50 protein-coding genes and 1 pseudogene (2 of these 51 cut by a window edge) are annotated in these 56,884 nt (G+C 67.1%); 32 read left to right on the top strand and 19 right to left on the bottom strand.

Annotated elements, in window-relative coordinates; all coding sequences use genetic code 11:
* On the top strand, window positions 1-639 hold the 3' portion of the coding sequence (locus ACSQ2B_RS09170) for an alkyl sulfatase dimerization domain-containing protein (RefSeq protein WP_436049146.1). 615 nt of this gene lie to the left of the window's left edge; only the last 639 of its 1,254 coding nucleotides appear in the window; its start codon lies off the left edge, out of view; it ends in the stop codon at window positions 637-639.
* On the opposite strand, the gene ACSQ2B_RS09165 is transcribed toward ACSQ2B_RS09170, so the two are convergent.
* From ACSQ2B_RS09165 to ACSQ2B_RS09150, 4 genes and pseudogenes are all read right to left on the bottom strand, one after another.
* Window positions 636-1,547 (bottom strand): helix-turn-helix transcriptional regulator, encoded by a 912-nt coding sequence (locus ACSQ2B_RS09165; protein WP_436049145.1) that lies wholly within the window; start codon window positions 1,545-1,547, stop codon window positions 636-638. The two genes, ACSQ2B_RS09170 and ACSQ2B_RS09165, sit on opposite strands and share 4 nt — an antisense overlap.
* Window positions 1,548-1,786: 239 nt before the next feature.
* Window positions 1,787-1,921, bottom strand: a pseudogene (locus ACSQ2B_RS09160) (transposase); the annotation flags it as partial.
* Window positions 1,922-2,024: 103 nt separating this feature from the next.
* The gene (gene dld / locus ACSQ2B_RS09155) at window positions 2,025-3,752 is read right to left on the bottom strand and encodes a D-lactate dehydrogenase (RefSeq protein WP_436049144.1); all 1,728 of its coding nucleotides are present in this window, start codon (window positions 3,750-3,752) and stop codon (window positions 2,025-2,027) included.
* A gap of 110 nt (window positions 3,753-3,862) precedes the next feature.
* The gene (locus ACSQ2B_RS09150) at window positions 3,863-4,717 is read right to left on the bottom strand and encodes a fumarylacetoacetate hydrolase family protein (protein WP_436049143.1); all 855 of its coding nucleotides are present in this window, start codon (window positions 4,715-4,717) and stop codon (window positions 3,863-3,865) included.
* 374 nt (window positions 4,718-5,091) lie between these two features.
* Here ACSQ2B_RS09150 and ACSQ2B_RS09145 point away from each other — a divergent pair, with 374 nt between their 5' ends.
* The 11 genes from ACSQ2B_RS09145 to ACSQ2B_RS09095 all read left to right on the top strand — a co-directional run bounded on the left by ACSQ2B_RS09145 (window position 5,092) and on the right by ACSQ2B_RS09095 (window position 22,941).
* Window positions 5,092-5,835: an SDR family NAD(P)-dependent oxidoreductase gene (locus ACSQ2B_RS09145; protein WP_436049142.1), complete on the top strand. Its 744-nt coding sequence runs from the start codon at window positions 5,092-5,094 to the stop codon at window positions 5,833-5,835.
* Between the two features lie 117 nt (window positions 5,836-5,952).
* A complete protein-coding gene (locus tag ACSQ2B_RS09140) occupies window positions 5,953-6,636 on the top strand; it encodes a FadR/GntR family transcriptional regulator (RefSeq protein ID WP_436049140.1) in 684 nt (227 codons plus the stop codon).
* An 80-nt stretch (window positions 6,637-6,716) separates the two neighbouring features.
* Window positions 6,717-7,610, top strand: a complete 894-nt coding sequence (locus ACSQ2B_RS09135) for a helix-turn-helix transcriptional regulator (RefSeq protein ID WP_436049139.1) — start codon at window positions 6,717-6,719, stop codon at window positions 7,608-7,610.
* Between the two features lie 528 nt (window positions 7,611-8,138).
* A complete protein-coding gene (locus ACSQ2B_RS09130) occupies window positions 8,139-11,033 on the top strand; it encodes a TonB-dependent receptor domain-containing protein (RefSeq protein WP_436049138.1) in 2,895 nt (964 codons plus the stop codon).
* Window positions 11,034-11,205: 172 nt separating this feature from the next.
* Entirely contained in the window at window positions 11,206-13,395 is a 2,190-nt protein-coding gene (locus ACSQ2B_RS09125; protein ID WP_436049137.1) for a hypothetical protein, read from the top strand.
* Window positions 13,396-13,402: 7 nt separating this feature from the next.
* Window positions 13,403-15,772 (top strand): glycoside hydrolase family 3 N-terminal domain-containing protein, encoded by a 2,370-nt coding sequence (locus tag ACSQ2B_RS09120; RefSeq protein ID WP_436049135.1) that lies wholly within the window; start codon window positions 13,403-13,405, stop codon window positions 15,770-15,772.
* Between the two features lie 50 nt (window positions 15,773-15,822).
* On the top strand, window positions 15,823-18,132 hold the full coding sequence (locus tag ACSQ2B_RS09115) for a glycoside hydrolase family 3 N-terminal domain-containing protein (protein WP_436049133.1): 2,310 nt from the start codon (window positions 15,823-15,825) through the stop codon (window positions 18,130-18,132).
* 30 nt (window positions 18,133-18,162) lie between these two features.
* The gene (locus ACSQ2B_RS09110; protein ID WP_436049132.1) at window positions 18,163-18,417 is read left to right on the top strand and encodes a family 1 glycosylhydrolase; all 255 of its coding nucleotides are present in this window, start codon (window positions 18,163-18,165) and stop codon (window positions 18,415-18,417) included.
* Window positions 18,414-21,620: a family 78 glycoside hydrolase catalytic domain gene (locus tag ACSQ2B_RS09105; RefSeq protein ID WP_436049131.1), complete on the top strand. Its 3,207-nt coding sequence runs from the start codon at window positions 18,414-18,416 to the stop codon at window positions 21,618-21,620. Before ACSQ2B_RS09110 ends, ACSQ2B_RS09105 begins: the two co-directional genes overlap by 4 nt.
* Before the next feature lie 568 nt (window positions 21,621-22,188).
* Complete coding sequence (gene tnpA, locus ACSQ2B_RS09100) at window positions 22,189-22,614, top strand: IS66-like element accessory protein TnpA (protein WP_436049130.1); 426 nt, start codon at window positions 22,189-22,191, stop codon at window positions 22,612-22,614.
* A gap of 48 nt (window positions 22,615-22,662) precedes the next feature.
* Window positions 22,663-22,941 carry a DUF6429 family protein gene (locus ACSQ2B_RS09095; protein WP_436047505.1) on the top strand — a complete coding sequence of 93 codons (279 nt, stop codon included), beginning with the start codon at window positions 22,663-22,665 and terminating at the stop codon, window positions 22,939-22,941.
* On the opposite strand, the gene tnpC is transcribed toward ACSQ2B_RS09095, so the two are convergent.
* From tnpC to tnpA (ACSQ2B_RS09080), 3 genes are all read right to left on the bottom strand, one after another.
* The gene (gene tnpC / locus ACSQ2B_RS09090) at window positions 22,896-24,488 is read right to left on the bottom strand and encodes an IS66 family transposase (protein ID WP_436047503.1); all 1,593 of its coding nucleotides are present in this window, start codon (window positions 24,486-24,488) and stop codon (window positions 22,896-22,898) included. The genes ACSQ2B_RS09095 and tnpC overlap by 46 nt on opposite strands.
* 91 nt (window positions 24,489-24,579) lie before the next feature.
* Entirely contained in the window at window positions 24,580-24,945 is a 366-nt protein-coding gene (tnpB, locus tag ACSQ2B_RS09085; protein ID WP_436047501.1) for an IS66 family insertion sequence element accessory protein TnpB, read from the bottom strand.
* Complete coding sequence (gene tnpA / locus ACSQ2B_RS09080; RefSeq protein WP_436047500.1) at window positions 24,942-25,406, bottom strand: IS66-like element accessory protein TnpA; 465 nt, start codon at window positions 25,404-25,406, stop codon at window positions 24,942-24,944. The genes tnpB and tnpA (ACSQ2B_RS09080) overlap by 4 nt, the downstream gene beginning before the upstream one ends.
* A 57-nt stretch (window positions 25,407-25,463) precedes the next feature.
* Here tnpA (ACSQ2B_RS09080) and virB11 point away from each other — a divergent pair, with 57 nt between their 5' ends.
* Together virB11 and ACSQ2B_RS09070 are read left to right on the top strand one after the other, a co-directional pair.
* A complete protein-coding gene (virB11, locus tag ACSQ2B_RS09075; protein WP_436049129.1) occupies window positions 25,464-26,402 on the top strand; it encodes a P-type DNA transfer ATPase VirB11 in 939 nt (312 codons plus the stop codon).
* Between the two features lie 272 nt (window positions 26,403-26,674).
* Window positions 26,675-28,438 (top strand): PAS domain-containing protein, encoded by a 1,764-nt coding sequence (locus tag ACSQ2B_RS09070; RefSeq protein WP_436049128.1) that lies wholly within the window; start codon window positions 26,675-26,677, stop codon window positions 28,436-28,438.
* On the opposite strand, the gene ACSQ2B_RS09065 is transcribed toward ACSQ2B_RS09070, so the two are convergent.
* From ACSQ2B_RS09065 to ACSQ2B_RS09050, 4 genes are read right to left on the bottom strand one after another with little or no spacing between them, the layout of a single operon-like run.
* Window positions 28,413-29,546, bottom strand: a complete 1,134-nt coding sequence (locus ACSQ2B_RS09065) for a ThuA domain-containing protein (RefSeq protein ID WP_436049127.1) — start codon at window positions 29,544-29,546, stop codon at window positions 28,413-28,415. The two genes, ACSQ2B_RS09070 and ACSQ2B_RS09065, sit on opposite strands and share 26 nt — an antisense overlap.
* 16 nt (window positions 29,547-29,562) lie before the next feature.
* Window positions 29,563-30,261: a TetR/AcrR family transcriptional regulator gene (locus ACSQ2B_RS09060; protein ID WP_436049126.1), complete on the bottom strand. Its 699-nt coding sequence runs from the start codon at window positions 30,259-30,261 to the stop codon at window positions 29,563-29,565.
* Between the two features lie 13 nt (window positions 30,262-30,274).
* Complete coding sequence (locus ACSQ2B_RS09055; RefSeq protein WP_436049125.1) at window positions 30,275-31,960, bottom strand: GMC oxidoreductase; 1,686 nt, start codon at window positions 31,958-31,960, stop codon at window positions 30,275-30,277.
* Between the two features lie 12 nt (window positions 31,961-31,972).
* Window positions 31,973-32,662, bottom strand: a complete 690-nt coding sequence (locus tag ACSQ2B_RS09050; RefSeq protein WP_436049124.1) for a gluconate 2-dehydrogenase subunit 3 family protein — start codon at window positions 32,660-32,662, stop codon at window positions 31,973-31,975.
* A 167-nt stretch (window positions 32,663-32,829) separates the two neighbouring features.
* On the opposite strand from ACSQ2B_RS09050, the gene ACSQ2B_RS09045 reads away from it, so the two are divergent.
* Window positions 32,830-33,798, top strand: a complete 969-nt coding sequence (locus tag ACSQ2B_RS09045) for a sugar phosphate isomerase/epimerase family protein (protein ID WP_436049123.1) — start codon at window positions 32,830-32,832, stop codon at window positions 33,796-33,798.
* Between the two features lie 6 nt (window positions 33,799-33,804).
* Here the strand turns inward: ACSQ2B_RS09045 and ACSQ2B_RS09040 are convergent, their stop codons facing one another.
* From ACSQ2B_RS09040 to ACSQ2B_RS09015, 6 genes are all read right to left on the bottom strand, one after another.
* Window positions 33,805-34,662 (bottom strand): sugar phosphate isomerase/epimerase family protein, encoded by an 858-nt coding sequence (locus ACSQ2B_RS09040; protein WP_436049122.1) that lies wholly within the window; start codon window positions 34,660-34,662, stop codon window positions 33,805-33,807.
* A gap of 3 nt (window positions 34,663-34,665) precedes the next feature.
* A complete protein-coding gene (locus ACSQ2B_RS09035) occupies window positions 34,666-35,955 on the bottom strand; it encodes an MFS transporter (RefSeq protein WP_436049121.1) in 1,290 nt (429 codons plus the stop codon).
* A 26-nt stretch (window positions 35,956-35,981) separates the two neighbouring features.
* Window positions 35,982-37,034, bottom strand: a complete 1,053-nt coding sequence (locus tag ACSQ2B_RS09030) for a sugar phosphate isomerase/epimerase family protein (RefSeq protein ID WP_436049120.1) — start codon at window positions 37,032-37,034, stop codon at window positions 35,982-35,984.
* A gap of 13 nt (window positions 37,035-37,047) precedes the next feature.
* Entirely contained in the window at window positions 37,048-38,214 is a 1,167-nt protein-coding gene (locus ACSQ2B_RS09025; protein WP_436049119.1) for a Gfo/Idh/MocA family protein, read from the bottom strand.
* 52 nt (window positions 38,215-38,266) lie between these two features.
* Window positions 38,267-38,647 carry a c-type cytochrome gene (locus tag ACSQ2B_RS09020; protein ID WP_436049118.1) on the bottom strand — a complete coding sequence of 127 codons (381 nt, stop codon included), beginning with the start codon at window positions 38,645-38,647 and terminating at the stop codon, window positions 38,267-38,269.
* Window positions 38,648-39,052: 405 nt separating this feature from the next.
* Window positions 39,053-39,706: a carboxymuconolactone decarboxylase family protein gene (locus ACSQ2B_RS09015; protein ID WP_436049116.1), complete on the bottom strand. Its 654-nt coding sequence runs from the start codon at window positions 39,704-39,706 to the stop codon at window positions 39,053-39,055.
* A 273-nt stretch (window positions 39,707-39,979) separates the two neighbouring features.
* Here ACSQ2B_RS09015 and ACSQ2B_RS09010 point away from each other — a divergent pair, with 273 nt between their 5' ends.
* The 3 genes from ACSQ2B_RS09010 to ACSQ2B_RS09000 all read left to right on the top strand — a co-directional run bounded on the left by ACSQ2B_RS09010 (window position 39,980) and on the right by ACSQ2B_RS09000 (window position 42,187).
* Complete coding sequence (locus tag ACSQ2B_RS09010) at window positions 39,980-40,591, top strand: TetR/AcrR family transcriptional regulator (protein ID WP_436049115.1); 612 nt, start codon at window positions 39,980-39,982, stop codon at window positions 40,589-40,591.
* 136 nt (window positions 40,592-40,727) lie between these two features.
* Complete coding sequence (locus ACSQ2B_RS09005) at window positions 40,728-41,549, top strand: TauD/TfdA dioxygenase family protein (protein ID WP_436049114.1); 822 nt, start codon at window positions 40,728-40,730, stop codon at window positions 41,547-41,549.
* Window positions 41,550-41,623: 74 nt separating this feature from the next.
* Window positions 41,624-42,187, top strand: coding sequence for a nuclear transport factor 2 family protein (locus ACSQ2B_RS09000; protein ID WP_436049112.1), 564 nt, complete (start codon window positions 41,624-41,626; stop codon window positions 42,185-42,187).
* 40 nt (window positions 42,188-42,227) lie between these two features.
* On the opposite strand, the gene ACSQ2B_RS08995 is transcribed toward ACSQ2B_RS09000, so the two are convergent.
* Window positions 42,228-43,091, bottom strand: a complete 864-nt coding sequence (locus tag ACSQ2B_RS08995) for an SDR family NAD(P)-dependent oxidoreductase (protein ID WP_436049111.1) — start codon at window positions 43,089-43,091, stop codon at window positions 42,228-42,230.
* A gap of 252 nt (window positions 43,092-43,343) precedes the next feature.
* Between ACSQ2B_RS08995 and ACSQ2B_RS08990 the strand changes: the two genes are divergently transcribed.
* From ACSQ2B_RS08990 to ACSQ2B_RS08970, 5 genes are all read left to right on the top strand, one after another.
* Complete coding sequence (locus ACSQ2B_RS08990) at window positions 43,344-43,883, top strand: TetR/AcrR family transcriptional regulator (protein WP_436049110.1); 540 nt, start codon at window positions 43,344-43,346, stop codon at window positions 43,881-43,883.
* A 141-nt stretch (window positions 43,884-44,024) separates the two neighbouring features.
* Window positions 44,025-44,780, top strand: coding sequence for an SDR family NAD(P)-dependent oxidoreductase (locus ACSQ2B_RS08985; RefSeq protein ID WP_436049109.1), 756 nt, complete (start codon window positions 44,025-44,027; stop codon window positions 44,778-44,780).
* Window positions 44,781-44,818: 38 nt separating this feature from the next.
* Window positions 44,819-45,874 carry an LLM class flavin-dependent oxidoreductase gene (locus tag ACSQ2B_RS08980; RefSeq protein WP_436049108.1) on the top strand — a complete coding sequence of 352 codons (1,056 nt, stop codon included), beginning with the start codon at window positions 44,819-44,821 and terminating at the stop codon, window positions 45,872-45,874.
* A 78-nt stretch (window positions 45,875-45,952) separates the two neighbouring features.
* Window positions 45,953-46,849, top strand: a complete 897-nt coding sequence (locus ACSQ2B_RS08975; protein ID WP_436049106.1) for an SMP-30/gluconolactonase/LRE family protein — start codon at window positions 45,953-45,955, stop codon at window positions 46,847-46,849.
* A 37-nt stretch (window positions 46,850-46,886) separates the two neighbouring features.
* Window positions 46,887-47,651: an SDR family NAD(P)-dependent oxidoreductase gene (locus ACSQ2B_RS08970; RefSeq protein WP_436049105.1), complete on the top strand. Its 765-nt coding sequence runs from the start codon at window positions 46,887-46,889 to the stop codon at window positions 47,649-47,651.
* Between the two features lie 129 nt (window positions 47,652-47,780).
* Here ACSQ2B_RS08970 and ACSQ2B_RS08965 read toward each other — a convergent pair whose 3' ends face one another.
* Window positions 47,781-49,049, bottom strand: a complete 1,269-nt coding sequence (locus tag ACSQ2B_RS08965) for a cytochrome P450 (RefSeq protein WP_436049104.1) — start codon at window positions 49,047-49,049, stop codon at window positions 47,781-47,783.
* Between the two features lie 165 nt (window positions 49,050-49,214).
* Here ACSQ2B_RS08965 and ACSQ2B_RS08960 point away from each other — a divergent pair, with 165 nt between their 5' ends.
* From ACSQ2B_RS08960 to ACSQ2B_RS08920, 9 genes are all read left to right on the top strand, one after another.
* The gene (locus ACSQ2B_RS08960) at window positions 49,215-50,027 is read left to right on the top strand and encodes an SDR family NAD(P)-dependent oxidoreductase (protein WP_436049102.1); all 813 of its coding nucleotides are present in this window, start codon (window positions 49,215-49,217) and stop codon (window positions 50,025-50,027) included.
* A gap of 104 nt (window positions 50,028-50,131) precedes the next feature.
* Complete coding sequence (locus tag ACSQ2B_RS08955; RefSeq protein ID WP_436049101.1) at window positions 50,132-51,361, top strand: sulfotransferase family protein; 1,230 nt, start codon at window positions 50,132-50,134, stop codon at window positions 51,359-51,361.
* Window positions 51,358-52,422 (top strand): hypothetical protein, encoded by a 1,065-nt coding sequence (locus tag ACSQ2B_RS08950; protein WP_436049100.1) that lies wholly within the window; start codon window positions 51,358-51,360, stop codon window positions 52,420-52,422. Before ACSQ2B_RS08955 ends, ACSQ2B_RS08950 begins: the two co-directional genes overlap by 4 nt.
* Window positions 52,419-53,165, top strand: a complete 747-nt coding sequence (locus tag ACSQ2B_RS08945) for an SDR family NAD(P)-dependent oxidoreductase (protein ID WP_436049099.1) — start codon at window positions 52,419-52,421, stop codon at window positions 53,163-53,165. Before ACSQ2B_RS08950 ends, ACSQ2B_RS08945 begins: the two co-directional genes overlap by 4 nt.
* Window positions 53,166-53,190: 25 nt before the next feature.
* Window positions 53,191-53,655: a hypothetical protein gene (locus tag ACSQ2B_RS08940; protein ID WP_436049098.1), complete on the top strand. Its 465-nt coding sequence runs from the start codon at window positions 53,191-53,193 to the stop codon at window positions 53,653-53,655.
* A 103-nt stretch (window positions 53,656-53,758) separates the two neighbouring features.
* Window positions 53,759-54,544: a sterol desaturase family protein gene (locus ACSQ2B_RS08935; protein ID WP_436049097.1), complete on the top strand. Its 786-nt coding sequence runs from the start codon at window positions 53,759-53,761 to the stop codon at window positions 54,542-54,544.
* A gap of 150 nt (window positions 54,545-54,694) precedes the next feature.
* Window positions 54,695-55,069 (top strand): VOC family protein, encoded by a 375-nt coding sequence (locus tag ACSQ2B_RS08930; RefSeq protein WP_436049096.1) that lies wholly within the window; start codon window positions 54,695-54,697, stop codon window positions 55,067-55,069.
* Between the two features lie 37 nt (window positions 55,070-55,106).
* Window positions 55,107-55,460, top strand: coding sequence for a hypothetical protein (locus ACSQ2B_RS08925; protein WP_436049095.1), 354 nt, complete (start codon window positions 55,107-55,109; stop codon window positions 55,458-55,460).
* Between the two features lie 326 nt (window positions 55,461-55,786).
* Window positions 55,787-56,884, top strand: the 5' portion of a protein-coding gene (locus ACSQ2B_RS08920) for an FG-GAP repeat domain-containing protein (RefSeq protein WP_436049094.1). The gene runs 264 nt beyond the window's last position; 1,098 of the gene's 1,362 nt are visible here — the first part of the coding sequence; it begins with the start codon at window positions 55,787-55,789; its stop codon lies beyond the right edge, outside the window.

The raw sequence follows: 56,884 nt of genomic DNA, 5'->3' as shown, positions 1-56,884 counted from the left end.
CCGAACCTGAATACGCTCCGCGGGGACAAGCCGCGTTCGGCTTTGCAGTTCATCAACTCGGTAATGACCCTGCGTGCGCTTGGGCCGGAGCTGGTTCTCACTGGCCACGAGGCGATCAGCGGGGTCGATAACATCCGTCGCGAGATCAGTCGCATCATCGACTCCGTTCAATGGGTGCATGACCGCACCGTCGAGGGGATGAACGCGGGCGTCGACCTGCGCACCCTCATGCGTGAGATCCAGACGCCTCTCGAACTCACGCTCACCGAGGAGTACGGCAAGGTCGCTTGGAACGTGCGCGCTATCTGGCACGAGTACACCGGCTGGTTCGATCCGGCCCGGGGCACGACCGAGCTCTATGGGGTTCCGCCGTCAAGCGTCGCGCCCGCTATCGCGGAACTCGCCGGCGGCGCCGACCGGCTGGTCGAGCGGGCGCGAATCTTCGTGGCGGAGGAAAAACCCCTCGAGGCGCTGCACATGCTGGACGTGGCTCTCGCAGCCGAGCCCGGCTCCGCGCTCGGCCGCCTGGTGAAGCGCGAGGCGCTGGAGCTGCTGCTCAGACAGACCGGCGGCAAGAACCTTTGGGAGCGGATGTCGATCGCCGCCGAGCTCCGTGAGCTTGACGCCCCGGCGACTTAGAGCGGACGCACTCTGGGCTCGATGGCGCGAAGCAGGCGGTTGCGGAACGCGCGCGGCGTGAAGCCGGTCGCTCGCCGGAACGTGTAGGTGAAGGTGGATTGAGATGAGAATCCCAGGCCTGTGGAGATTGACTTGATGCTCTCGTCGGTGGCGAGACGCCGCTTGGCCGTTTCGATGCGATTCTGCGCCATGTAGTCGCCGATCGAGCACCCGCGGGTGGTTCGAAACCCGCGGGTAAGCTGCCGGACCGAGAGATCGCAGAGGCTCGCCAGCTCGACCAGCGTAGGCGGTTCGCCGGCCTGCGCGAGCCGCTTGTCTATTACCTTTAGTCGCCAGGCGGCGAGTCCGCCGTTCTCGGTCGGCTCGCCAACGCCCGTAAGGTAGCGGGCGATTTCGACAGAGAGCTGCACCACGAGCGCTTCACATAGCTCAAGTGCGGCCAAGCGGGATTCTCGGACTTCCTCGGCAAGCCTGAGCATCAAGCCCCGAATTTCTGAGCTGGAGATGTCGAGCAAGGTTTCGAGGCGCCGATCCGTCCACTCGAAGTCGGGGGGAAGCCACCGATGAACGTCCCGCGCCTGCAAGGCGCAGATCAGCGAGAGATGCCGTCCGCCCTCGTGTTTCAGTTCCAGCTGAAATCCCGGGGGAAGTGCGATGATCGAGCCCATGCCGACATAGCGATGCGGCCCCCACCGATCGACGTAGCGTGCGCGTGCGTCCGGGCGCCGTGGGGTCATGCACAGATCGATCCAGAATATGTCCTCGCGAAAGAACATGTGTTCATCCGGACCATTGTGGTTGAGGCGCATCAGCAGAATGTGTGCCGACGGAAGTCGAAGTTCCGCCGCCTTCGACAGCTTGGCCGTTCGGCCGGCCTTGTTCCGTTCGGCTCCAGTCATCGCGGTCATCGCGCGATATTACACGCAGGTCTTGTGCGCTGCAGGACATCTTGTTTCTGCGGTTCGAGATGAGGTGGTCTTTCAGCCTCATGAGGAGTCGATCCTGAACACGGGCCGCGGCGGCGCGCGCCGCGGGGCGCGCCGCCGCGCTCGAAGACCTCGACGAGGACCATGCGTCCGCCGCAGCTGGGGCAGGCGATCGGCGGCTTTGCGGCCGCCTCCGGCTCGGCGCTGGCGTCGGCCGCGGATGGCGGCGGCGCCTGGAGCAGGGCGCGGGCCTTGGCCAGGTTGGCGGCGCGGGCGGGGTTGGCGAACAGGCCGTAGTGGCGGATGCGGTGGAATCCGCTGGGCAGGACGTGGATCAGGAAGCGGCGGATGAACTCGTCAGGCAATCTCCCGACCCATGGGCAAGGAACTTTATGCCAAATGGGCGTGACAGCGAGGCTGCGCCCGGCGGCGCGCTCCCACTGGTGAGCCTGGACCTAGTCAGGACATCCAATCGCGATTGCGGCTCGTATGACCGATCCCGGGATTGAGACGGTTGCCTGGGTCGAGCCGCCGATAGTGGCCGGCGAGTTCGGGCTTGGCGCAGTAAAGATGGCCGACGTTGTGCTCGGCAGGAAACTCCCCGCCGCGCTGTTCGATCAACGCAAGGATCTCGTGCTCAAGGGCCATGGCCGAGACGCCTTTGCGCACGACGTAGTCCTGATGGAATACGTGGCAGAAGAAGTGGCCGTAGTAGAGCTTGGCGACCAGCCGGTCGGAGATGGTGGCGGGCAGGCGCTCGAACCAGTCGCGGTCGTCGCGACGAAGGGCGATGTCGACGGCGGCGATGTCCTCAACGTCGCATCGGTGGATCGCACGGTAGCGCACGGCGGCGCCAGCCACGGCGAAGCGGTGCTGGAACGCCCGCTCGGCCTCCTCGGGGGAGCACTCGAAGACCTCCCCCTGTGGGCTGGGGAACATCTCGCCAAGGAGGGTCCGAACAAATGGCGCCGCGGCCTCGGGGATCTTCAGAATCAGATGGTGCTCGAAGCGGTCGCGGTATTGCCGAATGCGCCGCGGCAGGTGGTCCGGAAAGAGACGCGAGGCGGCCTGAAGCAGGTGATCGGAGAGATCTGCGGGCAGGATCAAGGCGCGCTTCGCCAGCCGATCCACCCAAGCCTTGAGTTGAAAGAGTCTCGGTAGCCGCTGCACGCCGAGCCAGCGGATCGCGAGCACGGTGTCCTTGCCGTAGCGAGCGGCGATGTCGAAAGCCTCGCGATGAATGTACTCCGCCGAGATCGGCAGAAACGGGCACTCCGCCAACATTCGGCGGCGAATGGCGGTCAGGTCCCCCGACGCGTTCGAGCCGATGTAGAAGGTCGTTGGGCGTTCGGCTTTCGCGAAGCTGTCCACGCGCACTGCGAAGACCATGACCTTGCCGGCGCTTCCCGAGGCCTCGTACAACCGCCGGCGATCGGCGTTGAAGCGCGCGGGGGTCTGCGCATCAATGTCGCGCACGATACCCTCGTAGTCTTTGGCGGAGGCGGCGCGGCCCTCGTCGACGAGATCGAGGTCGCCGAACGCCCCGGCGTCCAGCGCAGCCAGTATCCGCTCGGGATCGTCGCCCAGCCGCAGGCCGAGGTGGTTGCGCAGCACGACCTCGCCTGACGCCTCGACCTGCGCATAGAGAGCGTACTCCGTGTAAGCAGGCCCACGGGCGACGAGGGTCCCGCCCGAGTTGTTGCAGATCCCGCCGACGACCGACGCGCCGAGACAGGACGAGCCGATCACCGAATGCGGCTCGCGCCGGAGCGGTGAAAGGACACGTTCGAGCTCATGGAGCGTCGCGCCCGACAGGCAGACGACTTCCCGGCCGCCGGACAGCGGAAAGACGCCCTTGATCCGCAGGGTGTTGATGATGACAACTGGCCGATCGTAATCGCCGCACGGCGTCGAGCCGCCCGTCAGGCCGGTGTTGGCCGCCTGAGCGATCACGATGTGGTCGGCGGCGACGCAGGCCTGAAACACTCGCCACTGCTCGATCAGCGATCCCGGGCGCACGACGGCGGCGACCGGCCCGCCGCCAGTGCGATAGCCGGTGGCATAGGCTGACACTGTGGCGGGACCGGTCAGAACGTGGCGGCGCCCGACGATCGTGCGCAGTGTCGCAACCAGGGCGCCGCTGTCGGCGGGACCGAAGCGCCGCGTCGTGAACGGGACCTCGCGCACGCCGATTTCAGTACGGCCGGGCCGCGGCGGCCGGGAACAGCCGCCCGCCGACGCCCGCGCTGGCGCCGGTGACGAAGCAGGTTTTTCCCTTCAGCCGAGGGCCGCTCATCTCAGCGGCCTTCGTTCCAGCCGATGACCTTGTGCCGCTGACGGCCGAGCTTCTCGATGCCGAGTTCGACCACGTCGCCTTCGTTCAGCCAGACCTGCGGGGTCATGCCCATACCGACGCCCGGCGGGGTGCCCGTAGTGATGATGTCGCCGGGCAGCAGCACCATGAATTCGCTGAGGTAGGAGACGATGGTCGCACAGTCGAAGATCATCGTCTTCGTATTGCCGGTCTGCATGCGCTGGCCGTTCACGTCGAGCCACATGTCGAGGTTCTGGACGTCGGCGATCTCGTCCTTGGTCACCAGCCACGGTCCGACCGGTCCAAAGGTCTCGCAGCCCTTGCCGCGGTCCCAGGTCGGGCCGCGCTCCATCTGGAACTGCCGCTCGGAGAGGTCGTCGACCACGCAGAACCCGGCGACATAGTCCATCGCCTGGTCATTAGCGACGTAGGACGCGCGGGCGCCGATCACCATCCCGAGCTCGACCTCCCAGTCCATCTTCGTCGACAGGCGCGGCTTGCGCACGTCGTCGTCCGGACCCTGGATGCAGGAGACGGCCTTGGTGAAGATGATCGGCTCGCTGGGCGCCGCCTGGCCGGTCTCCGCCGCGTGATCGGCGAAGTTCAGGCCAATGGCGATGAACTGGCGGGCGCCGGCGACCGGAGGGCCGTAGCGCACCGGCTCGGTGACCAGCGGCAGCGTTTGCGGATCAATCGCCGCCAGCCCGGCGAGGCCGGCGGCGGAAAGGACATCTCCCGAAATGTCCGCGACCTGGCCACTGAGGTCGCGGACCGAGCCGGCCGCGTCGATCAGACCGGGCTTCTCCTGGCCGGGCGGGCCGAAGCGGACCAATTTCATTGGAAACTCCTTTGGATTGGGCTGAGCGGCGACGAGCGTCGCTGAACGCGTGAACGACTGTCAGAGCGTCTGCTCCTGGGCAGGCGCGACCGGCTCGCCGACGACATCTTTCGCATCGGCCGTGCTCCTCCGCGCCGCCCCGACATGCGGAATGGTTCAGTGGAAGTCAATTGTACTCAGACAACAGATGAGGTGTGTCGAACGGGCCTCAGACGGCTTCCAGCAGCTCGGCTTGCCGGGGGATCGGCGAACGATCCGGGCGTAATCCGGCTGGAATTGCCGGCGCTCGCCGTCGATTGCATTCCGCGGCCCGCCATTCTAGTCAGACTAGATTGCGGCTGCGGACGGCCGCGCCTCAAGGTGGGGAGAAGCCCATGTTCCCTGGACGGTTTAGCGGGCGTTGTGCGGTGATCACGGGCGGCGCCTCGGGCGCGGGCAGGGCCGTGGCCAGGCGGCTCGCCAACGAAGGTGCGCGCGTCGCACTTTGGGACCTCAATCCGCAAGCCCTCCTCGAGGCTGCAGGCGAGATCAGCGCCGCGCACACCAGCGCGGTCGACGTTTCGGACCCGGCCGCGGTCGCAGCGGCGGCGGAGGACACGCAGAGGGCGCTTGGAAGCGTCGACCTGTTGCTGTGCTCGGCGGGAATCACCGGCCCCACGGCGCCAGTGGTGGACTTTCCGCTCGAGGGCTGGCGGCGCGTCATCGAGGTGAACCTGAACGGCGTCTTCTATGCCTGTCGTGCTCTCGCCCCCTACATGATCGCCAACGGTTACGGCCGGATCGTCAACCTGGCGTCGATCGCCGCGAAGGATCCGAACCCAAACGCTTCGGCCTATGGAGCGGCGAAAGCCGGGGTCGTGGGGTTCACCAAGGGGTTTGCAAAAGAACTCGCCCAGACCGGCGTGCTCGTAAACGCGGTCACCCCGGCGGTCTTTGTCACCCCGCTGCTCGAGCAGATGCCCGAAAGCCAGATTGAGATGATGAAGTCCAAGATTCCGATGGGCCGCTTCGGGGAGCTGGACGAGGTCGTGTCGATGATCTGCTGGCTGCTGAGCGACGAGTGCAGCTTCTCGACGGGTGCAACGTTCGACATTTCCGGAGGACGCGCTACGTACTGACTGCTTTTTGCAGGAATTCCGTGGGGACCGAATCGAGTGGCCAGAGCAGCTCGAGCCCGTTTGGCGATAGCGACGGGCCGCGCCCCAGAGCCCGAGGGGGCGTCGTCGCCCGGGGTGATGATCCACAATCGGATCGCGCGCGACCTCGCGATCGACATCATCTCGGGCCGCCACCCGTCCGGCGCGGCTTTGCCGAACGAGGTGGAAGCCAGCGCTGAACTCGGCATCTCCCGCACGGCGTACCGCGAATCCATTCGCATCCTCGCAGCGAAGGGCCTTGTCGCCAGCCGGCCCAAATCCGGGACGACCGTGTCCCCGCACAGCGAATGGAACATCCTCGATCCGGATGTCCTCGGCTGGACTTTCGAGGCCGGGCCGACGGAGGATTTCGTCCTCTCCCTTTTTGAGCTGCGTCGCATTGTCGAGCCGGCCGCCTCGGCTCTCGCAGCCGAGCGGCGGACCTCCGAACAACTCGCGCAGCTCGGCCACGCGATCCAGGAAATCAAACAGTTCGGCTTCGAACGGCGCGAAGGTCAGCTCGCGGATCGACGGTTCCACGCCCTCCTGCTCGCCGCGACCGGCAATCCAGCCGTGATCGCCCTTACCCGGACGATCTCCACCGCAGTTGAGGCCTCGACTCTCTTCAAGCAGCGCAAGCGTCGTCTTTCACGCGACGCCACGCCGGAACACCAGGCGCTGTTCGCCGCCATTGCGGATCGCGATGCCGAACGCGCTCGCGCCGCCTGCCTCGAACTGATCGACCTGGCGATGGAGGACCTGCGTCGCGGTATGGCCGACTAACCCGTGCGGTTCAGCCGCAGGCCGTCGGGCCGCGACACGAACTGTAACGGATCGCAGTTTTTGTCCGCGAAGATCCAGAGATGATTGCCAAACGTGCGACCAAGAGCGGAACAGCGCCCAGGCTTACGAAGGCGGCGGAGCTTCGGCTTTCGTCCGCCCACCTTTTGCTGATGCGCCTCAATCACGAGCGCCCGAACACACATAGGTTCTTCCGCGACAATATCTTCTGGGTTGACCTGTGCATCACGCCCCGGTCCGCGCGAGCTCGGTACATCGACCGCTGGGCGCCACACCGCTACTCCCCGCTCGGATCGGTCGTCGTCCTTCCGCCCGGCTTTCAGCTGGAACTTAAACATGAGGGGCGCCGGCATCTGTCGCTCATCTGCACTCTCCATGCGGAGGACGTGAACCGCTGGCTCCCTGCCGATTTCGAATGGTCCGACAACCGGCTAGAAGCGCTGCTCGACATCTCAAGCCCCGAGATCCGCAGCTTGTTGATCCGGCTATCGGAAGAAGTTCGAGAGAGCCGTCTCGCAAAACGAGAGGTCTGCGAGGCTCTCGTCGAACTGCTGTCCGTCGAGATCGCCCGCTACCTAATGTCGGTCGGCGAGTCGACCAAGGTGTGCGGCTTGGCCGCGTGGCGGCTCAAGGTTATCGACAAGCGTCTCATGCAAGGCGGAGAAATCCCTACACTTGTTGAGCTAGCGAGTCTTTGCGACCTGTCGGTTCGGCAACTTACCCGCGCGTTCCGTGCGACCCGCGGGTGCTCGATCCGGGAGTATGTCTCCCAGAGCCGGATCGAGGCAGCAAAACGGCGCCTCGCTACGGACGAGAGTATAAAATCGATCTCGACGAGCCTCGGCTTCGCCTCTCAGTCCACCTTTACCTATGTTTTCCGCCGAGCCACCGGGGTGACGCCACGGGAGTTCCGACAGCGCTTACTGCGCGCGCTGGAGCCGAGGGTAGGCGCTTGAGGTGAGTGACGAACCCGCATCTCTTAGCCCGATTAAAGCCGAGTAGCTGGTGATCGGCGCGTTGCCCCGCGCCGACCCGAAGCCGCGGCCCGCTTCGGCCGATCACGCGCGGACGCACAGCCCCACGATATCAGCTTCGCCTTTTCCAGGTGGGCTCCCGCCGCGGAACATACTCCCGCATCACCTACTTTTCTTTAGACGTTGCGACATCTCCGCAGCGCCACCGCCGACACGACGCGAAAAACGCGGCCGCTTTGAATGCGCAACGGCCTTCCCGAGATAAAATGGCCCAGATCGCACACAATGCCGACTTCCATGCGTCGTCTCTAGCGGGGAGATATACTCGGACAATTTGGGGTCAAGTCTCGGCGGGGCGGCTTGAACGGCCGCACCCGCACGCCGGCTGGAACAGCCTATTTCAACAGCCTCACGACGCCCGCCGGGCGCGCGAGGAAACAACCGGCGATGTTAGCGCAACCAACAATGGCGCGGCATCGCAACGAGAAACTTTGGGGGAGGTAACCAATTATGCTGCTGCGCCATCGCACGTCGCTGATGTTTCCATTTGTTCGTTCGCTACGTCTGGCAATGTGCGCCAGCGTCGCCACCATCGCCTTGGCTCCGGTCTACGCGGTCGCCCAGGAAGCTGCGCAGACAGCCAAGGTCGATAAGCAAGCCGCTGGCGGTGTCGCCAACGCCTCGGAAGAGTCGTCGGTCATGAGCGAGATCGTCGTTACGGGTACGCTCCTGCGCGGCGCGCCGCCGGTCGGCTCGAATCTGATCAGCGTCGGCCAGGAAAAGATCACCTCGACCGGCGCCACCACCGCGAACGAGCTGTTGGCGAGCGTCCCGCAGGTCAGCAATCTGTTCAACAACGTGGCGACCGCGCGGCTTGGCGTCGCCGCCAACCAGATCCAGGTGGCCCGGCCGAACCTGCGCAATCTCGCGGGCGAGACCAGCTCGTCTGCTTCAACCCTCGTTCTGTTCGACGGCCACCGCATCGCACCTGTTGGGGTGACGCAGAACGCCATCGATCCTGACATCCTTCCGCCGATCGCGATCGAGCGGGTGGAAGTGGTCACGGATGGCGGATCGGCCACTTACGGGTCCGACGCCGTCGGCGGGGTCATCAACTTCATCACTCGCAAGCGCTTCGATGGACTCAAGACCCAGGCCCATTACGGCTTCGCCGACAACTACAAGCAGTATGACGCCGGTGTCATGGCGGGCAAGGATTGGGGTTCGGGCTCGATCTTCGCCGCCTATAACTACCAGCACAACAGCGCCTTGTTTGGCCGCGATCGCGACTTCATCAGGGACGTAGATTGGCTCTCGCCCAACCTCACGCCGCGCGGTCGCGTGTGTCTTCCCGCCAACGTCCAGATTACCGGCACCCCCAACGTCTTTGCGCTGCCCGGCTTGACGTCGACGACACCGAACGCCTGCGATTATGGCAACGGCAGCGTCGTTCCCAGCAGCACCCGACACGGCGCCCTCGTCGGATTGCACCAGGAGCTTACGGACTGGCTGACAGCCGACTTCAGGGTTTTCTACGGTCAGCGCAAGGCGACGTCTTTCGGCGACTGGACCAGCAGTGCGACTGTGACCAGTTCCCAGTTTTACTATACCCCGGTTCCGGGGCAGAGCCCGACTGCAAGAGAGACCGTGTTCTTCAACTTGAGTCCGCTATTGGGCAGAAGCAGCCTGCGTTCGGGATCGGAAATCAAAGAATGGGGCGCCAACAGCGAGTTTGACGCCAAGCTAAACGACAACTGGCGCCTGCGAACCCTCTTCAACTTCAGCGAGAGTGAAAGCAATTACCACTTTGCTTCAATCAACAATACGCTGCTGAACCAATTCGCAACCGGTACGACGGCGGCGACTTCGATCAATTTCTACAACCCGGGGGCGGGAGCGAACGACCTCGCCAACATCCAGCGATTGATCAACTCTGAACAAGCCGCACAGGGCAAGGAAAGCTTGACGAACATCCGTCCGATCCTTGACGGCACGCTGTGGTCCTGGGCCGGCGGCGACATCAAGCTGGCCGTCGGCTATGAGTACATGCACGACAGCTTCCGGCAGGCGGTCGTCCTTGCGGACCAACCGGTCGGTACTCTCGCAACCACGCCCTTTGTCCCATACAGCCGCAACATCCATTCCGCGTTCGGTGAGTTGAACGTGCCCATTGTCGGCGAAGGCAATCGGATGCCTTTCATCTACTCGCTGACGCTGGCCGGATCGGTGCGCTACGACCATTTTAGCGATTTTGGTGGGACGACGAATCCGAAGGTCGGCGTCAACTTCAAACCTGTTTCGTGGCTCGGATTCCGAGGCAACTACAGCACCTCGTTCAACGCTCCCTCGCCGGTCGATCAGCTCGGCAGCCTTAAGAATTCCTTCTTTGGCGGCGGCTTTGTTCCGTTCAATGCATTCGTCAAGCCCGGCGATGTCCCCAGGGTCTCAGGGTTGCTCGCCATTCAAGGGTCGACCCCCAATCTGAGGCCGCAAACGGCCAAGACCTGGTCGGTGGGCTTCGACATCGACCCGCCGGTTGTCGAAGGGCTGCACGCCAGCGCGAACTACTACAACGTCAAATTCAAGAACATCATCGGACAGCCTACGCCGAACGCGGGGATTTTCGCGAACTTCCCGAACAACGTGGTGTCTAACGTCAACGGCGTGACGTTGACCCAGCTGCAGAATTTCGTGAATGGCTCAGGCGTCCCGAATGCGGCCGCCGTTCTGGCCCGTACGACGCCGCTGTGCAATCAGGCGACGGGGATCTGCCCGATCTACGAGCTGATCGACTTCCGCTCGGGCAACTATGGCACTCTAGATATCGAAGGCCTTGATTTCACCGTCAACTACCGCAAAGCGACGGACTTCGGTGGGATCGACGCCAGCGTGTCCGGGAACTACACCCTCGACCGCACAAGCCAGACGGGCGCCGGCGCGCCGGTCATTGACGAGCTCCACCCGCAGTTCCGGAGACTTCCCGGCGGTACGATTATCTCGACCAATGGGGCCAGCCGTCTGCAGCTGTCGGCGACGGTCGGAGCAGATGTCGGTAACTTCCGTGCCCAAGTGACACTCAACCACAGCAGCGGTTATGGGGTGACCCGCTGCGACACGACGACGACGACGACGCTGGTCTGCAATCCTTCAGCGACCGGCGCCCCGACTGCGACCGGCCTTCCGCAAGACCGGGTTCACGCCTTCAACACGGTCAACCTGTTCTTCAAGTACGACGTTCCGGACGGCAGCATGTTGCCCAAGGACCTCAAGTTGACGCTCAACATCAACAATCTCTTCGACACCGATCCGCCCGTCTTCAAGTCGATTGGCTCAAGCACTCCAGGTTACGCCAACGGCTTCACCCTTGGGCGCCTGGTGCAGTTCGGCGTGCACAAGGACTTCTAGGTTCCTGCGGGCGCATGACCTCCCTTTGCGCCCGCCGACTGGGCGCCTCCGCTCGCCGGAGGCGCCTGTTTTTTCCTGAGCGGACCGGACGCAGCGAGCAAGCTGTGTGGCTCGGACGCTCCAGGCGCGGTGGTGAATGCGGGAGCCCACCTTAGAGAGAGCGGAGTTGCAGGTGCTGCAGAGCGTTGCTTCCGGACGGGCTGAGCCCCGTTCGACGTCAGGTTGGTTTGGCGCGACCCGGCGTCGTTGCGTCACGGCGCTCGCCGTCGTCCTGGCGATCTGCGGAACGGGCGCGCCGGTCCAGGCCGCCGAGCCGACGCCGGCGCTCTACAGTCCCGACGGGGATCCCTTGTTCGCCCAGCCCTATATCGACGTCGACGAATGGCGGGATGCGCCGGTCAGGCATCGCTATGTGCATGGCGGGTTCAAGGGGACGGAGACCCGGTTCTCCTTCTACCTGCCGCCGAAGGCGCACTACCGGGGGCGCTTCTTCCAGTACATCACGCCGGTCCCAATTTCCGAGAACACGAGCCAGTCCAACCCGACGGGGGAGGACAACAAGATCGGCTTCGCGATCGACAGCGGCGCCTATTTCGTCGAGACCAACACCGGCGGTGTCTTCGACCTGGGGAAGATGGCGACGCTGAAGGTCGACCCGACCATCAGCGGCTATCGGGCCAACGCCGCCGCGGCCGCCTACTCGCGCGTGGTAGCGCAGCAGATGTACGGCGGGAAGCGGCCGTACGGCTACGCCTTCGGCGGCTCGGGCGGGGCGTTCCGAACGATCGGCCTGATGGAGAACACCCGCGGGGTGTGGGACGGGGCGGTCCCCTATGTCGTCGGCTCGACCCAGGCGATCCCGAATATGTTCACCGCGCGGATCCGGGCGATGCGGATCGTCGGCTCCAAGCTCAACAACGTGGTCGACGCCGCCAGCCCAGGCGGCGGCGGCGACATCTACGCGGGCCTGAGCCCGCTGCAGGTGGACGCGCTGCGCGAGGTGACCCGGCTCGGGTTCCCGCCGCAGTCCTGGTACATGTGGCGCACCATGGGCATTCACGGCCTGGCCGCCCTGTACCCCGGCATCGCCGCCGCCGACCCCACCTACTTCACCGATTTCTGGACCAAGCCCGGCTACCTCGGCCACGACCATCCCGAGCAGTTCGCCGACGCCCGGCTGCAGTTTGCGAGCAAGGTCGCCCAGCCGATCACCGCTGCCGACGCCGCCCGCGCCCGGATCAACATCGACGCCTCGAGCGAGCACCAGCAGGGCGGGGTGGACACCGCTTTCAAGGTCCCAGCAGGCGCGGCGGGCGAGCGGATCGCCGCCTTCCGGTTGGCGGCCCCTCCGCCGACGGTCACCTTCATCGGCGGCGATCTCGTGGTGCTGAGCGGCGCCGCCAAGGGCAAGCGCCTGCCGCTCGCGCGGATCGTCGGCGACGTCGTCGTGCTCGGCACCGCCGACCCCGACGTCGCCCGGCAGATTGCACCCGGCGACGAGATACAGGTCGACAACTCGAACTTCCTCGCCCTGGAGACCTACCATCGACACCAGACGCCGCCGCTCAGCGAGGGCTTCTACGTCTGGGACCAATTCCGCAATGCGGACGGTTCGCCGAAGTATCCGCAGCGGCCAAAGCTGCTCGGGCCGATGTTCATCCCCACGGTCGGCCGCAAGGAGACCGGCGAGATCCAAGGCAAGATAATCATCCTGGAGTCGCTGTGGGACCGCGAGGCGATGCCTTGGCAAGCCGACTGGTACCGCACCCGGGTGCGCCAGCATTTCGGCGATCGGACCGACCAGATGGTCCGCGTCTGGTTCACCAACCACGCAGTGCATGGCGATTTCAATCCGAAGGGCATGGGCGAGGACCCGACGCGTGTCGTCAGCTATGTGCCGGTGCTGCACCAGGCGCTGCGCGATCTTGCCGCCTGGGTGGAGAAGGGCACGCCTCCGCCGGCGTCCACCAGCTACAAGGTCGTCGACGGCCAGGTGATCGTCGCGCCGACGGCGGCACAGCGTCGGGGCGTCCAGCCGGTGGTCGTGCTGAAGGTCGATGGGGCCGAGCGCGCCGAGATCTCCGTCGGCCAGCCCGTGACCCTGCGCGGCAGGATCGAGACGCCGCCCGGCGCCGGCTCGATCGTCGCCGCCGACTGGGACTGCGACGGGAAGGGGACCTTCTCCCAGCACTCAGCGACGGCCGCGGGCGCGGGGATCGCCAGCGTGACCACCACCTGCCGCTTCAGCAGACCTGGAACCTACTTCCCGGCGCTTCGGGCCGTGTCTCAGAGGAATGGCGATCGTCAGACCCCGTATGCACGGATCCAGAATCTCGGCCGCGTCCGGGTCGTGGTCAGGTAGCCGCGAGGTGACGGATCAACGGACGACGATCTCGCGGCGGGCCCTGCTCGCATCGAGCGTGCTCGCCGCGGCGGCGCCCGCGGTCGCCGCCGCGCCTCCGCCGTACAAGGACCGGCGCGCGCCGATCCAGGTCCGCGTGAACGATCTCCTGGCGCGCATGACGCTGGAGGAGAAGGCCGCCCAGCTTCGTTGCATGTGGGAGACCAAGGTCGAGCTCCTCGACGCTCAGCGCCGGTTCTCGGCTGAGCGGGCCGCGACGTCGATCGGCCAGGGCATCGGCCAGCTGGCCCGGCCCGGCGACATCCGCGGCTATCCCGAATGGGAGGTCACCCCGTACCGGAGCATCGAGGACACCGTCGCGCTGGTGAACGCCATCCAGCGGTTCCTGGTGGAGAAGACCCGGCTGGGGATTCCGGCCCTGTTCCATGACGAGCTGGCGCACGGGCTGCTGGCTGGCGACACCACCATCTTCCCGATCCCGCCGGGCTTGGCGAGCAGTTGGGATCCCGATCTCGTCGAGCAGGTCTTCACCGTGGCCGCGCGGCAGGCCAGGCTGCGCGGCGCGACGATCGCGCTCGCCCCGGTGATCGACCTCGCGCGGGATCCCCGCTACGGCCGGGTCGAAGAGTTCTTTGGCGAGGATCCCTACCTGGTGGGGCAGATGGGCGTGGCGGCGGTCCGCGGGCTGCAGGGCCGGCGCCGTCCGCTCGGAGGCGATCGGGTGTTCGCCACCCTCAAGCATTTCGTCCACGGCGCGCCCCAGGGCGGCCTCAACATCGCGCCGGCGGACGTCGGCGAGCGCACCCTGCGCGAAGCCTACCTCGCCCCCTTCGCGGAGATCATCAAGGCGGCGGATCCGGCGATCATCATGCCCTCCTACAACGAGGTGCAGGGCGTCCCCTCGCACGAGAACCGCGAGCTCCTGCAGACCACCGGCCGCCAGCAGCTCGGGTTCCGTGGGGTCTACATGAGCGACTACGGCGGCGTCGGCAATCTGATGGACCAGCATCGCGTCGCCGCCACCAAGGACGAGGCCGCGGTACTGGCCATGCGGGCCGGTGTGGCCGCCGACCTGCCGGAAGGCGCGGCCTATGCGCGCCTGCCCGATCTCGTCCGCTCCGGCCGGGTCCCGGTCGCCCAGGTGGATGCAGCGGTGGCCCAGATCCTCGCGCTGAAGTTCGAGGCCGGCCTCTTCGAGAACCCCTATGTCGATGCGCGCCGCGCGCGCGCCGGCGCGAACACGCCAGCCGACGTCCGCCTCGCGCGGAAGGCCGCCGAGAAGGCCTTGATCCTGTTGAAGAACGACGGCGTCCTGCCGCTCGAGCCCAAGGCCGGACTGAAGCTGGCGGTCATCGGTCCGAACGCCGTCGAGCCGCTGTTCGGCGGCTATTCGGGCGACGCGCCCCGGGCCGTCGGGATCCTCGAGGGCGTGCGGCGAGGGGCTCCGGCCGGCGTTGCGATCGAGCACGCGGAGGGCGTCTGGATCACGCCGCCCGATAGACAGGGCAGACACCTCAGCTATTCGCCGATCGCGCAGCCGCCCGAGGCGGACAACCGCGCCCGCATCGCCGAAGCTGTCGCCGTGGCCAACCGCTCGGACGTGGTGCTCCTCGTGTTAGGCGACGTGCCGGCGCTCACCCGCGAGGCGGTCGATCAGGCGCTGCCAGGCGACCGCAGCACCCTCCGGCTTTGGGGCGACCAGGACCAGCTGGTCGAGGCGATCGTGGCGACGGGCAAGCCGATCGTCGCCCTGCTGTTGAACGGCCGGCCGCTGGCCGTTACGCGGCTGGCGGCGACGGCGAACGCGCTGCTGGAGGGCTGGTACCTCGGACAGGAGGGCGGAAACGCTTTCGCCGACATCCTGTTCGGAAGGGCAAACCCCGGCGGCAAGCTTCCCGTTAGCTTTCCCCGCAGTGTCGGCGAGCTGCCCGTCCACTACGATCGCCATCCGACCGCAGACCAGAACCAATACCTCGAGGGCAAGCGAGAGCCGCTGTTCCCGTTCGGCTTCGGCCTCAGCTACACGACTTTCGAGATCTCTGCGCCTCGCCTCATCAAGCCGCAGATCGTCCCCGGCGAGACGGCGGTCGTAGAAGTGGATGTGACGAACACAGGCGATCGCACGGGCGACGAGGTCGTCCAGATCTACATCCGCGACGACTACAGCTCAGTCCCTCGGCCGATGCTTGAGCTTAGAGCCTTCAAGAGGGTCACGCTGCTCCCGGGAGAGACGCGCACCCTGCGCTTCGAGCTTGGGCCCGACGCCCTTGCGTTCTGGACCATCGACATGGCGTGGCGCGTGGAACCGGGCGACTTCACCATCTCGGCGGGGGCGAGTTCGGCCGCCCTGAAGTCAGCCCGGCTGACGGTCACGTGAACCGATGCACCGCCGCTCAGCCTGAAATTCCATGGAAGCCACGGAAAGCCATGCCGCAAACCATGATCGTCGGCCGCAGGGCCTTGCTGGCCGGCGTCTGTTTCGCGCTGTTTGCCGGCGCGCCCTTGGTGGCTGCTCCTGCCAAGCCCCTAGCCGCAACGATGAACGACGCCGCTGTCACCGCGCGCGCGAGCAGTCTTGTTGCTCAGATGACCGCTGAGGAGAAGGCGGCTCAGCTCACGCAGTACTTCTACATGCAGCCTGCGCCGCCGGTGAATAAGGCGTCGCTCCAGGCGCTGGAGACGACCGGCCTCGGCTCGCTCCTGTTCGTCACCGATCCGGTCGAGATCAATCGGCTGCAGCGCATAGCCGTCGAGAGATCGCGACTGAAGATTCCGGTGCTGTTCGGCTTCGATGTCATTCATGGCTTTCGGACCATCTTCCCCGTGCCGATCGGCATGGCCGCCTCCTGGGATCCGCAAATCGTGGAGCAGGCGCAGGCTGTGGCGGCGGCCGAGGCGAGGGCGGTCGGGGTGCACTGGGCGTTTGCGCCCAACCTCGACATTGCGCGCGACCCACGCTGGGGCCGCATCGTCGAAGGGGCCGGTGAAGATCCCTACCTCGGCTCGGTCATGGCCGCGTCCCAGGTCCGCGGCTTTCAGGGGCCCTACTTGGGAGCTCCCGGCCGGATCATCGCCGGGCCCAAGCATTTCGCGGGCTATGGCGCCTCGCTCGGTGGACGTGACTACGCCGAGGTGAACCTCTCGGAAAGCGAGCTCTGGAACGTCTATCTGCCGCCGTTCAAGGCCGCAGTGGACGCGGGCGCTGGCAACATCATGGCCGCCTACATGGCCGTAAACGGCGTGCCAGCCGCGGCCAACACTGAGCTGCTGACGAAGATCCTGCGCAAGGACTTGGGCTTCAAAGGGTTCGTCGTGAGCGACTCGGGCTCCGTCGTGAAGCTCCAGACGCAGGGGCTCGCCACCAGCCCCGAGGACGCCGCTTCGCGCGCCGTCAAGGCGGGGCTGGACCTGGAGATGACGCCGCCCTTGGGCGTGCCGGCCATGAACAGCCTCCCTGCGGCGCTCAAGGCTGGCCGGATTCCCGAAGCGACAGTCGACGAGGCGGTTCGCCGCGTGCTCCAGGCCAAGATCCGCATGGGGCTTTTCGAGCAGCCGTATGTGGATCCGGTCAAGGCGGAGGCTGTGCTGAACGATCCATCGCACCGGCGGCTCGCCCGCGTCGCTGCCGAACGCTCGGCTGTGCTGCTGCGAAACGAGGGCGGGCTCCTGCCGCTCGATCGCAAGAAGATCAAGTCAATCGCCCTCATCGGTCCGATGGCGGACTCCGAGATCGACACGCTCGGCCCCTGGGTGTTCGACCAGAACAAGCCGTCGGCGGTCACCTTGCTGGCCGCGCTGAAGGCGAAGTTCGGTTCTTCCGTCCGCATCGACTACTCTGAAGGCGTGCGGCTGCCGGAGCCGCTCAACCCCCCGCCTGGCCCGAGCAAGCCGAAACGTTCCGCAGCGCCACTGGACGAGGCGGGGGAGATCAGGCGGGCCGCCGAGCTTGCGCGCAACGCCGACGTCGCAGTCGTGGTGATCGGCGAAGCCTGGAACATGATCAGCGAGGGCGGCTCGCGCTCCAGCTTCGAGCTTCCCGGCGCCCAACAGGCGTTACTGGATGCGGTCACTGCGGGCGGGAAGCCAGTCGTGGTGGTGCTGATGAGCGCCCGCCCGCTCGACCTCAAGGAAACAAGGGCAGGGGCGATTCTCGATGTCTGGTATCCGGGATCGGAGGGCGGCGCTGCGGTGGCGAACCTGCTGTTCGGCGAGGCCACGCCAGGCGGCAAGCTGCCGTTCACCTGGATCCGCAGCGCGGCGCAGGCGCCGAACTACTACGCGCAGCTGATTTCCAACCATCCCGAGCGGGCTGAGAAGGGTTACTGGAACGAGCCCACGTCGCCGACTTACCCGTTTGGTTACGGGCTTAGCTACACGACGTTCGAATACAGCAACCTTAAGATCGAAAAGCCTGCTTTCCGCCGCGGTGAGCCGGTGGGCGTGAGCGTCGACTTACGCAATACCGGCGACCGCGCCGGAGACGAGGTGGCGCAGCTGTACATTCATCAACGGTCGGGAACCGCATCCCGTCCGGCGCGCGCGCTGAAGGGCTTTCAGCGCGTCGCCCTTCGGCCTGGCGAGACGCGCAAGATCCGCTTCACGCTCAAGCCCGACGACCTCCGCTACTGGAGCTCGGAGACCAAGGGCTGGGTCCAGGATGAAGCCGTCTTCGATGTCTGGGCCGGGGGGGACTCGCGCGCCCAGCTCGCCACGACGTTCGCCGTAACGGCGCAGTAGCCTCGACGCTGAAGCGCCATTGGAGAGATTATGCTTACGCGACGCGCACTTGCAGCTTCGGTCGGCGCGAGCGTCGGCGCCTGCGCTACGCTCAGCCCGAGCGCCTCTGCAGCCGCGGCCAAGCCGCGCGACTTGAGCTTCCCGGCGGGTTTTCGCTGGGGGTGCGCCACCGCCGCCTATCAGATCGAGGGTGCGGCACGTACGCTAGCGCCCCGTGATCTTGCGAGCCTGGGCGCCCCACCCGGGTTTGCGGCTCGGAGCGACGGAGTGGGGGGAATGACATGAAGCGCGGTGTTGATCGCCGGACTTTCACCGGCGGCGCAGCGATCATCCTCGGCGCATTGCAGGCCGGACGCGCTGACGCGGCGCTCGTGACGACCCAGGTGTCAGATCTGCAGGTCGAAAACCTCCCGCGGCCGATCGGCCTTGAAGCTCTGCGCCCGAGGCTCTCGTGGCGGCTCCGTTCTGAGCAGCAGAACGTGCGGCAGAGCGCCTACCGGATTCTGGTGGGACCCGACGCCGAGTCTCTGAGGAGCGGGCGCAATCTCCTGTGGGACAGCGGCCGTGTCGCCTCCGCGGCGTGTTTCGGTATCGCCTATGGCGGCGCAGACCTGCGCTCGAGGCAGGGGTGCTGGTGGACTGTCCAGGTGTGGGACGACCACGGTCGCCAACTTGAGCGCCCGGACCCAGGCTATTGGGAGATGGGCCTCCTGCAGCCCCAGGACTGGACCGGCGGCTGGCTGGCAGCCGAGCGGCGCTACGATGCGGACAACCGCGCGGCCAATCCAGCCTGGATCTGGGACGCCGCCCCGCTCACCGCTGAGCCGAGACGCTTCGGCCGGAAGTTCACGCTCAGCAGGCCGGCGACTGAGGCCCGTGTCATCGTCGCCGTACGCGACGAACTCGACAGCGTCGAGGTCGACGGACGTGCGGTCAATCTACCGCCAGTATCCAAGCTGCGCTGGGGGCGTTACCCCGCCGTCGACCTGGATCTTGGCTCGCTTGCGGCGGGTGACCACGAGCTCGTCTTGCAGGCGCACTCGGTCTTGGAGAAGACACCCGACAAAGCGCCCGCGGCAGGCGCCGTCGCCGCCCTGCTGATCATACGAACGGATGACGGAGCCGAGCTGCGCATTCCAACCGACACCCGTTGGCGTAGCGCTGGAGCCTCAGGAGTCGATCGGCCAGCGGTCCTGGCGAGCACCCTTCGCGCGGACTTCCCATGGCCGGCCACACCGGCGGTCTTCATGCGCCGCGAATTCACCGCCGCCCGGCCGGTGCGTCGCGCACGTCTCTACGTCACGGCGCTGGGCGCCTACGAAGCCTTCCTGAACGGCCAGCGGATCGGCGATGCTCACCTCGCGCCGGAGACTGAAGACTTCCGCAAGCGCGTGCTCTACCGCGTATACGACGTCACGGAGCACGTGCGCCCCGGCGCGAACGCCCTGGGCGCTCTGGTGGGGGATGGCTGGTACGCAAGCGCCATCGCACCGGTGGGTCGCTACGCCTTTGGGCCGGCGCCGCGCCGCATTCTGGCGCAACTCGAACTTCAGTATGCCGACGGCGGCCAGGACGTGGTGGCGACCGGCCCTGGGTGGCGGACCGCCCCCTCGCCGATCCTCCGGTCGGAAATCTACAACGGCGAGTTCTACGACGCCCGGCGTGAGCTCGGCGACTGGTCCTCTCCAGGTTTCGATGATCGCGCCTGGACGGAGGCCGCCGCGGCGGAGCGGCCAGAGGCCGTGCTCACAGCGCACGTCGCACCGCCCATCCGGGTTACCGAGACGCTTAAGCCCGTTCGCATCACAAAGCCGCGTGGAGACGTCTTCGTCGTCGACTTCGGGCAGAACTTCGCGGGCGTGTGTCGTCTCAAAGTGAAAGGCGCGGCAGGGTCCCGCGTCGAATTGCGGTTCGCGGAGATCCTCGCGCCAGACGGGCTCGTGAATCAAACCAACCTCCGCGGTGCGGCGGCGACGGACACCTACGTCCTCAGGGGCGATGCTGCAGGCGAAAGCTATCAGCCGCATCTCACCTATCATGGCTTCCGCTACGTCGAAGTGCGCGGCTACCCCGGCGAACTGAAGGCGGACGCCATCACTGGGCTAGTCATGCATTCGGACCTTCCGGTGACCGGACGGCTCCGCCTGGGTCATCCGCTGGTCCAGCAGCTCTGGCGCAACACGGTCTGGAGCCAACGTTCGAACTTTTTCGCCGTGCCGACCGACTGTCCACAGCGGGATGAACGGCTGGGCTGGATGGGTGACGCCAACGTGTTCTGGGACGCCGCGGCGTTCAACATGGACGTCTACGCCTTCACGCAACGGTTCTGCAGAGACATCCGCGACGCTCAGCAGCCGAACGGGGCCTTCCCTGACTTCGCGCCGGCCGCTGCGCAGCTGACGAGCGAACCTGCGCCGGGCTGGGCCGACGCTGGAGTCGTGCTCCCTTGGACGGCCTGGTGGCGCTCGGGGAACCCCTCGATCATCGATGAGAACTGGTCAGCGATCGAACGATACCTCGGATTTATCGAGACGAAGAACCCCGATCACCTCTGGCGGAAGGCGCGGGGGTCCGACTATGGCGACTGGCTAGCGCTCGACGCGAAAGAACCTGGCGATCCCACGACGCCGAAGGACCTGGTCGCGACGGCGTGCTGGGCTCGATCGATCGAGCTCGCGGCCCAGATGGCCGAAGTGACAGCGCGGCCGATCCAGGCCGACCGCTTGCGGACGCTCCACGCCAAGATCGTCGACGCGTTCCGTGTCGCCTACGTCCAGCCTGGCGGGGGCGTCGGAAACGGCAGCCAGACCGGCTACATCCTGGCGCTACGCCACAACCTGCTGCCGGATGAGCTGCGCGCGCCCGCTTTCCAGCGCCTCACGGCCGACATTGAGCGCCGTGGTCGGCTGCTTTCCACAGGCTTCCTTGGCACGCCCAACAGCCTCGACGTGCTCGCTGACGGCGGTCGCGCCGACCTCGTCTACGACCTGCTGCTTCGAACCGAATATCCGTCCTGGGGCTACATGGTTCGCAAGGGCGCCACGACCATTTGGGAGCGCTGGAACGGGGACACTGGCGACGTGGCCATGAACTCCTTCAATCACTATGCGCTCGGCGCCGTGAGCGGGTTCCTTTTCCGCCGACTGGCCGGGATCGAAGCGATAGAGCCTGGCTTCAAATCATTCCGTGTCCGCCCTGTTCTCGACCGACGCCTGACCAGCGGCGGAGCCGACTATCTCTCCGCCGTCGGACAGATCTCGACCAGTTGGATCCTGCGGCCCACCGGCGGGCTGGACATGGACGTGCTTGTGCCGCCGAACGCCTCCGCGGAGGTGCACCTGCCGCTGGCCCAAGGCGTTCGATATACGGAAGGGGGGCGCCCCATTGAGGGACGCTCCGACATGATGGTCCGACGGACGGCTGACGCGTACGTCGTGCGAACTGGCGCGGGCCGACGCCGCTTCGTCGCCATGCATAGGCTTAACTAGCGAGCCGCTCGATCATTCATCACCACATGGACGGCGTTTGGCTCGCTAGCGAAGCTGTCGATGCGCACGGCGTTGCGAGCGCCAATGCCTCAGTGACCGGCGAGAAGACAATAATCGTACTCAATTGAGGGGGGCAGTTTCAGTGCACCAATCACTTTCTGTGTCCGGCCGAGCTAGGCTGCGCACATCCCGGGCGCTGCGCGTGCGCAGTTCGTTCCTCGGCCTTAGCTGCCTGGCAACGATCTCCGCCTTTGCAAGTGTCGGCGGTTTCAGCACGCCCGTGACGGCGAAACCGGCTCCGGCGGCGGCGATGGACGAGGCGAGTCTCCCGCCATCTCTCCGGCCGGACACCTATCGGCTGTGGCCGGGGCGAGCTCCTGGGGCGACGAGTGATTCCGTTGCTGAAACGCCACTGATAACGGTCTATCGACCGCAGACCGGCCGCGCCAACGGCAGCGCCGTGATCGTAGCCCCGGGCGGCGGCTACATCGTAAGCGCTGTTCTGACCCCACCTTCCGCTGACGCTGCGGGCCGGTGAAGGTGACGATCCCCTTGGGCGGATCGTTTCATGTCTGGATTTGACCCTACGCTTGACCCTAAGCCGGTGCAGGTACGCCGGCTGGAGGTGCTGACGGGCGTGGGCGGCCGGCGGCGCTGGTCGCCGGACGACAAGGCGCGGATCGTCGAGGAGAGCCTGGCGCCGGGTGCGACGGTGTCGGAGGTGGCGCGTCGCCATGACATCCGCCCGCAGCAACTCTTCGGATGGCGTCGCGGGATGCGGATCCCTGAGCCTGAGCCCCCGATGAGCTTTGTGCCGGCGCTGGTCGAGGCTCCTCAGAAGTCGGAGCGCACGCGTCCGAAACCGGTGCGCGCCGGACGCGGTGACATCGAGTTGGAGATCGACGGTGTGGTGGTCCGCGTCTGTCGCGGCGCGGAGGCCAAGACCGTGGCGGCGGTGATCAAGGCGGTAAGCGGCGCGCCGAGACCACGGTGATCGTCGGTCTGCCCGATCGGACGTAGGGTATGGGGGGCGGAGGCCTCCATGCATCCAGAGCCAGCGATAGACTCCGATCGGATCGACGACGCCGTGCTGGCGCTGCTTTTCTTGGGGCTGTGCGAGCGAGATCGGTTTACGGGCGCGGCGCGCGCCTGGAAGACGTTTGATTGGGGCGCGATGGACCGGCTCTATGAGAAGGGGCTCATTGATAGCCCGCGGGGCAAGGCCAAGTCGGTGTGGTTCACGGACGAGGGCCTCAAGCGGGCCGAGGCGCTGTTCTACAAGCTCTTCGCGAGAGCCGAGGCGCCGGCGTCCGAGGCGTAGGCCCACGGCAGCAGCTCGTCGAGACGGCTCTGCAGATGGCCGTTGATCAGCTTGGTGATGACGTCTTCGAGATAGGCCTGAGGCTCGACGCTGATGAGCTTGCAGGTGGCGATCAGCGACGCCAGCACCGCCCAGTGTTCAGCTCCGCCTTCGCTGCCCGCGAAGAGGCTATTTTTCCGCGTCAGAGCCAGCGGTCGGATCGCGCGTTCGACGGTGTTGGTGTCCAGCTCGATGCGGCCGTCGTCGACGAAGCGGGTCAGCCCGTCCCAGTGGGTCAGGACGTAGCGGATGGCCTTGGCGAGATCGCCCTTCTGGCTGATCAGTTCGAGGCGAGCGCTCAGCCAGGTCTTCAGGTCGGCCAGGATCGGCGCGCTCTTCTCCTGACGCACGGCGCGGCGTTCTTCCGCCGATCGGCCGCGGATCTCGGCCTCGACGGCGTAGAGCTGTTGGATGCGGGCGATGGTCTCGGCGGCGATGGGCGTCTTCGCCGGGCTCTTCTCATCGAGCAGCTTGTGGAAGTAGCGGCGGGTGTGGACCCAGCAGAAGGCGAGCTCGACAGCTCCCTGCTTGGCCAGGGCCTTGTAGGCGCTGTAGCCGTCGGTCTGCAGGACGCCGCGGTAGCCAGCCAGATGTTTCGCCGGCGACGAGGTCGCCCGGTCACCGGCGTAGACGAAGGCCACGCCCGGCGGCGCGGGCCCACCCCACGGGCGGTCGTCGCGAGCGTAGGCCCACAGCTGTCCGAGTTTGGTTCGGCCACGCCCAGGGTCCAGCACCGGCGCTCGGGTCTCGTCGGCGAAGAGCTTTCCCGAGCTCTTCAGCTTTTCCAGCATCCGTGCGTGCAACGGCTTCAGCAGCTCGGCGGCGGTCCCGGTCCAGTGCGCCAGGGTCGAGCGGTCGAGCACGACGCCGCGGCGGGCGTACATCTGCGCCTGACGATACAGCGGGGTGTGGTCGGCGTACTTGGCGACGACGACGTGGGCGATAGTGGCTTCCGTCGGCAGCCCGCCCTCGATCAGACGCGTCGGCGCGGGGGCCTGCACCACCACTTCCTCGCAGCTCCGGCAGCCGTACTTGGGCCGGCGGATCACCAGGGCCCGGAAGGTCGCCGGGATCACGTCCAGCCGCTCAGCCACGTCCTCGCCGATCCGGTGCAGGGCGCCGGCGCAGCACGGACAGGTCTTGTCCTCGATGTCGATCAGTTGTTCGACGCGCGGCAGGTGAGCCGGCAGGGATCCGCGGTTGGCCCGCCGCTTGGCGGCGCTCGCCGCCTTCTCGGCCGGTGACGACAGACGCAGCTCAGCGCCGGCCAGCTCCTGCTCGAGCTCCTCCAGCGCCAGCGCGAGCTGATCGGGATCAAGCTTCTCCGAGCGAGCCCCGAAGGTGGTGCGCTGGAGGTCCCGGATGATCCGGCTCAGTCGCGCGATCAGGTCGTGGTCGGCGGCGCGGGCGTCCTCATGGGCGGCGATCTTGCGGTCACGCTCCGCGAGCTCGGCGGCGTGGCGCGCGCGCTCCGCCTGGAGCAGTTCCCAGAGGGCCTCAGCGTCCATGTCGCGCGGCGTTTCCACGAGGCCAAGCAGACCATATTCCGAGGCCGTTGAGGCGCCCCCACGTGCGCCCTGAGTCATCTCGCCGCAGTGATCAGGACACCTCCTGCGGCGCCCGTGTCCGCCGCGGCGCCATCACCCGCGTCCACTCCATTCCGGCAACGAGGGCGGACAGCTGCACCGCGCTCAGCCGCATGACGCCGTCGGTGATCTGCGGCCACCGGAAGCCGCCTTGTTCCAGGCGTTTGGCGTAGAGCACCAGGCCGGATCCGTCCCAGTAGAGCAGCTTGATCCGATCGGCCCGTTTCGCTCGGAAGACGTAGATCACGCCCGAGTACGGATCGGCCTTCAGATCCTCCTTCACGGCCCGCGCCAAGCCATCCATGCCGCGCCGGAAGTCCACCGGTCTGGTCGCCACCAGCACCTTCACGCCCGCTGGCGGCCCCGATCCCGGGATCACTGGCCGGCCTTCAGCGCCTGGATCACTGCCGCGATCGTCTTGGCCTCCGCTCCGCGGTCGATCCGCACCACCACGCCGTCGATCTCAATTTCGATGCCGCCGCCCGCCCGCGGTTTGCGGCGCTTCTTCGGGGTGGGCGCCGCCGGCGCTTCCGGCTCGACCACCACGGACACGAACGCCGGCGCCGGCGCCGGCTGGCCGGCCTTGCGCGCTTCGCGCAGCCAGCCGAACACCTGCTGGGGCCGCAGATCGTGGCGGCGCGCGACCTCCGACACCGTCGCGCCGGGCGCCAGCGCCTCCAACATGATCTCGGCCTTCGCGTCGACCGACCACTTCCGCCGCCCGCCGATGCCTGTGATCACCTCCAGCCGTCGGACCACGGTCGGCTTGGGTTCGTGCGTAAGGTCGTGCGTAGGGTCAAAACTAGACATGCGGATCTCGTCCCCGAGCGAGATCGCCATTGTCATTGCTTCGATTCAGGCCTGGAAGGTGCCCTCGGAGCGCCGCTTACGGAGGACGTGACCGACCTCTACATCAACGGGCCGGGCGTCTTTTGGGTGGAGAGTCTGGGAGGGGGCATCGAGCGGCACGAGATGGCCGCCCTCACCGGCGAAATGCTTGCAAGGCTGGCCCGACAGATCGCCGCCTTCTCGAGCCAGGGCATCAGCCGCGAGCATCCGATTTTGTCGGCTACGCTGCCAAACGGCGCACGGGTCCAGATCGTCGCGCCGCCGGCGACGCGCGGGGAGCTCGCGATCGCCATCCGCAAGCACGCCTCCGCAGGCCTTACTCTCAAGGATCTCGTCGATCGCGGATCCTTCGCCGCGGTGAACGCGCCCGCCGAAACGCCGCCCCCAGCCCACCGGTCTGTCGCCGGCGATTCCGGCGGCCATGCCGCGTCGCTCGCGGCCGCAGTCCACCAGCGCAAGAACATTCTGATCTCCGGCGGCACGTCCACGGGTAAGACGACCTTGCTCAACGCGCTGATGAAGGAGATCCCAGCCGAAGAACGGCTAATCCTAATCGAGGACGCGCCGGAGCTCGAACTCACTCATGAGAATGCCGTCGGGCTGCTCGCGGCGCGCAGTTCCCTTCGGGAGGCGGCGGTCACGACCGACGATCTGCTCAACGCAGCACTCCGCATGAGGCCCGATCGCATCATCCTCGGGGAAATACGCGGCGGGGAAGCCTTCACCTTCCTGCGGGCCATCAACACCGGCCACCCCGGCTCGCTCACCACGATCCATGCGGACTCCCCCGAACGCGCCGTCGAGCAACTCGCCCTTCTGGTCCTGCAGTCGGGCGCGCGGCTGAGCTGGGAGGACGTGGTCCGTTACGTTCGTTCGACAGTTGACCTTTACGTCCAGGTGACCCGCTTCGCCGGCAAGAGGCGCATCTCGGTACTCGCCCCCAAACTACTTCCTGACGCGCGATGTCCGCGTGTCAGCGAACCTTGAAGGCCGATCCGCTGTTCGGCAGCGGCAAATGTGGAGCGGAAGACCACGATGGCAGAGCTGGACCCACCTGATCCAAGCGCCAGCGTGGTGATTTGCACTTGGAGACGATCGCGGCAGTGGGGAACTCCTCCTATCGTTGGCTCCGCCCCGTGGTCGGCGGCTATCGCGAAAGGGGGAGAGCCGCCCATCAGCGAGATTGGCTCGCGGTGATTGATATGCGACCATTTCTAGTAACCTCGATACACGCGCGATGCGACACGTAAGAGACACTGATGAGTTGTTGGGGGCAGAGCCAAGTACTGGCGGAACCGCTGCTCCGGACCATGTTCGAGAGCAGCCCCGAGGGCGTGCTGGTTCTGGAGATCGATGGAACAGTGCGGTTTGCCAACTCGAGCGCGGCGGCAATGCTGGGCGCCCGCGAACCGGGCGCTCTCGTTGGCGCGCCATGGCGCTCGCTATGGCCCGAGCTAAGCCGCCCCGCGGTCGAGGCCCATGTCGAGGCTGCGGCGCATGGTGAGGCCCGCCACTTCGCCGCCTCGCCGGCGGCCGGCGCCCGCCCAAAGCTGGAGGCAATCATCTCGCCAATGTGCAATGAGGCCGGCCAGTCTGTAGCCCTGTTCGTCAGCTTGAGGGACGTCAGCGACATCGAGGCGGCGCGCCTGGCCGCGGAGGCGCGCGAGCGCGTAGCGAGCGAGGAGGCTTCGGCGTTGCGCGCGCTGGCGGCGTTGGTCTCGCTCAGCAGTTGGGAGACGGATTTTCGCCGCGACACCGTGCGGATATCGAACGCCAAGGGCCTACAGGAACTCTCCATAGAGCAAGCCGTGGGCGCATACGATCCTGAGACGGCGGCGCGGTTCCGCGCGATTACGGACCGCGTGCGCGTTTGCGGCGAGCCGTACAAAGGCGAGGCGCCATACGCGCGTCTTGATGGCGCGAGAGGCTGGTTGCGGGAATTCGTCCAGCCGATTTTAGAGGACGGTGTGTGCGTCGGTATTCGCGGGGCCGCGATGGACATCTCCGAGGAGGTCTCCGCCCGCGAGGCCATCCAACGGGCCGAGAGGCGGCTAGCCGTCGCCGCCGAGCTCGCGGGGATGGAGGTCTATGAGCTCGATTACGAGACGCAGACGCTGATTAAGGGGGGCTCCGCGGCGTCCATCCTCGGCGGTCCGCTGCGTCCGGAGACCTTCTCGTCACCGCCTATCGGCCAGGTGGCTCCGCAGGATCGCGCGCGGGTGCAGAAGGAATGGGCCTCGTCCCAGGAAGCCGGCTCGCCCTTCCGTTCCGAATTCCGCATGCATCGCAACGACGGCCAGGAGATTTGGGTCTATTGCGTCGCCGAGATGGTGACCCAGGGAGGGCAGCCCAAACGGCTACTCGCCGCCATCATGGACATAACTGAGCGCAAGCGCAGCGAGCTGACGCTCCGCGACACCATGAGGCGGATGGCGGAGCACGAAGCTCATCAGAAGCTGCTGCTCGACGAGCTCAACCATCGTGTGAAGAACACATTGGCCGCCGTCCAGTCGATGGCCAGGCAGACACTCGCCGGCGTGTGCTTTGACGAGCCGCGCGATCTCTTTCTTGAGCGGCTGCTGGCGCTCTCGGCGACCCACGACCTGCTCGTGCGGCACGCCTGGGAGAGCGCCTCGTTCCATGAAGTCGCCGATGCAGTGCTCAAACCCTATGGGCGTCCCTACTCTTACGAAGGCTCGGACCTCCAACTCGACCCCAACCACGCCGTAAGTCTCGGGATGGCGCTGCACGAGCTGGCCACCAATGCCCATAAGCACGGCGCCTGGCGCGAGGCCGGCAGGGTGAAGCTCACAACAGAGGTTGGCGAGGGCCACGTACGCATCGTGTGGTCCGAAAGCGGCGGTCCCCCGGTGCTGTCCCCGACGCGGCGCGGCTTCGGCTCGCGTCTGCTGCAGCGAGGCGTAGCGGGCGAGCTTGGGGCCAAGGTGGCCTTGGACTTCGCCGCTGACGGCCTCGTCTGCACAATTCAAGCGCCCCTCAGCGCGCGGTTGCGGGTTGCCTAGCGGCGCGCGCGGGGGGGCAGGCTTTGCGGTCAAGGGCCGTCCAGTCGAGGGCCGCGTCGAGCAGCGCAAGATGCTGGGGGGCGGCGTAAACTTCCGGCCGGTGGCCGATGGCGGAATAGAAGGCGCGGCCTTTGCCTATGCAATTGGTCCAAGCGATCGGGTGGTCGCCCATCCGCAGATCCTGGCCCATGCCCTCGGGCTTGTAGCTGGACTCGTCCAGCCGCAGGATCACGTGCGCGCCGGCCGCTCGCGGATTGGTGCGGAACGAATACCACTCATCGTTCATCACCCAATCCGACGGGAGCTTGGCGGCGATCGGATGGCTGCGGTCCTCCACCACCACCCGGGCGTCCTGGAACTGCGGGCCCATGGGATGTCCCTTGAACCGGGCGCCGATCAGCGTGTCGGCGTACCAATCCCAGAAGTACACCGGGTCACCGGCCGAACCGTGCACGGCGAGGAAGCCGCCGCCGTTCTCGATGTAGCTCTTCAGGGCTTTCCGCTGCGCCAGGGTCAGGACGTCGCCGCTGACGTTGTTCCAGATCACCGCGTCGAACTGGCGGAGCGTCTCCGGCCGGATGGCGCCACCTTTGTCGGTGGAGACGATGGTCCACCCTTTCTGCTCGGCGAGCTTCTCGAACGCCGCGCGGGCGGCGTTCACCGAGGGGCCGTCGCGGAAACCGTTGATCTTGTCGAACAGCAACACGGCGGGCATGCCCTTCGGGACCGAGAAGCTCACCGGATCGTCGTCATAGCGGGCGCAGCGCGCGGCCCGGTCGGCATCGGTGATGGGAATCGCCCGTAGCTCGGCGTCGATCGCCGGCAGCGCCTCCAGCTTCAGGCCGGTCAAGCCGCTGGCCCCCTTGAGCGTCAGGATGGCCGCGAACGTCGGCGGCTCGGTTCCAGCGAAGCCGGGCGGCAGCTTGTCGAGACGTCCCGGCGCGGCTTTCGCCAGCACCGCCTTGGCCGACGGGCTGAGCAGCAGGTCGACCAGTGGGGACTCAATGGAGAATGGCGCATCCCGAAGGGGGCAGTCGCTCACCGTCCGCGCCGCCGCCGGCCCGGCCACCACGGCCATCGCCGCCGCCGCAATTGCAATTGATCTCATTGGATTTCCGCTTGGATTAGGGGGAGTTGGTATCCAGACGCGTCCGATCGTGGATCCACGCCATGACGACGGCGATCACGCCGTCGCTGAAGGTCGCCGCGCGCTCGGCGTCAAACGTTTGCAATGAGGCCTGGGTGCGCAGCCAGCCGCCGATCGCGTGCAGGAAGAGGTTGGCGACGAAATCCCAGTCGACGTCCTGGTGCGCGGGCGAGGCGGCTGCGGCCATGTTGTCCGCCAGCAGTCGCAGGTATCCTACCGCCCCGTCCTCGTTCCACAGCCGGGGGAGCTCGGGGAAGGTCGCGGCGTTGGTCTCCACGAGTTGGAGGAGCCGCTGGTACTCCGGGTTCTGCGTCGTGCGGACCAGGGTTCGCGCATGGTGCCGCAGGCGGCCTTCCAGGTCGTTCGGGATGAGATGGTCGAAGGCCGCAGCCTGTTCTCCCAGGCGCTCACGCTGGCCCTGCAGGACCGACAGGAACAGGGCCTCCTTGTTCGGATAGCGCGCGTAGAGCGTGCCCTTCGAGACCTGTGCGGCGGCGGCGATGGCGTCCATGCTGGCGGCCTCGAAGCCGGCCGCCAGGAACACCTCCAGCGCGGCCGAACGGATGACCTGCTCGATGGCGGCGGCGCGCTCAGCGGTGGGCCGGCCGCGCGGACCCGGCTTCGCGCTGGCCGAAGCCGACGTTGCAACGCCTGCGCGGCCCCTGGTTCTGGCCATCGCCTGTCCTTGCTCAGATCTTGCCCGCGCGCAGGAACTCCGCGGCGTGGTGAGCCGCCCGCGCACTGAGCGCCATATAGGTCAACGAGGGATTCTGGCACCCGCTCGAAGCCATCGCCGAGCCGTCGGTGATAAACAGGTTTTCGACGTCGTGGGCCTGATTGTACCGGTTGAGCACCGACTTCGTCGGGTCCTTGCCCATGCAGGCCGTGCCCATCTCATGGATCCCCAGGCCAGGCGTTCCCGGGGTCGTCATAGTGTTGACGACCTCCCCGCCTGCGGCCTGGACCATGGCCTTTCCATCTTCGATGATCTGGACGGCCATCTTCTTCTCATTTTCGCCGATCGCGCATTCGATGTGAACGATCGGAACGCCCCACTTGTCGGTGCGGGTGGGATGCAGCGTGACGCGGTTCTCAGGGTTGGGCAGCATCTCGCCGAAGCCCGAGAAGTAGGCGAACCACGGGCCGAGTTTCCGCGTGCGGGCCTTTAACTCGGCGCCGACGCCCGGCTTGCCGAGCGCGGCGTTGCGCCAACCCATTCGCGACACTGACCCCTGGAAGCCGTAGCCGCGCAGGAAGTCCGCCGGTTCGCTGACGTTGCGATACCGGGGGATGTAGAGGCCAGTCGGCCGGCGGCCGTTGTAGTAGGTGTTCGGGCCGTTGGGCATCGTGCCCATCACGCTCAGGGCGTAGAGATGATCCATCAGGTTGCGCCCGACCATGCCCGAGGAGTTGGCGATCCCGTTCGGCTGGGCCTCCGATCTAGAGTTCAGCAGTATCTGCGCGGTGCCGATCGCCGAGGCGCAACCGAAGATGACCTTGCCCTCGTAGGTGCGGCCTTCCTTGGTGTTGGCGTCGATGACCCGGACGCCCGTCGCCTTCTTCGTCTTGGGATCGTAGATGATGCTGTGCACGATCGCGTCGGTGACGATCGTCAGGTTGCCGGTCCGCTCGGCGGCCGGCAGCGACGAGCTGAGGCTTGAGTGGTAGGCCCCGTAGGTGCAGCCGCGTTCGCAGAGCGAGCGGTTCTGGCAGCTTGAACGGCCAAGCTCCTCATGGTGCGGCTGGGCCTTGGAGAGGTTCGCCACCCGACCCGGGATCACGCGGCGTCCGGGAAAAGCCTTTTCGACGGCCTGTTTGAACTGCGCCTCGGCGTCGTTCATTGCGAACGGCGGCAGGAACTCGCCATCGGGGAGCTGCGGCAGCCCTTCTTTCGAGCCGGCGACGCCGATGAAACGCTCGACGTGATCATACCAGGGCGCGATGTCCGCATAGCGGATCGGCCAGTCGGAGCCGTGGCCGTCCTTGGCGTTGGCCTCGAAGTCCATCTCACTCAGGCGGTAGGACTGGCGGCCCCACATGATCGACCGGCCGCCGAGGTGGTAACCGCGGATCCAGGAGAAGGGCTTGTCCGCCGGAAAGCTGTAGGGGTGTTCGCTGTCCTTGACCCAGTACTGCTGCGTGGCCTCGGTGAACGCGTAGCACTTGCCCTGGATGGGGTAGTCGCGCGCCAGCTCCTCCTCGGGGACCAAGTTGGCGTTCGGCAGGTCCCACGGCTGCATCCAGTCCGTGTAGGAGGCGCCGTGCTCCAGCTTGCGTCCGCGCTCGAGCACGAGCGTCTTCAAGCCCCGCTCGCACAGTTCCTTGGCGGCGATGCCGCCGCTCATTCCAGAGCCGATAACGATCGCGTCGAACATGCTCAGGCGCCCTTAAAGAAATCCGGCGCCGCCAGAGGCGCGCGTTTCGGGAGTGACAGGAAGCGAGGGGCGCCATTCGCCGGGGGCGTGCTCGTAGACGAGCTCCTGGGTCAGGGCCGGCTCGGAGAAGTAGTAGAGGACGACGATCAGCTCTTTCAGCTTGGCGTAGCCGGGGCTCGCCACGGCGGGCCCAGCCATGAAACTCCGGCTCGCCGTCGACTCCTGCTTGAGCTTCCCGGTTTTGGGATCGCCGACCGACGGCGCCTCGGCCAGAGGGTTCTGGCCAAGGTCCTGGCGGGTCGGCTGCAGCGCCGCGGCGTCATGCGCCGAGAGGAACTCGTGACGCTCGTCGGGCGTCAGCGCGGCGAACGCCTTCCCGCGGCTCTGCCGAGCGCCGGTGTCGATGGCGTCCAGCGCGGCGATGATTTCGGCGCGGCGCGCGGGGGCCGCCCAGTTGCGCAGCAGGGCGTCGAACTGCGCCGGAACGCCGACGTCGACCGCACCGGCGGTATCGGTCTTGGGAACGATCGTGTCGGCGACCGCCGTCAGCAGGGCGTAGCGGGTCGGATTGAGCAGACGCTCACCCGCCTCGGGGGCTGCGGCCAGGGCTTCGGCGCCGGGTACGACCGCGGCGCCGGCGAGCAACAGAATCCTCTGCAACAACGCTCGCCGGTCCAGGCTCAGCACACCACTCACGGGCATCTCCTCTCCTCGCGTCCTCTGGGCCCACGGCCGCGACGGGACGCGTGCGGATAAAGGCACTAAGTCGTTCGATTAGACTTGTCGAGAGCCGGGCGGGCTGTTTATTCATAAAACAAATCATACCGGCGCAGGCGGGGCCTGTTCAGCCTCAGGGGGAAAACCGGCCGATGCCGCAGGAATTCAACCGCCGTTCACTGTTGGCCGCGATGGTCGCAGGAGGAGCCTTCGCCGTAGTGCAGACGCCGAGCGCCGCCGCCGAGCACAAGCCCTTCTTCGAACGCATCGGCCTTCCGGTCGGCTTGCAGATCTACACGCTCGGCGAGGAAGCCGCGCGCGACCTTGGCGCGACCTTCGCCAAGTGCGCCGCGATCGGCTATCGCGACATCGAGCTCCCGAGCCTCTACGGTCGCACGCCCGCGGCGGTCCGCCAGGCGGCCGATCAAGCGGGACTGATGATCAGCAGCCTGCACCTGGGCGTCAGCACACGGGGACCGGCGTCCGGCCTGTCGTTGACCAGCGCGCCGTCCGAGATCGCCGACAGCCTCGGCGTGCTCGGCGCCAAACGGGCGGTCCTGCCCATCATGCTGTTCCCGGAGAACATGAGACCGCAGCCCGGCGAGAGCGTCCAGGCCGCCATCGGCCGGGCCGTGGGCGCGGCGGGCGAGGACCTCTGGAAGCGCACCGCGGCGCTGTTGAATGAACGAGGGGCGGCGCTCAAGCCGCTGGGCGTCCAGCTCGGCTATCACAACCACAACGTCGAGTTCGCGCCGGTCGGCAAGACCAATGGCTGGGAAATCCTCGCCAAGGAAACCGACCCCGCCGTCGTCAGCTTCGAGATCGATGTGGGCTGGGTCGCGACGGCGGGTCTCGATCCGGCAGCCTTCCTCAAGCGGCACAGCGGCCGCGTCACACAGCTCCACGTCAAGGACGTCGCCGCGGGGAACAGCGTGAACTACGCCTTGTCCATGAAGCCGGCGGAGGTTGGAGCCGGCAAACTGGACTGGGCGCGCATCCTGCCCGCCGCCTATGACGCGGGCGTCCGCCATTTCTACGTCGAGCAGGAGCCGCCCTTCGCCATCCCGCGCATGGAGGCGGTCGCGCGCTCCTACGCCTATCTCAGCAAGCTTAAGGCCTGACCCGGATCAGGCCTGGTCCCAGCACTCGCGGATCAGGCCGAAACCCTCGGAGTAGACCTCCTCGGGATTGGCGAAGAAGTCGCGCCACACCCGGGTGGCCGCGGCCAGTTCCGGCACCCCGCGGCCGAACGCCTCGATCGTCAGCCAGCCGTCGTAACCCAGCCCCTTCAGCGCGGCGATTGTCTCGCGGATCTTCGCGTGCCCGCGCCCCGGCGTGCCCCGGTCGTTCTCGGAAATGTGGACGTGGGTCAGCGCGCCGGACGCGTGCAGGGCGCGGAGCGCCGCCACCGGATCCCGCTCTTCAATGTTGGCGTGGAAGGTGTCGTAGAGGATGCCGAAACCGGGCTGAGCCACGCGCGCGGCGTAGGCGATCGCCTGCTCGCAGGTGTTCAGCAGATGGGCCTCGAAGCGGTTCAGCGGCTCCAGCGCGCCGGTTAGCCCCGCCTGGAGGGCGAGCGGCGCGACCTTCCGATGCACCTCGGAACAATGCTCCAGTTCGCGTTCGCTCGGCTTTTCGCCGGTGAATACACCGAGGGGCTGGAACCACGGCCCGGCCAGCACCGTGCCGCCCAGGGCGGCGGAGCAGTCGATCACGCGTCGCAGATGGTCGACCGCAGCTTGCCGATGCGCGGCGTCGGACGAGATCGGGCTGTGCGCCTCATCCGGGATGATGGCGACGATCGTGCGCTCCAGGCCGATGTCGTCCAGGACGGCGCTCAGCCAGCGATAGTGCGCCTCGTCCGAGACGTCGAAAACCGGGACCTCGACGCCGTCGTAACCGGCCGCCTTCAGCGCGCTCAGGACGGGCACGTGCTCCTGCGCGACATGACCGGTCCACAGGAGCATGTTGATGCCGATCTTCATGGGTCAGCGCTTTCCTTTGCGTTCGGCGAGCCAGACCGCGCCGAAGATGAAGAACAGGACGGCCGGGACCAGGGCGATGACCTGGAACGACTGCTTGGCGGCGTAGGCGAGCACCTGCTGCAGTTCCGGCCCCGCCCGCAGCGCGGAGTATGCGGCTTCGCCGCCGGCCTTCTCGAGCTTCGCCGCGTCATAGATCTTGCCGATCTGCGGCAGCACGAAATAGATCGCCATCGCCCCGGCGAAGCCGACGATCCCGATGCTCCAGGGCCCGCCGCGTGGATAGCGGCGCGCGACGGCGGCCAGCATAGTCGGCCACATGAAGCAGACGCCGAACGCCCAGAGCGTCGCCGCCGCGATCGCCGCGAGCGGCGAGGCGGCGAAGCTCAACAGATAGAGCCCGATCCCCGCCGGGACGGTGCAAAGGCAGAGCAGCCCCATGTCGGAGAAGCGGTGCTCCAGCGCGCCGGCGAAGTGGCGCATGATGAACATGATCGCCGAGACGTAGATCAGCACGACGATGCCGGGCATGCCGACGGTCTGTGTCAGCGCCACGTCCACCCAGGATCCGGGCGCAAGCTCGGCCGAGGCGGTGAGGAACATGATCGCCGGGAAGATCCAGAAGCTCGGCCGCTTGAACGGCTCGGCCAGCATCTCCGTGAACGAGACGCCCAGAGTGGTGCTTTCGGTCTTGGGAAACCGCTGGCTCAGCGCCCAGAGCCCGAACAGCGCGCCAGGGATCGGGATCAGCGCGACCACCGCCTGCCATCCGAGATGGAGCTGCTGGAGGAACAGCAAGCTGGCAAGACCGCCGAGCACAATGCCGGCCGGCCACCAGGCGTGAAGGATGTTCAGCTCCTTGGTCTTCTCGTTGGGGTACAGGGCGGCGGTGACCGGATTGATGGAGGCCTCGGTCGCCCCCCAGCCGAAGCCGGAGATGACCATGCCGATGGTCAGCATGCCGTAGACGGCGTCGATGCCGCCCATATGCGGCGACAGCAGGATCAGAGCCGGGCCGACGATGTAGCAGGCCGAGGCGAAGAGGATGACGCGCTTGGCGCCGAACACGTCGAGCAGCGGCGAGATGACCAGCAGGCTGAGCGCGAAGCCCAGGAACGAATTGCCCAGCGCTACGGCGATCATCTCGCCCGAATGCTGCGGGACCGCCGGATCGAGCAAGGCCGCCTTGATCGCGCCCGAGGCGCCGGTCCGGATCGAGAAGGACAGCGCGGCGGTGAACAGCGCCAGCACGCAGATCCAGAAGATCGCTTTGCGATTATAGCTTTTGGTTTCCATGTCCCCCCCTGACGGCTTGGCGCCGCTCAGGCTTTGTTCAGGCCCAGCACGTCGTCGATCAGCCCCTTGTCGGCGCCCGCCCCGGCGAAGTCGTCGAAGGCGCGTTCGGCCCGGCGGATCATGTGGCGGGCGATGAAGGGCGCGCCTTCCGCGGCGCCCTGCTCGGGATGCTTCAGGCAGCATTCCCACTCGAGCACGGCCCAGCCGTCGTAGCCGTACTGGGTCAGCTTGGAGAAGATCGCGCCGAAATCGATCTGGCCGTCGCCCAGCGAGCGGAAGCGGCCCGGCCGATCGACCCAGCCGGCGTAGGAACCGTAGACTCCGGCCCGGCCGTTCGGGCGGAACTCGGCGTCCTTGACGTGAAAGGCCTTGATGCGCTCGTTGTAGATGTCGATGAAGGCCAGATAGTCGAGCTGCTGCAGCACGAAGTGCGATGGGTCGTAGAGAATGTTGGCCCGCGGGTGGCCGCCCACCTCCTCGAGAAAGCGTTCGAACGTCACCCCGTCGTGCAGGTCCTCGCCCGGGTGTAGCTCGTAACAGGCGTTGACGCCGTTCTCCTCGAACACGTCCAGGATCGGCCGCCACCGGCGGCCCAGCTCGGCGAAGCCCTCCTCGACCAGCCCTGCTGGACGCTGCGGCCAGGGGTAGACCATGTGCCACATGAGCGCGCCGGAGAAGGTCGCGTGACTGGTCACGCCGAAGCGCCGGCTGGCCCGCGCGGCGAGCTTCAGCTGCTCGACGGCCCATTGCTGGCGGGCCGGAGGATCGCCGTGCAACGCCGGCGGCGCGAAGCCGTCGAACAGCCGGTCATAGGCCGGGTGCGAGGCGACGAGCTGACCCTGCAGGTGGGTTGAAAGCTCGGTGACCTCGACGCCGTTGGCGGCGCAGACGCCCTTGATCTCGTCGACGTAGTCCTGGCTCTCCGCCGCCCTGGCGAGGTCGATCAGCCGGGGGTCCCACGTCGGAATCTGCACCCCCTTGTAGCCGTGCCCGGCCGCCCACCTGGTGATCGCGTCCAGCGAGTTGAACGGCGCCTCGTCGCCGGCGAACTGTGCGAGGAAGATGGCGGGACCCTTCATCTGAGTGCGTTCCTCAAGGCGTTGGCGTCGGAGCGATGACGGAAAGATCGACCCAGGCCGCGCCCTGGCGGCTGGAGTCGAGGCAGGCGCGGATGAACTTCATGCCCGACAGGGCGTCGTCCATCGTCGCAAAGCCGGGCTCGTCGCCTGCGGCGGCGACGCCGCGGATCGTCCGGCCGAACGCGGCGTAGATGTTGGCGAAGGCTTCGAGATAGCCCTCCGGATGGCCGCCGGGCGTGCGCTGGATGGCGAGGATGTCGCCCGCGAGGTAGGCGCGGTTCGCGCCGGCGCCCCACACCTCGGTCGGCCGGTCCCGCCGCGCCACCGTCAGGGTGTTCGGCTCTTCCTGGCGCCAGTGCAGGCCGGCCTCGTCGCAATAGACCGAGATGGCGAGGTCGTTGGCGTCGCCGACGCAGACCTGGCTGGCCGTCAGGGTCCCGCGTCCGCCGCCCACCAGACGGAACAGCGCCGCGCCGTCGTCGTCGATGCTGCGGCCGGGCAGCGCGGTCAGCTCCGCGCAGATCGAGGCGATGCGCTGGCCGGTGATGAACTCGACGAGGTTCGCCGCGTGGGTGCCAATGTCGCCGAAGGCGCCGGCGTCGCCGGAACGCGCCGGATCGACGCGCCACTCGGCCTGCTTGTTGCCGGCGACGTCAGAGGCGCGCGACAGCCAGTCCTGGGTGTACTTGACCATCACCCGGCGGACCGCCCCGAACTCGCCGCCCGCGACCATGCGGCGCGCCTGCTTGACCAGCGGATAGCCGGTGTAGGTGTGGGTGACGGCGATCCGCCGGCCGGTGCGCGCGGCGGCCTCGGCGATCGGCTGGGCGTTCTGCAGCGAGTCCGCCAGCGGTTTGTCGAGGATCACGTCGAAGCCAGCTTCCATCGCGGCGATGGCAGGCGCGGCGTGCGCGTGATTGGGCGTGACGATCGACACCGCCTCGATCCGCTCGTCCCGCGGCAGCGCCTGTTCGCGCTCGATCAGCTCCTGCCAGGAGCCATAGGTGCGGTCGGCCGCCAGGCCGAGCTCCGCGCCCGACGCCTTCGCCTTCTCCGGTGTCGAGGACAGGGCGCCGGCGATGAGGCGCCAGTTTCCGGCGATCGCCGCCGCCGTGCGGTGGACGCCGCCGATGAAGGCGCCCTGGCCGCCGCCGATCATTGCATAACGAATGGGTTCCATGCCCACGCCCTTCAAGATTGCGACACGATCCGCCGCCCGCCCGGGCGGCGGATCAGTGGAGCGTGCCGAGATAGTCGATGACGGCAGCGCGCTGCGCCGAGTCCGGAAGCGAGACGACCATCCGCGTCCCGGGGACCATCCGAGACGGACCGGTGAGGAACTGGTCTAGGCTCGCCTTGCTCCAGGTCAGGCCGGACGCCTGCAGGGCCGGCGTGTACTGGAAGGCGCCGCTCCCGGCCTTCCGGCCGACCACGCCGGCCAGGTTGGGGCCGAGCGTGGAGGGTCGGCTCGGGTCGACCGCGTGGCAGGACTGGCAACGCTGACGGAACACCGTCGCACCCTCGGCTGGTGAAGCCGCGGCTTGCGCCCCACCCAGGGTCACGCCGTTGAACGCCACGCCGACGGCGACGGCCACGAGCCAGTCAAGCTTCACCCTGCGATCTCCATGCTGACGTCCCCTCAGGCTCACTTCAGATGAGCTCGTAATCGCACGATATTGTCTGTTTAAATGCAGCGCCACATGATTTTCCCCTCGGATCTTCAGAGGCTCGTGCGGAGCTCCGCGCCTAGGCCCGTGGCCGCCCGGCCAGCGGGCCCATCGGCCAAGCTGACGAGTTCGCTGCCGTGGCGGTGTTCCTCTGCTCGCCGGCCGCCAGCATCGTCACCGCGGTCGACTGGCTGGTCGACGCACGGCCGACAGCATCCCGGCGGAAGTCACCGCGGTGACCGGCATCACCGACGAGACGGTCGCCGCACGACCGTCGACGCGGCCGAGGTGAGTGCGTTCGCGGCGCCTTCGCGAGCTCGCGCCGTTGTCGAACCTCGCGCGATGCCCGGTTCAGCGCGCGTGCAGGCCTGGATTATGCGACTCCAGCCGCAGGCGCAGGGCGTTCTGGAAGAAGGCGACATTGGTGAATTGGCCGACCAGCACCGGCAGCTCGAACAACTGCTGCTCGTCCAGGCGTTGCGCCAGCACCGCCCAGGTCGCGTCGGAGATCATCGCGTCGTCGCACAGCTCTTCGGCGGCGCGGAGCAGAGCGGCTTCATGCTCGTCCCAGCCCCGCGCGGCGGAGCCTGCGATCACCCGCTCGACCTCTTCGCTGGTGACGCCCGCTGCATGCGCCAGCTTGACGTGCTCACCCCACTCGTAAGGGGCCTGCCACAGCCAGGCGACGCGTAGCACCACGAGTTCGCGGTCGCGGGGCGATAGGCGGCCGCGGCCGAGGAGCTGGATCGAGAGGCCGGCGATCGCCTGGTAGAGGTCGGGATGCTTGAGTAGGGTGAAAACCAGCTCGGGGATGTCTGCGACCGAGAGGTTCTCAGAGCTGCGCGAAGCGGCCTTGCGCAAGCTCGCGGTGTTCTCCATCGCCAGCTCGAACGCCTCGTCCGGGTTCAGCGGCGCAATCCGGGGCGGCGCGCCGAGGACCTGAGCCTCGCGGGCCAGCACGTCCACGCGCGCTTCCGGCGCGCTTTTCTGTTGAGCGGTGGTCATTCCGATGCCTCGACATTGGGCCCGCGAGATCCAGCTGACCGGTGCGGACGCGTCCTTCTCTCGCGTTGCGGGGCTGCTGATCCGCCGTCGCTCCGCCGTTGTTTGTCATCGTGTTAGCATCCGGCGGCCCTGTCAATCGACGACCGCCAGGCAGGCCCTCGCGTGGCACGGCGAGGCCAGACCTTCGTCAGGCAAATTTGCGCTGCGGTTCGCCGGCGCCTATCACAGCCCGTGGTCGCTTTCGCCTTGATGCGGCCGGGAGAGGGGCGGTCCTTGAACTCGACGCGGCGTTTCGGCCCAGAAAACTCGGCGACGCGCACCTTGCTCCTCGACGCCACGGCGCAGCTCATGCTGGACGAGGGCTATGCAGCCGTCAGCACCCGTCGCGTGGCCAAGACCGTCGGCCTGACTCCGGCGCTGGTTCACTACTACTTCAAGACGACGGATGACCTGCTGGTCGCGCTTTACCGACGCACGACGGAGCAGAACCTCGAACGGCTGAAAGCGGCCTTGAACTCGCCGGCGCCCCTCACCGCGCTTTGGGAATTGAGCGCAGACGCTGTGCGCACCTCACTGACGATCGAGTTCATGGCGCTCGCCAACCATCGCAAGGCGATCAAGGTGGAGATCGCCCGCTACGCCGAGTTCGCCCGCGGGATGCAGGCGCAGACCGTCGCCCAAGTGCTGGGGGACGACATGCTTGCGAGGGACTTCCCGCCGGTCGGGGTGACCGTGTTGATCGCTGCGGTGGCCCGTTCGCTGGTCATGGAGGAGAACGTCGGCATCTACGGCGGTCACGCCGAAGCGCGCGTGATCGTCGAGCTGTTGCTGCGTCGCGCCCAGCCTGATCACGCCCCGAAACTTCCTCCGGCCCCCCCCAGTTAGATCTGCCACCCGCGTTGACCGCGGTGCGCGGCAAGGGCGCCAGGCCGTGGCGATCGGATTGAGGCGGGAGTGTTGACCCTCACGTGTTCTAAGCGCTAATCACCTGTTCAGCAGCGGCGATGGAGAGAGATGGACGATGTCGGCCACGGTTCAGACCAAGCTTGTTCGCACCGATCTGACCCCGAAGATCGGCAGCGAATTGAAGGCCGACGTCGATGCGCTGGTGAACGGCGAATTCTCCGCGGAGATCCGCGCCCTGCTGGAAGAGCGCGGCGTCGTCGTCTTCCGTGAGCTCAACCTGACGGACGAGCAGCAGATCGCCTTCACCAAGACGCTCGGCCCGATCGTCGAGTCCGATGTGTTCAAAATCAGCATGGACCCGAAGGTGAACCCGGTCGCGGAGTACACCAAAGGGGCCTTCTACTGGCACATCGACGGCACGATGTCGGACGTGCCGATCTTCGCCTCGATCATGAGCGGGCGAAGTCTCGCGCCGGTCGGTGGCCAGACCGAGTTTTCCAACACCTACGCTGCCTGGGCCGACCTTCCGGAAGCGGAGAAGGGGACGCTCGAGACGCTCAAGGCTGTGCACATGTTCGAGGTCTCCCAGCGCTATGTGAATCCGGAGCCGTCGTACCAGACCTTGCAGGCCTGGCAGACCTTCCAGCCGAACACCTTGCCGCTGGTCTGGACGCATCGGTCCGGGCGCAAGTCGCTGGTGCTGGGCTCCACCGCCAGCCACGTCGAAGGGATGGATCTGCGCGAGGGCTGGGCCCTGCTGACCCGGTTGCGCGACTACGCAACCCAGCCGCAGTTCGTCTATCGCCACGAATGGACCGTCGGCGACATGGTGATCTGGGACAACACCGGCACCATGCACCGCGCCATGCCGTACGCGCTGGACAGCGGCCGGCTCATGCACCGCACGACCATCCAGGGCGACGAGCCCTTCGCCTGAGCGCGCGCGCCCGTTCAACCAACATCTGCCAGCCTGCCACGAGCGAAGCGGGCGGCGCACCTAGGGAGATCCTTATGGACGCCAATACGCGCATCGAGCAGTTGGAGCGGAAGCTTCAGTACCTGATGGATCGGACCGAGATCCTGGACTGCATCGCCCGCCACGCGCGCGGCTGCGACCGCCACGACTCCGACCTGCTGGCCAGCGCCTACCATGCCGACGGTGTCGACGAGCACGGCTGGGCGATCAACTCCGGGCCGAAGTATCCGGAGTGGGCCAACGCCCAGCACAGCGCCGGCTCGCAGCAGAACATGCATAACATCACGACGCACGCCTGCGAGATCGACGGCGACGTCGCGCATGCGGAGAGCTACGCGGTGGGCCTGTTCCTCAATCCCGACGGCCAGACTGCGCGGCTGATCGCCGGCCGCTACGCAGACCGGCTCGAGCGGCGCGACGGCGAGTGGAGGATTGCGCTCCGGCGCACGACCGTCGACGTCTTGATGACCGGCGAGGCGACGATCCTGTCGACGCAGCTCTTTAAGGATCTAGGCTACGTAAAGGGCATGCGCGACAAGCGCGACGTCGCCTATCAGCGGCCGCTGACCCTGGACGAAACGCCCGCCGACCGCTGGTAATCTGCAAGGAGGCGCCGCCCTTTGTGGCGGCGCCGCCCGTTCATCGAATGATCGCCGGGTATTGAACGCGAGGCTCGACGCCGTGGGTGTCCCGGTAGGAGGACGGCTGGCGGCCGCCCTCATCCTGGATGCCGTATTTGACGGCCATCTCAGCGCCGATGACGGTCTGCCCGCTCAGCTCCATCAGCTGGGGATCGTTGTAGAGCGCCCAGATCACGTGGCCGGTGAATTCCGGCGTCTCGGCCATGTTTTCCAGGTAGGCGTACTTCGCCGGATCTGAAGCGATGACCATCCGCAGGCGGTCGGTCCACAGCGTCCCCATCCAGATGGAGAGCGCCGCCACCCCCGCCTCCTTGAAGTCCACGGCCATGTCGGCGGCGAACTTGTCCATCCCGGCCTTGTGCGCGCCATAGGCCGGGCCGAAGACATAGTGCACGGCGCCCGAAGCCGAGGTGAAGGCCACCAGCGCCTTGTCGCGGCCGATCATCAGCGGGGCGGCGTAGTAGCTGGCGACGTAGCTGGAACGCAGACCGACATCGAGCATGTCGACGATGCCCAAAGGCTTCTCCCAGAAGTTGCCCGGCGCGGTCAGCTGGTCGTGCAGGGCGCAGGCGTTGTTGACCAGGATGTCGACCCGGCCCTGATCGCGCTCGACCTGGTCGAACAGCGTCTTCACCTGGGCGTCGTCGGCATGGTCGACGCGCACCGCGATGCCGACCCCGCCGGCCTTGGTCACCGCCTCGGCGGTCTCGTAGATCGTCCCGGGCAGGGCCGCGTCGCCCGCCTTCTCGGAGCGGCCGGTGACGTAGACGGTGCAGCCATGGGCGCCGAGCGCGATGGCGATGCCGCGGCCCGCCCCGCGGCTGGCTCCGGTGACGACGGCGACGGGACGTTTGTCGGACATGTTGCCTCTGGCTCGTTGAGGGTGACGGGCTTGCCGCGTCTTGAGGGCGGACGTTCGCTTGTCATGCTGTTAGCATGCCCTCTCGGCGAGCTCCAGACGGACGTCGTCGCGACGCGTCGGCGAATGCAGCTTGACCGGGCGACCGGCGGCTTGACCTGGCGTGGCGGACCCGCACTTGTGGCAACGATGACGAATGCAGAGACGACGACTGTCCGGCGGATGGGCCCAAGTGGGTCAGCGACCTGGCACCTGATGCTGGACGGCGCCGAAGCGATCCTGCGTGAAGACGGCTATGCGGAACTGACTTCGCGGCGGATCGCCGAGCGGGTCGGGATCAAACAGCAGCTCGTCTACTATTACTTCAAGACCATGGACGACCTCATGGTCGAGGCGTTCCGGCGACTGTCCAAACGCGAGCTCGAGCGCTTCGAACAGGCGTTGCGTGCGGAGCGGCCGTTGCACGAGATCTGGGGCATCTCGATCAACACCAATGACGCGCGCCTGATCTCCGAATTCATGGCCCTGGCGAACCGCAGTGAAGGCGTGCGCGCCGAGGTCATCGCCTTCATCGAACAGTCTCGTCGGCTGCAGGTCGAGGCGCTCACCCAGGCGATCGTGCGCAAGGGGACCAAGGCGGGCAAGGCGCTGGCGGCTTTGCCTCCTGTGGCGGCTACATTCCTGGCCACCAGCGTCGGTCTGGCGTTGACGCGTGAGGCCGCGCTCGGCGTGTCCATGGGGCATGCCGAGATCGAAGCGGTCATCGAGCAAATCATCTCTACTCTGGAACCCTGATCCGGCCGCAGCCGCCGGCCTCATCCCTGTCTTACCCACTTCCATCCTGGCGGCGCCCGCGGCGTTGACCTCCCGCGGCTCGGTTGCTAACAAAGTGATCAGCATCGCGGACGCAGAGCCGAAGGGTGTTGGGAGGACGAGATGGTCGCAAGCGGCAGGGTCGCGCTGGTCACCGGCGGCGGTTCGGGCATGGGCGAAGCCACCAGCCATCGACTGGCGCGCGAAGGCATGGCGGTGGGGGTGCTCGACATCGACAGCGCCGCAGCGGAGCGGGTCGCCGCGGCCATTCGTGAGAGCGGCGGCAGGGCCATCGCGGTGACGGCGGATATCTCCGTCCGCCGGGAGGTCAAGGCGGCGATCGACGCGGTGCGCGACGCTTTTGGACCTATCGCCATCCTCATCAACAATGCGGCGATCGAGAGCTTCACCGCCATCGAGGAGATCGACGAGGACAGTTGGGATCGGCTGATGAGCGTCAACCTCAAGGGCGCTTACATCGTCATCCAGACGGTTCTGGCGGACATGACGGCGGCCGGCTGGGGCCGGATCGTCAACGTCTCAGCGATCGGCGCGCAGTCTGGCGCCACGCATATGGCGCACTACACCGCCGCGAAGGGCGGGTTGATCGCCATGACCAAGTCCCTGGCGATCGAACTCGGCGCGCGCGGGATCACCGTGAATTCGGTCTCCCCGGGCTTCATCCTGACGCCGATGAGCCAGCGCGCGATCGACGCCAACCTCTTCCCCGTGCCGGCCGAGCAGATCTACGGCGCCTACCCGATCCCGCGCCTGGGCAGGCCCGAGGAGATCGCCGCCGCCTGCGCCTACCTCGTCTCCGATGACGCCGGCTACGTGACCGGCCAGGTGCTCGCGGTGAACGGCGGCGCCTACGTCTGACCCGCCGGCTACCGCCCACAGTCAGGGAGGAAGCGACCATGAAGTTCGGAATCATTGTCTCGCAGAAGATGGTGGATCGGTCCGCCTCCGAACCGTTCGGAAAGCTCTACGACTACGTCTGCGAGATGGAGGACCTCGGCTATGATCTGGCGTGGCTGGGCCATCATCGGTTCTCTCCGACGACGGCCTTCGGCGGCGGCGCGGCGGGCGAGCCGTCCGCGCCGCTGATCGTGCTCTCCGCCCTGCTGGCGCGGACGCGGCGGATGGAGATGTGCACGAACATCTTCCTGCTGCCGGCTTATCACCCGCTGGAGGTCGCCGAGGAGATCAACACTCTGAGCGAGCTCTCGGGGAACCGGTTCATCCTCGGCTCCGGCCTCGGCTACAAGCCAGACGAGTTCGAGACCGTCGGCTGGGGGTTCAAGACCCGGGCGAAGCGGTTCGAGGAGTGCTTGGAGGTCGTGCGGCTGGCGCAGACCGGCGAGCCGTTCTCCTACAGCGGCCAGCACTTCCAGATCTCCGACTGCACGGTCGTCCCGCCGCCGCTGGCGGGTCGGCCGACGCCGCTGTGGATCGGCGCCGTCAGCGAGCCGGCCATGTTGCGCGCGGGGCGGATGGGCGACGGCTGGCTCGTCAGCTTCGCCGAGCACCTCGTCGAACTGCAGGAGAAGGTCGCCCGCTACAAGACGATCGCGCAGGCGAACGGGCGCGGTTCGACCATCTGCCTGATGCGCGACCTGCACATCGCGTCGACACGAGGCGGCCTTGATCCGGACTGGCTGGCGAACGTGGTGAAGGTCTGGCGCAGCTATGCCGACCTGGGCTCCGAACCCGATCGCGACCACCTCTCCAGAGAGGTGATGTTCGGCGGCAAGGCGGTCACCCTCGAAGAGTTCACGCCCAACCGGGCTATCGTCGGCGACCCCGCCGACTGTATCCGCGAGCTTGCGCGGATCCGGGAGCTGATCGACCCGGAGTACCTCCTGCTGACCCCGACCGGCGTCTCGGACCTGGAGCGACACAAGGAGGAGCTGCGCCTGTTCGCCAGGGAGGTGATGCCGCTGTTCCGCACCCGGGAAGGGGCTGGCGCTTGACTCTTTCCACCGTCGCTAACAACGTGACAAACACAACGAGCGTCGCCCGAGCCGGAGGCGGCGCAAGGGAGGACGGTCATGTCGGAAGCGACCCTCGCGGGCTTCGAGCCTGTCGCGCGTGGCCTCTACCTCGAAGGTCTCGCCGTCGACCATGAGCGGGGCGTGGTCTGGTACAGCGACGTCATCGCCGGCGGCGTCCATGGCCTGTGGCCCGACGGCCGTACTCATCTTCTCAATCCTGGCCGGATGTGGACCGGCGGCGTCCTGCTGAACGCCGACGGCGCCGTCCTCTCATCCGGAGCCGGCGGGATTATGTGGAACCACCCGGAGACCGGAAAGTCCGGCTGGCTGATCCACGAGATCGACGGCCAGGTCATCAACGGGATCAACGAGATGGTCCCGGACGGGGCCGGCGGCATCCTCTTCGGGACCAACGACATCGAGATGGTCGAGCGCGGCCAGGCGACCCGCCCGACGTCCATCTATCGGCTGACGGCCGACCGGACGGTGATCAAGCTCGCCGATGGGATCAACTTCAGCAACGGCCTGATGCTGAGCGCTGACCGGAAACAGTTCTATTGCAACGACACCTTCGTCTGCACCTACGCCTTCGACGTCGGGCCTGATTTCGCGCTGACCAACAAGCGCGTCCTGGTCGCCAAGGAGGACGCCGACGGGATGGCGCTCGATGCGGAGGGAAACGTCTGGATCACCGGCTTCCGCTCCAGCGGGATTACCCGCGTGCGGCCAGACGGCTCGGCGATCGCGGACTATCCCACGCCCGGCGGCGCCATCACCCAGGTCCGCTTCGGCGGCGCCGATCGTCGCGACGTTTACATCAACACCGTGCCGGCGGACGCCGGCGACACCCTCAAGGACGGCGGCGCGCCGACCGAGCCGCGTTCGGTGCTGTACCGCGGCCGCTCCGACGTCCCGGGCCTACTGATCCCGCCGGCCCGGTTCGAGCTTGGCTGACCGCTCGAGCCTGAGAGAATTCTCAAGGAGATTAATGATGAGCACTTCCCGCAGGCTTGAAGGCAAGGTCGCGATCGTCACCGGCGCGGGACAGGGGATTGGCGCGGCGATCGCCCAGGCCTATGCCCGCGAGGGCGCCAGGGTGATCATCACGGGCCGCACCCAGAGCAAGCTGGACGAGGTCGCGAGCAAGATCACCGCCGACGGCGGCGCGGTCCGCGCGCTCAACGCGCTCGCCGGAAACCAGGCCGACGCCGAACGCACCGTCGGCGACGCGATCTCGGCCTGGGGCCGGGTCGACGTACTGGTGAACAACGCCCACACCTTCACCGACTACCTGCCGCTGGAAGATCCGAAGATGGCGGAGAACGTCCGCATCGACCTGGAGTCCGCCTTCATCGGCTCGCTGCAACTGATGCAGCTCTGCTTCCCGCATATGCGCGAGCAGGGCGGCGGCTCGATCATCAACATGGGGTCGAGCTACGGCATCCGCTGCGAGCCCGGCTTCCTGGCCTACGCCGCCAGTAAGGAGGCGATCCGCACCCTGACCAAGACCGGGGCGAAGGAGTGGGGCAAGTACAAGATCCGGGTGAACACCATCCTGCCCTCGGCCATGTCGCCCAAGGCGCTGTGGTACCTGGAAGAGAGCAAGTCCTACGACATGGAGCTCTCGAAGGTCGCGCTCGGCTACTTCGGCACGCCGGACGACATCGGCCCCAGCGCAGTCTTCCTGGCGAGCGACGAGTCCGCCTACGTCACCGGCCAGACGCTCGGCGTCGACGGCGGCGCGACCATGCTGTGAACGGCAGAGTAGGGGAGGCGCCGCCGGCCGGCGCGTCTCCCTTATTCAGCCAAAAGTGGATGCTCGCTCGCGCAGGGCGAGTGAGTGGGCCCAAGCGGCCGCGTCACTTCCTACGCCAGAGTTCTGAACTCAGGCCGGTGTGAACTCGATGTGCAAGTCCGAGAGGCTGCGGAAGGTGTAGGTCGGCTCGTATCGGTGGCGCCGCGCGCCCGGCGGGCCGTGGTGGGCTTCGGAGAGGCAGATGTCGGTCAGCCGCGCGAGCAGGCGCTCGATGGCGACCTTCGACTCCAGCCGCGCGAGCGGCGCGCCCAGGCAGAAATGAGATCCGCGGCTGAACGCCATGTGGTCGCGGACATTCTCCCGGTCGATGTCAAATCTGTCGGGCCGTTCGAAGTGGCGCGGGTCATTGTTGCCGCCGGTCAGGCAGACCGTGACGATGGTCCCGGCGGGCGCCGCGACGCCGCCGACTTCGGTGTCGACCATCGCCAGGCGGTAGGTCACCTTGACCGGGCCGTCATAGCGCAGCGTCTCCTCCAGGAAGTCCGGGATGCGCTCGGGTTCGGCGCGCAGGCGGGCCTGCAGCGCGGGATCGTCGCCGAGCACGCGGATGGCGTGGGCGACCAGCCGCGACGTGGTGTCCTGGCCAGCGCCGAACAGGAAGCGAGTGAGCTCCGACAGGGCGTCGAGATCCGGCGCCGAGCCGTCCTTGAAGCGCGACTGGACCAGCTCCGACATCAGGTCGCTCCCCGGGTTCGCCTGCCGCTCGCGCAGGTAGCCGTCGAAGCGTTCCTTGAGGAAGATCAGCGGATCGGGGCCGACCTTGTGGACCGCGTCGCCATCGACCTGGCTGGGCGGCGCGCCGAGCAGCGTCACGAGTTCGGCGCGATCGCCCTCCGGAATGCCCATCAGGTCTGAGATCGCATAGGTCGCCACCGCGTGGGCATAGTCGCCGGCCGCCTCGCAGCGACCCTCAGCGATAAAGCCGTCGATCACCCGGTCCGCCAGGCCCCGGAGGTAGGCCTCGTTCGCCAGCAGCCGCTTGTAGGTGAGCAGGGCGCCGAGCAGGGCGCGGCGCTCGGCGTGCTTGCGGCCGTCGAGGGTCGCCAGGTGACGCGACCACGGGAGTTCGTCGCGGTGCGCCTCCAGCTGGTCGCGGATGTCGTGGCCCGCCGGCGTGAAGGGCAGGGGCGGAATCGGGCCGACGACTGCGACGGCCGATGAGAAGACCGTGTCCGGCCGGCTCAGCACATCCATGGCTTCGTCGAAACCGGTCACCATCAGCGTGCCGTGATGCGGCTCGCGGTGCACTGGCCCCTTGCCCCGGACAAGGTCGAAATAGCTGCGCGGGTCGGCGATGACCGTCGGGTCGCTGAAGAAGTCCGGTTCGACGTCCGCCATAGATCTTTCCTCCGGCGGCGCTGCCGCGTGCTGGGTCAACCTAGTCGCGGCCTTGGCGTTTGTCACCTTGTTAGCGCCGCGCGAGCGGGCGATAGTGGCCGGGCCGCAGCGGCGGCTCGCCCGAGGCCGCGGCCCGCGTGAAGACGGAAAATCAGGGGAAGAACCATGGCCATCGCTGACGTCTCGACCAGGTCGGTCGCCGAACTCGTCTCCCTCGCAGGCCGTGCGGCTGTCGTCACCGGCGCGGCGCAGGGGCTGGGACGGGCGATGGCGCGCAGGCTCGCCGAGGCCGGGGCGTCGGTCCTGATCGGCGATCTCAACGGCGACCTCGCACGTGACGCCGCGGCCGAGCTGAGCGAGGACCTCGGCCGCAAGGTTGTCTCCACCGCCATGGACGTGTCCGACTCGCGCTCGGTCGCGGCTGCGGCGGAGATCGCGACCCGGCAGTTCGGCGGGCTCGACATCTGGGTCAACAACGCCGGCGTCTATCCCAACATCCCGCTGCTGGAGATGACCGAGCAGGTCTGGGACCGGGTGATGGATGTGAACCTGAAGGGCGTCTTCCTCGGCGCCCAGGAGGCCGCCCGGCGGATGATCGCCGGCGGCCGCAGCGGGGTGATCATCAATGTGGTCTCCACAGCCGGGTTCCGGGGCGTGGCGCCCGGAGTGTCGGCCTATGTCGCGTCCAAGCATGGGGTGCGCGGCGCGACCCGGCAGATGGCGCTCGAGCTCGCCCCTCACGGCATTCGCGTGCTCGGCGTCGCCCCGACCTTCTGCGAGACCGAGGGCAACATGGCGGCGCTCGCGGCGCTGGCCGAGCGGGACGTCGGCGTCGAGATCCCGGCGACGCTGACCAGCCTGCTGGGGCGGGTGGGCGTGCCCGACGACATCGCCCGCGTGGTGCTGTTCTGCGCCTCCGACATGTCGGTCTTCATGACCGGCAGCACCCTATTGGCGGACGCGGGCGAGACGATCTGATACCTCGGTTCTCAAACTGCTTGTCACCTTGTTAGCGCGTGTGCAAGGTGCGCTCACAGCTCGCGCAAAGACGGGCTCGGGCAGGCGACCACAGGGAGCGAAACATGGCCACCGCCGCGACCTCGACCTCTTTGAAGGCGTGTCCCGACGCGGACGGGCTAAAGGAGTTGGCCAGCCGTCGGACGGGCCTGAGCGACTTCGGCGACCCGGGGCGCGACACCGGCCTGAAGGTCTTCTCGGCCGCGCTGCGCGACGAGGTGTGGAGCGGCATGCCGGATCCCGCCCGCGCTCAGGTGGTGGAATACGCCGTGCACCTGCTGGCCACGCGGCTGAAGCTGGTCGACGACCGCCAGCGCTACCCTCAGATCGCACAGGAGAAGATCGTGCGGCCGATCATCGTCATCGGTCCGCCGAGGTCCGGATCGACCCTATTGCACACCCTGCTCAGCCTCGATCCCGAGGCCATGGCGCCGGAGCACTGGGTCTGCCTCGAGCCGTCGCCGCCGCCGGCGCTTGGGCCGCCGTCGCCGGAACGGCTGGACCAGGCGGAGCGTCGGATGATGGCGATGTTCGACCGGATCCCCGACATCTTCATCACCCACCCCTACATGATCGAGGAAGGCGCCGGCGCGCTGGCCGAGTGCGGCAGCGACATCCTCAACATGGTGTTCAGCTGCCAGCAGCTGTGGTGCCTCTACCGCGCGGAGAATTTCCGTCGCTATCTGCTGGAGGCCGACCATTCGGGGGCGGTCGGCTTCCACCACGACTTCCTGCAGCACGTCCAGTGGGGCGCGGCGGGCGGTCATTGGGCGCTTAAGGGCTCGGACTACCTGCTGCGCCTCGAAGCGACCGCGGCGCAGTATCCCGACGCCACCCTGGTCTGGACCCACCGCGATCTGGCCCAGCAGCTAGGCTCGCTGGCGAATATCCAGGCGATCCTGTGCCGCGCCGCTGGCGAGCCCCTCGCCGGCGACGCGCGCGAGGAAGTCGGGCGACTGGCGATCGAGCACCAGCGGGCCTCGTTCGAGAAGGGCATGCGCGCCCGCGACCGCCTCGGCGAGGATCGCTTCCTAGACATCTCCTACCACGACGTCATGGCGAGCCCGGTGCGGACGGTCGAGCGCATCTATGAGCGCTCCGGGCGGCACATGAGCGACGCGCATCGCGCCGCCATCCACGACTGGCTGGAGCAGAACCCGCAGACCAAGCACGGCGTGCACAAGTACTCGACGGACGAGTTCGGCCTGGGCGCCGAGGCCACGAACCGGCAGTTCCGCGACTATGTCGAGCGGTTCGGCTTCGGCTACGGCCTGCACCCACCGCTGAGCGCGTGAGCGCCGTGGCTGCCGACCTCTCGGGCGGGCTCGATCCGGCGTTCGAGCACTTCCTTGCGACCCGGCCCGCAGACCCGGAGATGCGGGACTCCGCGACGCTCTGGGTGATGGACGACAGCGGCGCGTTGGGCTTCCCGCGGGTGACGCTCGATGCGATCGGATCGCATTGGGACCGGCCTTGGGCGCAGCTGAACATGGTCCTGCGCGACGGCCGCGCGCTTCGGGTCTGGGACAAGCTGCCAGGCGTCTCCGCGGCCGGCTCCCAGGGCGAACCCGCGATTCGCGCGGCCGGCCCCCTGCGGTTCGAGTGTGTCGAGCCGTTCCGCCGTTGGACGATGGCGTTCGACGGGACGGCGGAGCAATCGACGACGGCGCTGCAGATGGCGGGCCGCCCAGGCGGTCGCGAGACGCCGCTGGCCTTCCGGTTCGAGGCGGAGATGGCGGCGCCGCCCTGGCTGATGGGCGGCATGACGCCCGAGGCCGCCAACGCCATGGCATCCGCGGGCGGCGAACTGATGGGCGGCCTGCGGTACGAGCAGCTGTGTCGCGTCGGCGGCTGGGTCAGGCTTGACGGCCAGGAACATCGCGTCAGCGGAACGGGCATGCGCGTCCGCCGCCGCGGCGTGCGCAACATGGCCGGAGCGCCCGGTCACTGCCAGCATTCGGCGCTGTTTCCCAGCGGCCGGGCGTTCGGGGCCAACGCCTTCTGGCCCGCCGCCGACGGAACGCAGTCGTTCAACGAGGCCTTCGTCATCACCGCGGCGGGCGAGCGCCTGCCGGCGCGGCTGGCCGAGACGCCGTGGATGACCAAGTTGGAGGCGGCGGGCGACGCCATCCCGCTGGTCTTCGAAACCCCCGCCGGAGAGGTCCGCGTCTCCGGATGGACCCTGCTCAAGACCTTCGATCACAACAGCTTCGAGATGGCGGACACCTCGGTGCTCGAGCAGGGGGTGGCGCGCTACGTGTGGGACGGCGAGGCGGCGATCGGCCTGTTCGAGCGCTGCACCCTGCGCGAGCGGCTCACGAACCTCGACGCCGCGCTTGCTGGAGCGCAGCTGTGAGCCGGGTCGCGCTGGTCACCGGCGGCGGCGCAGGCATTGGCGAGGCGACCTGCGTGCGTCTGGCTCACAACGGGCATGCCGTCGGCGTCCTGGGGCGCGATCTGCGGAACAGCGCCGCGGTCGCAGCGGCGATCATCGAGGCGGGCGGATCCGCCGTCGCCGTCACCGCCGACGTCGCCGACCGAGCCCAGGTCGATGCGGCGGTGGCGGACGTCCGCCGGGCGCTCGGACCGATCACCGTCCTCGTCAACAACGCCGGGATCGAGGACTTTACGCCCTTCCCGGACGTCGACGAGGCGCTGTGGGACCGGCTGATGGCGGTGAACCTCAAGGGCGTCTACCACGTCACCCAGTCGGTGCTGCCCGACATGCTGGCGGCGAACTGGGGGCGAATCGTCAACCTGTCGGCGCTGGGCGCGCAGAGCGGCGCGGCCAACATGGTCCATTACACCGCGACGAAGGGCGGCGTCGTGGCCATGACCCGATCCCTGGCGGTCGAGCTCGGGTCGAAGGGAGTCACCGTCAACAACGTCTCGCCGGGCTTCGTCCTGACGCCGATGGCGCAGCGGGCGATCGACGCAGGCCTGTTCGCCGCGCCGCCCGAACAGATCGTCGCGGCCTACCCGATCCCACGCGTCGGGCGACCTGACGAAGTCGCCGCGGCGATCGCCTTCTTCGTCTCCGAGGACGCCGGCTACGTCACCGGCCAGACGCTGGGGGTGAACGGCGGATGCTTCACCTGATGACCCACCCAAGAGGAGGACGCGTGTGAGAAAGTTCACCAATCACATCGACCACGTCGCCTGGATCTCCTGGCCCGAGACCCTCGAAGCGAACATCGCCGAGCTGGAGAAGTTGGCCGGCGCAAAGCTTACGCGCTTCGAACGCCAGGACATGGGCTTCGTCATGTACATCAGCTGGGAAGCCGGTCTCGAGGTGGTCTCGCCGCTGCCGGAGCCGACGGAGTTCAACCAGTGGCTCCGCGACTGGCTCGACACGCGCGGCGAGGGGGTCATGTCCGTCGTCTTCGGCGTGCGGGACCTGGAGCGGCACAAGGCGCGTCTGGAAGCTCTGGGCTTCGAGGTCGGTCCGCTGATGGACGATCATCCAGACTCGCCGTGGCGCGACACGCTCACGCTCTGGGAGCGCCAGGCCGGTGTGGTGATGAACACCAACTTCATCCTGGGCGACATCGACTACGCCGACGGCGTTATCCCGTTCGGCGCAAACTAGCGCGTCGCTCGCCGCTGGCCGGGGTGGTCAACCGGCGGCGAGCGAACACACCGACAGTTCGCTGCGCCGGCGACGTGCAGCGCTCCTCCCTTGGAACATCGACATGGCTTTGCTGGACTTCATCGCGCGCATTGACCCGCTGACCTGGTGGCTCGCTGGCCTGGCCGTCAGCGGCCTGATCGCGGGCGTTCTCACGGGCTTTCTTCAAGCCCGCAAGATCCAGCCCAACGGCTTTCGCTGGCGCACCTTTCGCAGTGAGGTCGTCATCGCGATCGTCAATCTTTCGATCACCGTCCTCGTGCTCGCGACAGCGACGAACTTTCTGAAGCAGCACGGGATCATCACCTTCCACGAAGGCCCGGCGAGTCCGTGGATGATGGCTTTCGAATTCGCCCTGTACTTCCTGGGGTTCGACACCTGGTTCTACTGGTGGCACCGGCTAATGCATATCGAGCCGTTCTACAGCTGGAGCCACAGGCTTCATCACCGCTCGATTTCGCCGAATCCGCTGACGACGTGGTCGATGAACCCCATCGAGTCGATCGTCGAGGGGGCGTGGTTGCCGCTCTTCACGGCCGTGATGACCGTGCACAGCTCGACCATGGTGTTCATCGCCCCGTTCGCCGCCTTTATGGGCCTCTATGTGCACTCGGGGTTCGAACTGTTCCCCAGGTGGTGGAACAAGACCTGGCTGACGAAGTGGTTCATCACCGCGACGTTCCACGACCAGCATCACCGCTACTTCAAGGGCAACTACGGCGGCTACACCACCATCTGGGATTGGATCTGCGGCACGGTGCGGCCGACTTTCCTAGCTGACTACGAGAAGGTGACCACGCGATCGACCCGGCGACGGGCTGCTGTGGCCAGGCCGCCGATGGATGCCTAGCCGCGGCGTCGGCGTAGCTCCTAGGCGTACGCCTGAAGCTTCCATAGGCGGTGGAACCGCGCTAACAATCTGACAAGCGAGGGGCTTCGGCGTGCAGAGTCACGGTGGTGCGCCTCGCTCGTCTCGTCGGCGCATAATCAGGATGAAGCTATGTTCAGTCACATTGTGGTCGGCGCGAACGACCTTGCGGCGGCGAAGCGGTTCTATGACTCGGCGCTGGGCGCGCTCGGGTACGAACCGGGGACCGAGGTGGGCGATCGCATCATCTACTCCGCTGAGACCGGCACCCTCCTCGTAACCAAGCCAATCGACGGCAACCCGGCCTGCCTCGGAAACGGCGTCACCATCGGCCTTACCGCGCCAAACATATCCGCGGTCGACGCTTTCCACGCACAAGGTCTTGCCGCGGGCGGGTCCGATGAAGGCGCTCCTGGGCCGCGGGCGGCGATCCCCAACTCCTACGCCGCCTATGTCCGCGATCCGACGGGGAACAAGCTTGTCGCGTGGTGCATGCAGCAAAGCTGACCGCTCCAACGACGAGCAGTGGCGGCCACCGAGCTAGATGGGCTTTCGCGGCTTACCTAACTGCGCCCTGAATTTTGGCGAGGGGGCGGCGCACCCCGGCGGCGGCGGCGGCGCGATCGGCTGGCTGGTCGGCGACATCGGCCGGGGCCCGCCGCAGATGTTCCAAATGATGAACGAGGCGCGGATTTCGGTCGGACTGTTCGCGGCCATGCTCGCCTATCGCGGCTACCTGCTCGCGCTGGACTATGCGCGGGACAGGCGGGTGGGTGGCGGACGCCCAGCGCTGCTGCTGAGGATGGGAGGCGCCGCGCCTCAATACCTACCTGAGCGCGCGACGGGTCAGACGCCCGCCGGAGGCATGGGTGACGGCGCTAAGCCGCGACGAGCGTAGGCTCACCGCGTCGAGCGGACTGGGGGCGGGCGAACGGTCCACCGACCGTCCGGACCACGAACGATCCGTGCGCCAGGCCCGCCGCCTCTCGTTCCTGGGCGAGGCGTACGAGTTCGAAGTATCTGACGTGACCACGACCGCACCGGGGCATCAGCGTGCAGACGCGGATGATCCGCGCCTCCTCGCCACCTATTGTGTGGACGATCTTCCGGAGAGCGTGGAGGTGACCCGTCCTCCGGTAAGCTGGGAAGCGGCACGCGCCGCGCGATAAAGCCGGGCAGGGCAGGCCGTGAGCCAGCTGGGTCCCGCAAAGGCGGAGAAACTCAATGAAATTCACGCGTTGCGGCGAAATCGGCGGCAACCGTCGCGTCTTCATCGGAGGCGTGCACCGCGCCGCGGCGGTGATCGCGAAAGGCGCAGTGGCGTTGGGACTGATCGGCTGGGCGGCGGCCTCGGCGCAGGAAAGGCCGACCCTCAGTTTCTCGGACGTGTCCGCGACCCACCTTCCTCAGGCGCCGGAACTCCACGCCATGGAAGCGGCGGCGATCGACGTGGACAAGGATGGCGATCTCGATCTTGCGATCGCCGTGGAATACGGCGTGAACCGGCTGTACCTCAATGATGGAAACGGACGCTTCAGCTGGAAGCCGGGCGCGTTCGGCGATGTGATGCACGATAGCGAGCACGTTCGCGCCGCCGACTTCGACAATGATGGAAACATGGATCTGGTCTTCGTCGCGGAGTCCGACGAGGTCCATCAGTTGTTCTTGGGCGACGGCAAGGGCGGGTTCGTGGACGCGAGCGACCGTCTACCCGGTTCGAGCCAGGGCAATGCGGTCGTTGTGGGCGATCTGAACGGGGACGGCTTGACCGACATCGTGGTCGGCAACACCGGCGAGCCCCCGTATGGCGAGACCGGCGAACGTCCCGCCCGCAATTTCCTATGGCTGAACGACCGCAAGCGGCCGGGCCACTTCATCGACGCGACGGCCAGGAACCTTCCCGATACTGACGACCAGACCGAAGGGCTGGACCTGGCGGACATGGACGGCGACGGCGATCTTGACCTGCTCGTCGCGAGCGCGACCAAACGCAACCGGCTCTTGTTGAACGACGGCAAGGGCCGGTTTCGCGACGTTTCCGATCGCCTTGAGCTGCTTGTCCCGATGGAAACTCGGGACGTTCACGCGTTCGACGCCAATGGCGACGGGAAGCTCGACCTCCTCTATTCGAACCTCACGAGCAATAACCATGGTTGGGAGAAAGATCCACAGACCCGCCTGCTCATCAACGACGGCGCTGGGCGCTACAAGGACGAGACGGCTGCGCGGCTGCCGAGCCACCGGTTCTCCAGCTGGGCCACGACGATTATGGATTTCAACCATGACGGACGGCCGGACATCATCGTCAGCGCCATCGAGGTG

Source organism: Phenylobacterium sp. LjRoot225, from assembly GCF_964252855.1.
In the GTDB taxonomy this organism is placed as follows: Bacteria; Pseudomonadota; Alphaproteobacteria; order Caulobacterales; family Caulobacteraceae; genus Phenylobacterium.
The sequence above is the reverse complement of the archived record's forward strand: the minus strand, read 5'-3'. Positions and strand labels throughout refer to the sequence as shown.

Bases quoted from the DNA above. Each gene is read 5' to 3' on its own strand.
- tnpC (WP_436047503.1), bottom strand. From the start codon at position 24,488: ATGGACGCTGAGGCCCTCTGGGAACTGCTCCAGGCGGAGCGCGCGCGC.
- ACSQ2B_RS09030 (WP_436049120.1), bottom strand. From the start codon at position 37,034: ATGAAGGGTCCCGCCATCTTCCTCGCACAGTTCGCCGGCGACGAGGCG.
- ACSQ2B_RS09040 (WP_436049122.1), bottom strand. From the start codon at position 34,662: ATGAAGATCGGCATCAACATGCTCCTGTGGACCGGTCATGTCGCGCAG.
- ACSQ2B_RS08975 (WP_436049106.1), top strand. From the start codon at position 45,953: ATGTCGGAAGCGACCCTCGCGGGCTTCGAGCCTGTCGCGCGTGGCCTC.
- ACSQ2B_RS09065 (WP_436049127.1), bottom strand. From the start codon at position 29,546: ATGAGATCAATTGCAATTGCGGCGGCGGCGATGGCCGTGGTGGCCGGG.
- ACSQ2B_RS09130 (WP_436049138.1), top strand. From the start codon at position 8,139: ATGCTGCTGCGCCATCGCACGTCGCTGATGTTTCCATTTGTTCGTTCG.
- ACSQ2B_RS09145 (WP_436049142.1), top strand. From the start codon at position 5,092: ATGTTCCCTGGACGGTTTAGCGGGCGTTGTGCGGTGATCACGGGCGGC.
- ACSQ2B_RS08965 (WP_436049104.1), bottom strand. From the start codon at position 49,049: ATGGCGGACGTCGAACCGGACTTCTTCAGCGACCCGACGGTCATCGCC.
- ACSQ2B_RS09110 (WP_436049132.1), top strand. From the start codon at position 18,163: ATGCTTACGCGACGCGCACTTGCAGCTTCGGTCGGCGCGAGCGTCGGC.
- ACSQ2B_RS09045 (WP_436049123.1), top strand. From the start codon at position 32,830: ATGCCGCAGGAATTCAACCGCCGTTCACTGTTGGCCGCGATGGTCGCA.
- ACSQ2B_RS08970 (WP_436049105.1), top strand. From the start codon at position 46,887: ATGAGCACTTCCCGCAGGCTTGAAGGCAAGGTCGCGATCGTCACCGGC.
- ACSQ2B_RS09055 (WP_436049125.1), bottom strand. From the start codon at position 31,960: ATGTTCGACGCGATCGTTATCGGCTCTGGAATGAGCGGCGGCATCGCC.
- ACSQ2B_RS09025 (WP_436049119.1), bottom strand. From the start codon at position 38,214: ATGGAACCCATTCGTTATGCAATGATCGGCGGCGGCCAGGGCGCCTTC.
- ACSQ2B_RS08995 (WP_436049111.1), bottom strand. From the start codon at position 43,091: ATGTCCGACAAACGTCCCGTCGCCGTCGTCACCGGAGCCAGCCGCGGG.
- ACSQ2B_RS08935 (WP_436049097.1), top strand. From the start codon at position 53,759: ATGGCTTTGCTGGACTTCATCGCGCGCATTGACCCGCTGACCTGGTGG.
- ACSQ2B_RS09050 (WP_436049124.1), bottom strand. From the start codon at position 32,662: ATGCCCGTGAGTGGTGTGCTGAGCCTGGACCGGCGAGCGTTGTTGCAG.
- ACSQ2B_RS09070 (WP_436049128.1), top strand. From the start codon at position 26,675: ATGAGTTGTTGGGGGCAGAGCCAAGTACTGGCGGAACCGCTGCTCCGG.
- ACSQ2B_RS08925 (WP_436049095.1), top strand. From the start codon at position 55,107: ATGGGCTTTCGCGGCTTACCTAACTGCGCCCTGAATTTTGGCGAGGGG.
- ACSQ2B_RS08985 (WP_436049109.1), top strand. From the start codon at position 44,025: ATGGTCGCAAGCGGCAGGGTCGCGCTGGTCACCGGCGGCGGTTCGGGC.
- ACSQ2B_RS08980 (WP_436049108.1), top strand. From the start codon at position 44,819: ATGAAGTTCGGAATCATTGTCTCGCAGAAGATGGTGGATCGGTCCGCC.
- ACSQ2B_RS08990 (WP_436049110.1), top strand. From the start codon at position 43,344: ATGCTGGACGGCGCCGAAGCGATCCTGCGTGAAGACGGCTATGCGGAA.
- ACSQ2B_RS08960 (WP_436049102.1), top strand. From the start codon at position 49,215: ATGGCCATCGCTGACGTCTCGACCAGGTCGGTCGCCGAACTCGTCTCC.
- ACSQ2B_RS09165 (WP_436049145.1), bottom strand. From the start codon at position 1,547: ATGACCGCGATGACTGGAGCCGAACGGAACAAGGCCGGCCGAACGGCC.
- tnpA (WP_436047500.1), bottom strand. From the start codon at position 25,406: ATGGCGATCTCGCTCGGGGACGAGATCCGCATGTCTAGTTTTGACCCT.
- ACSQ2B_RS09000 (WP_436049112.1), top strand. From the start codon at position 41,624: ATGGACGCCAATACGCGCATCGAGCAGTTGGAGCGGAAGCTTCAGTAC.
- ACSQ2B_RS09150 (WP_436049143.1), bottom strand. From the start codon at position 4,717: ATGAAATTGGTCCGCTTCGGCCCGCCCGGCCAGGAGAAGCCCGGTCTG.
- ACSQ2B_RS09060 (WP_436049126.1), bottom strand. From the start codon at position 30,261: ATGGCCAGAACCAGGGGCCGCGCAGGCGTTGCAACGTCGGCTTCGGCC.
- ACSQ2B_RS09035 (WP_436049121.1), bottom strand. From the start codon at position 35,955: ATGGAAACCAAAAGCTATAATCGCAAAGCGATCTTCTGGATCTGCGTG.
- ACSQ2B_RS09135 (WP_436049139.1), top strand. From the start codon at position 6,717: ATGATTGCCAAACGTGCGACCAAGAGCGGAACAGCGCCCAGGCTTACG.
- ACSQ2B_RS09140 (WP_436049140.1), top strand. From the start codon at position 5,953: ATGATCCACAATCGGATCGCGCGCGACCTCGCGATCGACATCATCTCG.
- ACSQ2B_RS08955 (WP_436049101.1), top strand. From the start codon at position 50,132: ATGGCCACCGCCGCGACCTCGACCTCTTTGAAGGCGTGTCCCGACGCG.
- ACSQ2B_RS08930 (WP_436049096.1), top strand. From the start codon at position 54,695: ATGTTCAGTCACATTGTGGTCGGCGCGAACGACCTTGCGGCGGCGAAG.
- ACSQ2B_RS09115 (WP_436049133.1), top strand. From the start codon at position 15,823: ATGCCGCAAACCATGATCGTCGGCCGCAGGGCCTTGCTGGCCGGCGTC.
- tnpA (WP_436049130.1), top strand. From the start codon at position 22,189: ATGTCTGGATTTGACCCTACGCTTGACCCTAAGCCGGTGCAGGTACGC.
- ACSQ2B_RS09015 (WP_436049116.1), bottom strand. From the start codon at position 39,706: ATGACCACCGCTCAACAGAAAAGCGCGCCGGAAGCGCGCGTGGACGTG.
- ACSQ2B_RS09095 (WP_436047505.1), top strand. From the start codon at position 22,663: ATGCATCCAGAGCCAGCGATAGACTCCGATCGGATCGACGACGCCGTG.
- ACSQ2B_RS09105 (WP_436049131.1), top strand. From the start codon at position 18,414: ATGAAGCGCGGTGTTGATCGCCGGACTTTCACCGGCGGCGCAGCGATC.
- ACSQ2B_RS09005 (WP_436049114.1), top strand. From the start codon at position 40,728: ATGTCGGCCACGGTTCAGACCAAGCTTGTTCGCACCGATCTGACCCCG.